This window comes from Flavobacterium gawalongense (genome assembly GCF_007097265.1).
In the GTDB taxonomy this organism is placed as follows: domain Bacteria; phylum Bacteroidota; class Bacteroidia; order Flavobacteriales; family Flavobacteriaceae; genus Flavobacterium; species Flavobacterium gawalongense.
On record NZ_VJZP01000002.1, the window covers coordinates 57,672 to 115,342 of the forward strand.

A 57,671-nucleotide genomic window follows, 5' to 3' on the forward strand; every position below is an offset into this window, starting at 1 on the left:
TTTCATTTTTCCAATTTGGAGTGACGCTGTTTTTATTTAAAAGCACATTTTTAGAATTTGCAATTGCAAAAACATTCAGTTTTATATCTTTTCTTTTCTCAATAGCCGCAGCTGATTCCAGTATTTGGTTAATCAAAGTTCCACCTACCAATCCATGTCCAAAAATGGCAATATTAATTTTCTTAGAAACTCCAAAAATCTCCCCGTGAATCACATTTAGTGCTTTGTGAAGTTGCGATTTTTTAACCACTAAACTCACATTTTTACCCGTAACTGTGTTATTGAAAAGTATAGGGACAATTTTATTTTTTATCAATGCCGTATAAGGCTTATGGAACGTACTCAAATCCTGACCAATGATAGAAATCACCGACACATTATCAGTAACCGTGATTTTATTCACATCCTTCGAGTAGAAATCATTTTCGAATTCTTTCTCTAATTCAATCATTGCTTTCGTCGCTTTATCGGCATCAACAACCAATCCAATTCCTCTTTCTGAAGAACCTTGAGAAATAATACTTACGCTGATATCATTGTCGCCCATTACTCTAAAAATACGAGCATCAACTCCAGTTTTTCCAAGCAATCCCCTTCCTTCCAGATTTACCAGCGACACATTTTCAAGAACTGAAAGCGTTTTGATTCCGGCCGCATTTGAATTTGAAGTGATTAATGTCCCTTTATTTTCGTGATTGAACGTATTTAAAATACGAAGCGGAATGTTTTTTTCCAATAAAGGAATAATCGTTTTGGCATGAAGTATCGTTGCTCCAAAATTAGCCAATTCATTCGCCTCGTTAAAAGTCAAATGATCTATTTTTTTAGCATCAGGAACTAAATCCGGGTTGGCTGTATAAATTCCGTCAACATGCGTGTAATTCTGAAGTTCTTCGGCATCTATATAATTAGCGATCAATGAAGCGGTATAATTACTGCCGTTTCTTCCTAAAGTCGTCGTGTCGTTCTTACTATTTGAACCTATAAAACCGGCAACCACATTTACGGTTGTTCCGTTATTTTGTTTGAAATAATTGATTACGTTTTTCTTCGAAAGTTGTTCCAAGGGTTGTGCGTCTCCAAATTTCGAATCCGTTTTAATTAATTCTCTTGTATCTGCAAAACGCGCATTTACTCCATTTTTAATTAAAATAGCCGTCAGTAATTTTGCAGAAAGCAACTCTCCTTTTGAAAGCACTTGATCTTTAATTTTATTACTGTAATCACCAATTAAACTTACGCCTTCAAAAAGTTTTTCAAGGACATTAAATTCTTCCGATAAATCAACTTCTTGATAATCGTCTTGCTGGTATTTTTTGAAATCTTCAAATAGTGCTTTATAATTACCATTTTTAGAGGCAACTCCTAAAATTTCTTCTAATTCATCTGTAGCATTTCCTCTTGCCGAAACCACTATAGCTATTTTTTCTCCTTGATTTACTTTATCAGTAATAATAGCGACTACTTTGTTTATTCCCTCGCCATTCGATAAAGATTTACCTCCAAATTTTAATATTTTCATTGTGTATGTTTTATATGGTGTCGCCCCTAAAAAATGGAGGCAAGCAAATTGTCTAATTGTTCGTATTCTATCAAAAAAGCATCATGTCCGTGAATGGAAACAATTTCTTGATAGGTGACATTATTTTTATATTTTTTTAATTCCTCATAAGTCGCTCTATTTTCGCTTACCGTAAAAAACAAGTCTGAATCGATTCCAATGATGTGAATAGCAGCTTCAATTTTGGATGCTATTTCTTCAAATGACCCACTATTTCGGGTAATATCTATCGTTTTAAGCAATTGATTCATCAATTTATAAGAGGAAAGTTGGAATCTTTTTTGGAGTTTTTCACCGTGATGACACAACCAGCTTTCAATGTTAAAAATGGCTAATTCCTCATTGGTAGTTCTCTGAAATTTTGACTTAAAAGATTCTGGAGTTCTATAACAAAGCATCGCATGAATCCGAGCATCTTCAATAGGTTTCGAAGAATTATTGAGAATTTGCTCCTGCAAAAAGCAATTGGCAATCAACCAATCTGTCGATTTCCAATCCGTCGCGATAGGAATTAAATGTTGTGTGATTTTAGGTTCCAAAGCCGCTATTTCCCAAGCAATTCCGCCACCTACTGATCCGCCAATGATAGCGTACAGTTGTTTGATTTTAAGGAAATGAATGCCTTGAATAAAAATTTTCGCAATATCTCTGGTGTTAAAATCCAAATAATTTTCAATGATGGTATCATCAAAACCATTTCCAGGAACATTAAAAGCCAGTATCGTGTATTTATTTGTATCTATTGTTTTGTCTTCACCAATTAAATCATTCCACCAACCGCTCTCTCCCACAACTTGGGAATTTCCTGTCAATGCATGATTTACCAAAACTATTGGAGCTGTATGTAAAGCTGGACCAAAAACTTGAAAACTTAAGTTTAAGGTAGCATAAAAAGCCCCACTTTCGGTGGTGAAATTTTGTAATGTAATAGATGTTGGTTTATTTTCCAATTTCAAATCTTTTATGATTTTTGATTTGTGTCTGGAAATATTAGAAAGAAAGCTAGAAGTAAACTAGAAGAATTCTTTGTGTTATCTTTCCTTTAGATTCTGAAACAAATTCAGAACAAAGGTAGAATGTAGCACCTTCTTCGATTTACCGAAGGGTTGCTAAGGCTTCATCGGGTCTAATCCCTCTGCCTTTCTTTATAACATTTCAATACGTTTTTGAACTTAAAGGCACAAATTAACTACTATTTTTTTTAACAACCAAATTTTATGAGAATTGATTCTAATTGTTTCATTGAAAAACAATCTAAAAAACAACTCGCAATTGTTTTTACGACGAAGGAATGCCCCATTATGTGGATTTTATCCTTCGCCGAAATAACAACGTCGACCAACAGTCTCACGGAATCAAAACCGATATTACAATTCGATTTTTTAAATAAAAAGTTCTTCATTTTCCTTTGAATACATTAGAAAAAGCAAAGAATTTGGCACCATCTTTTGCGCTAAAGGATCGTTTTTTGACACTTCAAATCTTGGATGAATCAATTCGTTTTTTGAATCGTTACTGTTTTCTGTTTTGTTCCTGAAACTAAAGTTTTTTAGCAACCGAAAGGTCCTTGGGAAATATTTTGATGCTCTCATAATTTTAAGATATTAGCTATTATTTTTTTCTTTTTGTGAATTAGATTCTGAAACAAATTCAGAATAAATGAAAAAACCCTTTTAGATACATATCCAAAAGGGTTTTAAGTTGTGTTATAAACTTATACTTTTGGAATCAACAGACATGAATACACATAATGGCATTGGCACAAATGCTGTTTTTGACCTTCGAATTATTTGTTTTCTGTTGATTTAAAATATTCATTTTATTCTTGTTTTTTAGTTTAAAAATTACGACCGATGGATTTCAAAAAAAAAGCCTCCCGTTATCCGGGAGGCTTTTGCTATATAAATTTTTAATTTAAATTTAAGCAATAAGCGACCCGCAGGATTCTTCCTGAATGGCTTTTGACATATTGCACACATTAAATTTCATCTTTGTTTTTTTTCTTGTAGCAAATATGCTAATTGTTTTTGAATTTTCCAAATAAAATTTAAAAAAAATCAAATCAAATCTTTTCTTTTTTATGGATCAAAAAAGCAGGAAATATTTTAACAGCAAAAAAAAGTTAAGATTAATTTGCAATTCAAAATGGTTTCATACATTTGCACCCGAATACAAGAGGAAAAATTTGAACTGATTGCAACCTCTTCATAATGAAACGAATTCATTATGGATACTGAGAATTTTCAGTAGAAAAAATGCTAAAGCAGAAACTCTTCTTTAGTCCTTTTCAGCAATTATTTTTTCTCGCTTAATTTTAAACTAATAATTATTATGGCCTATTTATTTACGTCAGAATCTGTAAGCGAAGGACATCCAGACAAAATTGCAGATCAAATTTCGGATGCGTTAATCGATAACTTTTTAGCATTTGATGCTGACTCAAAAGTAGCTTGCGAAACTTTAGTAACTACTGGTCAAGTAATTTTGGCTGGTGAAGTAAAATCAAACACCTATTTAGACGTACAACAAATCGCTCGTGACGTAATCAGAAAAATTGGTTACACTAAAAGCGAATACATGTTTGAAGCCAATTCTTGTGGAATCCTTTCTGCCATTCATGAACAATCTGCCGATATCAATCAAGGGGTTGACAGAGCAAATCCTGAAGAACAAGGGGCTGGAGATCAAGGAATGATGTTTGGTTATGCTACTAATGAAACTGACAATTACATGCCATTGGCTCTTGATTTATCACATAAATTATTGCAGGAATTAGCTATTTTAAGACGTGAAAATAACGAAATTACTTATTTGCGTCCAGATGCAAAATCTCAAGTAACTTTAGAATATAGCGATGACAATAAGCCAACTCGTATTGACGCTATTGTAATCTCAACACAACATGATGATTTTGATGAAGAAGCTACAATGTTAGCAAAAATCAAAAAAGACATCGTTGAAATATTGATTCCAAAGATTATTGCTAAAAATCCTGCACATGCTCATTTATTCAATGATAAAATCCAATACCATATCAATCCAACCGGGAAATTCGTAATTGGAGGACCACACGGAGATACTGGGCTTACAGGAAGAAAAATTATTGTAGATACTTACGGTGGAAAAGGTGCTCACGGTGGTGGTGCATTCTCTGGAAAAGATCCAAGTAAAGTGGACAGAAGTGCTGCGTATGCAACCCGTCATATTGCTAAAAATTTAGTTGCAGCAGGTGTTGCTGACGAGATTTTAGTACAGGTTTCTTATGCAATTGGTGTTGCAAAACCGATGGGTATTTTTATCGATACTTATGGCACATCAAAAGTGAATTTAACCAATGGTGAAATTGCTAAAAAAGTAGAAGCTATTTTTGATATGCGTCCTTACTTTATCGAGCAACGTTTGAAATTAAGAAATCCTATTTACAGCGAAACTGCTGCTTACGGACACATGGGACGTACTCCAGAAACGGTAACTAAAACTTTTTCTGCTCCAGGTGGAAACGAAAAAACAGTTACTGTTGAATTATTTACTTGGGAAAAATTAGACTTTGTTGACCAAGTTAAAACAGCTTTCGGATTATAAGAATTATAATTCTATTTATACTGAAAACCAGCTCAATTGAGCTGGTTTTTAATTTTAGTAATAATAACTATCCAAAAACATAGCAAGCAGAAAAAAAATTTAACTTAACAGTCAAAAATTAATAGTTTTGCGCTTTTTTTGTAATTTGCTAGAATTATGAGAAACCTGATTCTATTCTTCTTCTTCACTACAATCTCGATTGCATTCGGACAAAACCAAAAACTACTTTCTTCAAAGATAAATCACGTAATTATTGACGCCGATCAATTTTTAGGATACGATCAATTTGACTACTATTATACTATTAAGAACAATGTCTTTTCTAAAATAAAAGACAAAGAATCTTTAGAATACAAAAACATTACTTTGGGGAAAATCACGAAAATAGATTTACTAAATCCTTTAAAAATTGTTTTGTTCTACGAAAATTTTAATACCGCTATTTTACTTGACAACCAACTGAACGAGACTCAAAAAATAAACTTCTCAGAAAACCCAATTCCAATAGTTGTGAACGCTATAGGAATAGCTTCTCAAAACCAATTATGGGTTTACAACAGTTTAAATCAGCAAATTGGACTTTATGATTATTTAAAAAATGACTATAAAGTCATTTCTACTTCATTCCCGGAAAGTATAAAATACTATCAATCAAATTTTAATGCTTTTTATTGGATAGATGATAAAAACAATTGGTTCTCCTGTGACATTTTTGGAAAAATAACAAAGAAGGGAAAAACACCCGATTTTGATTCGATAGAAATCATCAACGACAATCAATTTATCTTTTCCAAGAACTCCATTCTAACAATTGAAGACATTGAAAAGAATCAAAAATTCGAAATTGAAATTTTAGAAAAAACGTTTAAAAAATTCGGTTACAAAGACCAAATTTTATCTATTTTTACATCAGGAGGAATTACAAATTATAAAATCACAATACCGTAATGCACATAGCAGTAGCAGGAAACATTGGATCAGGAAAAACAACTTTGACACACTTATTGGCAAAACACTTTAAATGGGAACCCCATTTTGAAGATGTAGTCGATAATCCTTATTTAGATGATTTCTATCATCAAATGGAGCGTTGGTCTTTTAATTTACAAATTTATTTCTTGAACAGTCGTTTTCGTCAAGTAATGCAAATTCGGGAGAGTGGTAAAAAAATTATTCAAGACAGAACGATTTATGAAGATGCCCATATTTTCGCACCCAACCTTTATTCAATGGGTTTAATGACGAATCGTGATTTTCAGAATTATTCTACCCTTTTCGAATTAATGGAATCATTGGTAAAACCACCTGATTTGTTGATTTACCTAAGAAGTTCCATCCCAAATTTAGTAGGACAGATTCACAAACGCGGTCGCGAATATGAAAACTCCATTTCTATTGACTATTTAAGTCGTTTGAATGAGCGTTATGAAGCATGGGTTCATACATACAACAAAGGAAAACTATTAATTATCGATGTAGATAACATTAATTTTGTTGACAATCCTGAAGATTTAGGGACTATTTTAAATAGGATTAATGCAGAACTGAATGGATTATTTTAGAATAAAATAACAAGACATAAAATTAAAAACACCTCACAACTGTGAGATATTTTTAATTTTCATACCTTTACAAATCAATGCATTAACATCAAAATATATCTTGAAATTGATTTATTTTGATTCCCCTTAATTTATCATACATAAAAACACTAATCAATTGGTTTTTCTGATTATTAATTAAAATCTAAAAATCATGAGACTCAAAAATTTAAAAAGCAAAACTGTTTGTTTTTTACTAGTTATTGCGCTTATTCTGCAAAGCTGTAGCGTTTATAAAAAAACGCCTGTAACTTTAGACGAGGCTGTAACTGCGGATAGAAAAGTTTTAGTTGTTAAAGTTGACAATACAAAACTCAAATTTATCAGGATTGAACAAATTGACGGTATATATTACGGCCGCATAAAAACTAGAGGTGGAATTGAAAAAATACCTTTAACCGAAAGTGATTTAAAAACAATACGTGTTCTGGACAAAACAGCAACAACAATGGGAAATGTTGCGATTGTCGTTGGTTCTATAGGGACTGTTCTCTTAGTTGTTGCAGCTATAGAACTTTCTGATTTGGGTGATAATTGGGGTAATTGGGGCTATTGAATATTTTGGAAACACATTCGTAACACACATTAAATGAGGCGTTTACCAAAAACAAATGCATTATGAGTATTAAAAATAAAATGCCCTGCAATTGCAGGGCATTTACTATTTTAGCAACAAAATCTATTATTTCAAAGCATCGATTTTTGCCTGAACTTCTGCATCAGTTCCTTCAAAATTCTGAATATCTACTTTACCATTTACCGTTGTTTTAATCGTAGCTTTTTTTTCCATCAACATTAGTTTTTTCAATGGAGACTTCTTTAGAAACTGCACTAGTTGCTGTCGCAGCAGCATTCATATACTCACAGGTTTTGTTTGCACATCCTTTTGCGATACACTCTTCTTTAGACATTGAGGCACACATTTCAGTATTGGCACAACAAGAGGCGCTATCCGAAATCGTATGATTTCCGCTGCCTAAAATTGGCGCAATTACAAGACCAATTAAACAAGTTAATTTAATCAAAATGTTCATTGATGGCCCAGAAGTATCTTTGAATGGATCTCCGACAGTATCTCCAGTTACGGCAGCTTTGTGAGCATCAGAACCTTTATAGGTCATTTCTCCATTAATCATAACTCCTGCTTCAAAAGATTTCTTAGCATTATCCCAAGCACCCCCCGCATTGTTTTGAAAAACTGCCCAAAGCACACCAGATACAGTAACTCCTGCCATATATCCTCCTAACATTTCAGCGATTAACTGGTTGTTGTCTCCATAAACTAATTTACCAAGTAAAACAATTGCTATTGGAAAACCGATAGTCAAAATTCCTGGCAACATCATTTCGCGTAAAGCTGCTTTTGTAGAAATATCAACACATTTAGCATACTCGGGTTTTCCGGTTCCTTCCATAATTCCTGGAATTTCTCTAAACTGACGACGTACTTCGTACACCATATCCATAGCTGCTTTTCCAACAGAATTCATTGCTAAAGCAGAGAAAACTACGGGTATCATTCCACCTACAAATAACATCGCTAAAACGGGCGCTTTGAAAATATTAATTCCGTCTATTCCTGTAAAAGTTACATATGCCGCAAATAATGCTAATGAAGTTAATGCAGCCGAAGCAATTGCAAAACCTTTTCCGGTTGCAGCAGTGGTATTTCCAACAGAATCTAAAATATCCGTTCTTGTACGAACTTCTTTTGGCAACTCACTCATTTCAGCAATTCCACCTGCGTTATCCGATATTGGTCCAAAAGCATCGATTGCTAATTGCATAGCCGTTGTTGCCATCATGGCTGAAGCCGCTAAAGCCACACCATAAAATCCTGCAAAAGCATAAGAAGTCCAAATAGCAGCAGCAAATAATAAAACCGTTGGAAATGTAGAAATCATTCCAGTCGCTAATCCTGCAATTACATTTGTTCCTGCTCCAGTACTTGATTTTTGCACAATCGCCATTACTGGTTTTGTTCCTAATCCGGTATAATATTCTGTAACAGATGAAATAACGGCACCTACCACTAATCCTACGATGGTGGCATAGAAAACTCTCATAGACGAAACTTCTTTTGTCCCTTCTCCGAAGAAATTCATTTTCATGGTTTCTGGCAACATGTATTGTACCAAAAAGAAACACGCCACGGCTGTCAATAAGATGGAAACCCAATTTCCTATATTTAACGCATTTTGAACCTGTGCCTCTTTGGCATTATCATCTGTAATTTTTACCAACATTGTTCCAATGATAGAAAATAAAATTCCGAAACCGGCTATTGCCATTGGTAATAAGATTGGTCCAATTCCGCCAAAAGCATCTTGAATATTCCCACCCATATCTTTGATAACATAATTACCAAGAACCATAGCCGCCAAAACTGTTGCTACATAAGACCCAAATAAATCGGCACCCATTCCGGCAACGTCACCCACATTATCTCCTACATTATCCGCGATTGTAGCAGGATTACGAGGATCGTCTTCTGGAATTCCAGCTTCTACTTTACCCACTAAATCTGCCCCAACATCAGCAGCTTTTGTATAAATCCCGCCACCAACACGTGCGAACAAAGCGATAGACTCCGCTCCAAGAGAAAAACCGGCTAATGTTTCAAGCACAATGGTCATATCTTCTGTTGAAGTCCAAGTTCCATTCATGAAAAAGTGGAAAAAGAAAATAAAGAATGTTGTTAAACCTAAAACTGCTAAACCCGCAACTCCTAATCCCATTACTGTTCCACCGCCAAAGGAAACTTTTAATGCTTGCGGTAAACTGGTACGCGCGGCTTGCGTTGTTCTAACATTTGTTTTTGTTGCTATTTTCATTCCCATATTTCCAGCCAAAGCGGAGAAAAATGCTCCAAAAATAAAAGCAACTACTATTAATATATGTGTTGTAGGAACCACAAATGAAACTCCGGCTAAAACAATACTTGCTCCCACTACGAAGAAAGCTAATAACCTATATTCTGCTTTAAGAAAAGCTAATGCACCTTCGTAAATATAATCTGAAATGGCTGCCATCTTACCATCTCCGGCATCTTGTTTTAATACCCAAGCTCTTTTAACCCACATGAACAGAAGCCCTACAATTGCCATAACTATTGGCAAGTAAATCATTATTGTATTCATAAATTTCTTTTGGTTTTTGGTTAGTATTATTAATGTAACAAAACGAATTTAAACAAAAAAGCAATACTCCTAACGGAATATTGCTTTTTTTGTAAAAATTATAGGTAAAAATTATTTAATACTAAATAATCCCTCTGGTTTGTTCTCAATTTGATTAAAACGTTCGGTACATTCTTTGATAATGGCAAACGCTTCATTTACATCTCCCCAACCTTCTACATCAACTTGCTTGTTTTCAAGATCTTTGTAAACTTGGAAGAAATGTTCAATCTCTTTTAGTAAGTGTGGATTAATATCAGATAAGTTTTCTAATGAATTCCAAATTGGATCTGAAACTGGTACACAGATAACTTTTTCATCTGGTCCTTTATCGTCTGCCATGTGGAAAACACCGATAGGTTTTACTTCCATTACACATCCAGGAAAAGTTGGTTCGTTTACCAAAACTAAAACATCTAATGGATCTCCATCTAATGCTAATGTTTCAGGAATGAATCCGTAGTCAGCTGGATACATCATAGACGAGAATAACATTCTGTCAAAACGCATTCTTTTTATTTCGAAATCATATTCGTATTTATTTCTACTTCCTCTTGGTATTTCGATTAAGACATCGAAAGTTGTTAATTTGTCTGCAGTCATTTTAGTTTTTCGTTTCTATATTTATGGTTGCAAAAATAAGTAAAGAATCCCTTTCAACAATGAAAAATTTAGGTTATCTGTGGATTAAATTTTAATAAACAGCACTTTAGTAAACCACCGTTCTATTTCTTTTATTCAAATAATGATGCCACAAAAGATAGGTGGCCACGGAACGATACGGACTCCATTTTATAGTATGGACTTCCATTTCTTCTTTATTGTGAATATCCAACAACTCTTTTATGGTATTTACTACGGCAATATCACCCAGCGGTAACAAATCTGGTGCTTGAAGACAAAACATTAAATAGATATCGATGGTCCAGTTCCCTATTCCTTTAATCTTGATGAGTTCTTCTCGTACTTGCTGAGCCGTTTTGGTTGGCAAACTTTCCAAATCAATATCCTTATTTAGTATTGCAGTTGACAACGCTTTGATATAAGACGTTTTTTGACGGCTTACGCCAAGATTCCTAAATTCTTCATCTGATAAATTAAGAAGTGCATTAGGTTCAACGTTTTTTTCTTTGGATTTTAACTTTAAAAAAGTTGCTTTCGCGGAATCTATAGATACTTGTTGCTCTAAAATCAATAAAACTAAAGTCTCAAATCCTTGAGGCCTTATAGGAATGGTTGGCATTCCATATTGTTCAATGATCACTTTGAAAATGGTCTCTTTTTCTAAAAGATATTCAATGGCTTGTTGCATAATCTGATGTTTTTAGCCCATCCCGAAATTTCGAGAGAAAACGGCATCCTTTTTATCTCGTTTTTTTTAAACGAGATAAAAAGATATAGTGAACAGCTGGACACGAGCGAAGCGAACTGACGAAGTAAATAGCTCCTGATTCCTCCTGTCGTCGGAATGACAATTTAGTTGATCGCTTATTAAAAATTAAACCCAAACGACCCTTTTACCGAAAAACGATTCGTATCTGGCGTATTGAGATAACTGCCTCGCCAAGCGAAATCGATGCGGAATACTTTGAAAATATTCCCAATTCCGGCACTGTATTCCCAATACCCTTTTTCGGGTGCGTTGTAGACCAAACCAGAAGCATTTATAGCTCTGTTTTCATCTGAAATACTGCCATAAACGCCTTTTACCGATACGATTTCTCTCCAATTGAGTTTTCGCATGAATGGAATTCTGGAAAAAAGTCGGCCATTGAAATTGTGGTTCCACTGCAAAGTAGCATATTGATCCGACACAAATTCATAAAAATTAAGGTTGCTAAAGGTGTTCTCAAGAGTAAAAAAAGTTTGATTTCCCGGAATAACACTCATCAATCCCAAAGGAACGGTTCCAAAAGTTTTCCCCACTTCCATAATTATATTCGTGCGTCCCAATGGTCCAATAATTACCGGTTGTTTATAATACAATTGTATTTTATCGTATTTGAAATCACTATTCAATAATCCTTTAAAACCATGACTGTAATTGACAAAAAAGCGGCTGTACGGACTGTCAACATTCTCTCTTTCTACTGCAAATCCAATGGTTTTTCTCTTTGGTGTGTATTCAACCTGAAAGTTAACTTCCGATTGTTTAACTTCACTTTTTGTCACAGCATTCGCTATATCCGTGTAATAATCCAGACTAAATGTTGGGGAAGCGGACTCCAGTATACGATACGAAATTCCAGTTTGAAATATTAAATTTTTAACCGGCTCTATTTCTACCGCAATATTACTCAAATTGATGTTGGTCAATTTCCCATTACTTCCTGATGAAAACACAGAAGACGAAGCGAAACTTCTACCCAAAATATCGTAGGTGGTAGTCAAGCTGGCACCAATTTGTTCAATATCACGCCTGTTGCCTCCAGACAAAATGATTCTTTTTTTCTTATCGACCATCCATTTACCTGAAAATCCATATTTGAATTTTTCATCCTTAAAACCATAAGCAGTGTAGCCTTGCAAACGCCAAGTGTCGTTCGTTCCAAAATACGTTCTTCCACCCGCTCGCAATCGAGCACCCTCGACTTCATTGTATCCAAATGTGGAAAAAATGGGACCATAATCAAAATTTCCAAATTGCAAAAACCCGCTAGCCAGAACTTGAACGGTACTATATATTTGCTTGAATTTCCTAACCGTTTGCAGTGTATCCAGCATTTTATAAACACCCAATTCGTCCTTGGTTAAGTTCTCGAATCGATTCTCGTTCCAATACTCATCCGATTTATTGTAGACATCCGTATCCATATAATTGACCTCATCTTTATAAAAAGCGACTGATTTTTCTTTATTGAACTGATGATTTCTATAGAAAGTGGTTCGCTTTCCGTAAACACCTTTTGATTTTTCTTTTTTGTTTAAAGCAAAGTCGGACATTAAATAATCTCGGGTTAATAGGAAAACAGAATCGCTGACCACTTCAAATTCCTGCTCTAAATAAATATCTTTTACCCAGTTGATATTGGCGCTTTTGGTAACTGCCATGTTAATTTTCTTGATGGCAAATGTGGAATCATTCACCCAAAAATCACCTTTGAAAGTCAATTCGTTCTTGCGTCGTGGATAAAACACAATGTTATAACACCATTTTTTATCAATGTAAGCACTATCTTTCAATACATAATTATAAACATCAACACCCGTTTTAGATAACGGGCTCGTAAAACTTTTGTCAAAAAAAGTTAAGTAATTATTGTAGATATCGTAATTGGAATATAAATCTTTTACAAACGTCAAAATCTGTTGGTTTCCATTAAAACCAGAAGTCTTATTGGCTTTTATTTTCTCTTTTACTTTCTTTAATTTATTATCTCCATAAACATCATTAAGTGATTCGTTTACAAAAATGGGTAAATACGTTTTACCCGTAATTTTTGAAGTATCCATTTGATTGAATATAAACTCCATCCCTTTGAAAAGCTTGCTTTTCATGAAAGTGCTATCAATAGAATTCATGTCAAATTCTATTTTCTCATACTTTTCCATCTGGTACTGATCAAATAAGTACAATCCGTTTTTACGTTTTCTTTCCCAAATTTTCCTCAGAATTTCAAGTGCAGGATTATTCTTCTTTGATGTTTTACCAGCAAAAACAACTACTTCGCTTAAGCTTTCGGCTTCGTTCAACTGAATTTTGAAATTATAATTCACCTGTTTATCTAAGGTAATTTCTTTTTCGGAAAACCCTACTGAGGATATTATCAAGGTAGTATAGGTTTTTGCGGATTCAAGGTAAAACCGACCATCTTCATTGGTGACAATACCTTCACTCGAATTCTTGAAAACCACATTAGCAAAGGGAATAGGCTGATTTGATTTGTCTACCACAACACCACTCACTTTTGTTTGTGCAAAAACAGCATTCACAGAAACAAATAAAAAAAACAAGAGATATAAGAGATTCTTTTTCATAGTCATTCAAAAAAAAACTCCATCAAATAAATAATTGATGAAGTTTCAAATATAGGTATTTAGAAATCTAGATTATTCTAAATTAAAAATGTTGACTGTTAAATTTTATCTAAAAATCAAATCCTTAAAAAAAATCTATTTTTTGTACATTACTTTTTTAACTGCTTTTACAACATCACCCGCATTTGGCAACCACTCTTTAAGCAATACCGGAGAGTAAGGCGCAGGAGTATCAGCTGTTGTAATACGTTGGATAGGCGCGTCAAGAAAATCAAAAGCACGTTCTTGAACTAAATAAGTAATCTCTGAAGAAACACTTGCAAATGGCCAAGCCTCTTCAAGAATTACCAATCTGTTTGTTTTTCTTACCGAAGTCAATATCGTTTCAAAATCCAAAGGACGAACCGTTCTTAAATCGATAATCTCACATGAAACTCCTTCTTTAGCTAGTTCATCAGCAGCAACATAGGCTTCTTTGATGATTTTTCCAAAAGATACGATAGTTACATCTGTTCCTTCACGTTTGATATCAGCAACTCCAATCGGAATAGTATACTCACCATCTGGAACTTCACCTTTATCGCCATACATTTGCTCTGACTCCATGAAAATCACAGGATCATTATCACGAATAGCTGATTTCAACAATCCTTTAGCATCGTAAACATTAGATGGAACTACTACTTTAAGACCTGGAGTATTAGCAAACCAGTTTTCAAGTGCTTGTGAGTGAGTCGCCCCTAATTGTCCTGCCGAAGCGGTTGGTCCACGAAAAACGATAGGCACATTGAATTGTCCCCCAGTCATTTGACGCATTTTGGCAGCGTTATTTATAATTTGGTCAATCCCCACTAAACAGAAATTGAAAGTCATGTATTCAACAATTGGTCTACATCCATTCATTGCTGAACCTACTGCAATACCTGTAAAACCAAGTTCCGCAATTGGAGTGTCAATTACTCTTTTTTCGCCAAATTCAGCAAGCATTCCTTTAGATGCTTTGTATGCACCATTGTATTCTGCAACTTCTTCACCCATTAAGTATATGGACTCATCGCGACGCATTTCTTCGCTCATCGCTTCACAAATAGCCTCTCTAAATTGTATAGTTCTCATAGTTGTATGTTGTATGTGTGTAATTTTCGAAAAGCAAAAATAAATATTTTAAACCACTTAAAAGCATAAATCACTTTAAAATAATCAGGAGCTATCTTTGGCTAGAGGCTTTATCTTCCTGTAATTAAAGGAACCACAGCCAGGACACCACTGCTATCGCAGCTACGAAATCGATATAGTGTCAAGAATTTACACATCTCAGCTAGCTTCTCCTCTCATTATCCCTCTTAAACCAGAATTCGAAAGCAACAATTTGGTTTCTTTTTGTTGGATATTTTTCACTGATTCAGCCCAATAAATACACAATTCACCTCTTTTCAAAAATTCATCTTCTTTTATTAAGAAAACACAAAAGCATAAAGCATCGCCATATAATGCGAAAAAATACCTATAAATAGGTAGTATAAAAACTTATAAAAAAATTAGATTTGTTAATTAGAAGTCATTTTGATAGCGGTTAACTTACTTTAAGCAGTACTCTTTTCCATTAGTATGAAGCTCCAATTAATTGAAAACAAAATTATTCTTGAAGAAATTTTGATATTTAAAGAAAAAATTACAAAACTATCAGAGCCCCATTACTATAATGTGAAATATTAATACTTTCGACTATGGAGCAGCCTCTACTGCATATGAAAGTAAAAAAGCCTCTGCGAGGACACCGCAACCTCTTGTGAATGCAAAATTGGAAATGGTAAAAGCAGTATGTTTAGGTATAAATTATTTAGATAAAATTCACGTAAAATAAATCTTTATAAATAAATTTGAATTCAAAAGACCTGTAACGTAATGATTTATTGACAAAACAGCAAAACGATCAACATGAAAAACGCTCTTACCATTCTTGTCCTTGAAGATGAAATGATTGTCGCCGAGAATATTGCCGCCATTATAGAAAACATTGGAGATTTTTCAGTGCAGATAACAAACAACTTAGAGGAGGCCATCCAAATTGTTTCAGAGAAAAACGTCAGCCTTATTGTTAGTGATATAAACCTGACAGACAATCTCAATGGTATTGAAATAGTGAAATGTCTGCAACAAAAATATTGGATTCCTGTCATATATCTAACCGCATATTCCAACGAAGATTATATAGACTCCGCTTTGGAGACAGAGCCGATCTCCTATTTAATTAAACCATTCACCACAAGACAATTAGAAGTTGCTGTCAATATAGCGATGAAAGTTATTGACGTCAGATCTACTTCGCCAAATTATATAAAACCCTCCGACAGAGAAATAGAAATATTGACACTGCTGTCAACAGGATTAAATAGTAAAGCTATTGCTAATTCATTGTATCTTAGCGAACATACAATTAAAACGCACAGAAAGAATTTAATGAGGAAATACAATATGAAATCTTCCTCAGAATTAATTGCACTGGCATCAAAACTAAAATGGGTATAAATTTGCGATTATGAGATTAGAAAATGGTAAAGCCTTCATGAAAAAAATAGGCGGCGATGAAAGTTTAGAACTGGAACAGCGCATATTCAATATATCTTCATTTTCCATTTCGGTATTTGCACTAGTAGGCACCATAGCCAACTATTTTATTGGGCTCAACTTTACAGTTGTAGCCTTAAGTTTTGTAGGATTTATAATCACATTCACGCTTTTTTACCTTTCCCGTTTTAAAAACAGATACTCCACTCAGCTAATTGCTTATTACCTAATTTCAACTGGCCTAATTCTAGGCAGCATGTTTTTCTTTAATGCTGGTGTAAATGGAACCGTAACCTACCTCATCTTAATGTTCCTTAATGTCTTTGTACTTATTGTTTCCGAAAAAAAACAAAATCTTATCTACCTGTTTTTTTACATACTACTAATTTCATTAATCGGATTAAATTATGCTTTTCCCCACTTAATAACTAAATACAACAGTAACGAAGAAGCTTTTGCCGATCACGCCATTACAATGCTGTACGCTATGTTTTTCACAACATATATCATAGCAACATTCAGAAAAAAAATGTCAGAAGATCGTAAAGTAATCATTTCAAAAAGTAATGAATTAGAAACTTTGTATGAAGAAATCTCCATTCAAAAAACAGCATTGCACAATACCGCCGAAGAATTAAAAATTGCACTCGAAAAAACAAACGAACGAAATAAATACATTGAAACCTTAATTAAGGAGTTGAGCCATCGTGTAAAAAACAACCTTCAGTTAGTCATTAGTTTATTGGACATTCAATCCATGAATATTTCGGACTCTAAATCAAAAGAGGCTATAAATGAAGCTAAAAACAGGCTTTTATCAATGTTATTGGCCCATCAAAAATTATACAACATCGAAAATGCAGTGTCTATATATATTCCGGACTACATCAATCAACTAACCGAAATGATACAATCTACCTACAGAGAATCCTATGACGAATGCTTTGAAATTAATTGCATCCCTATTCGACATGAAGTAGAAAAAATAATTCCTTTAGGTTTGATAATCAACGAAATAATCACCAATTCATTTAAACATGCATTTAAAGAAACAGAAAATCCTTTGATAAAAATAACTATAAACCAAATTAATCAAAACAATATTTTAACCATTTCTGATAATGGATCAGGATTCGAAAAGAAAGAAAATTACAACGGAATGGGACTATCTATTGTAAAGGCACTTACAAAACAACTTCACGGTAACTTTGAAATTAAAAAAACAATAGAATCAAAATCCGGAACCACTTCAATTCTGGAATGGCCTATATAAATTACAATCTATCCATTATATAGTCTATAATAAAAAATATTTTAAGTCACTTAAAAGCACAAATAGTTCCAAAATAATCAGGAGCTATTTCCGGCTATACGCTATATCTTCCTATGGTTAAAGGAACCACAGGAAGGATACCGCTGCTATCCGGGCTACGAAATCGATGTAGCATTAAAGATTTGTACATCTTAAGCAACTTCTCACCTCAATCTGCACATTAAATGAGAAGTCGAAAGCAACAATTTGGTTTCTTTTTGTTGGATTTTTTTCATTAATTCATTCAAATTAATAACCAATCAATCTCTTATCAAAAAAATATCCGCTTTTATTACAAAATTGCGAAATCGTAATAGTATTTGAAAATATTATGCGTGCATAGTAAATTATTCAAATTATTATTCTAATTTTGTGAAACAAATTTTGAATAATAAAATCAATACTTATGAAAATATTAGTTTGCATCAGTCACGTTCCTGATACTACTTCAAAGATTAACTTCGTCAATGGTGATTCTGAATTTGACACTAACGGCGTACAATACGTAATCAATCCAAATGATGAATTTGGTTTAACACGTGCCATTTGGTTTCAAGAACAACAAGGTGCAACCGTTACTGTTGTAAATGTCGGAGGACCAGAAACAGAACCTACTTTAAGAAAAGCATTAGCAATAGGCGCAAACGAAGCCATTCGTGTTAACGCCACTCCTACTGACGGATTTTTTGTTGCTAAACAACTTGCAGAAGTAATTAAAAACGGCGCATACGATGTTATCATCGCAGGAAAAGAATCTCTTGATTATAATGGAGGAATGGTTCCTGGAATGATTGCAGGTATTTTAGGTTATAACTTCCTAAATTCTTGCACAAGCCTTACTGTTGATGGAGCTAATGTAAAAGCAGTTCGTGAGATTGATGGTGGAAAAGAAACAGTAAGCACTACTTTGCCTTTAATCATTGGTGGACAAAAGGGACTGGTTGAAGAAAAAGACTTGCGTATTCCTAACATGAGAGGAATTATGACTGCAAGAACTAAAGTATTGACCATACTGGAACCAGTTGAAGCTCCAGTAAACACTAAAGCAGTGAAATTTGAGAAACCAGCTCCAAAATCAGCGGTGAAATTAATTTCTCCTGACAATTTAGATGAATTAATCAATTTATTACACAACGAAGCGAAAGTAATATAATTACGGATTTTTGAAATCTTTAAATTTTTCAATTATTTAATCTTTAAATCTAAAATCATTATGTCAATATTAATATATGCAGAATACGCAGAAGGAAAATTTAAGAAAGTAGCTTTCGAATTAGCTTCTTATGCAAAAAAAGTAGCCGAATCTTTAGGGACAACTGTTACAGCTGTAACCGTAAACGCTGGAGATGTTTCGGAATTATCAAAATACGGAGTAGACAAAGTATTAAAAGTAAACAATGATAAATTATCAGGATTTACTGCAAAAGCATATGCTGATGTAATCAAGCAAGCTGCACAAAAAGAAAGTGTTAAATTAATTTTGCTTTCATCCACTACGGACAGCATTTACCTTTCGTCTCTTGTAGCTGTGGCGTTAGAAGCTGGATTTGCTTCAAATGTTGTGGGATTACCGGTAAGTACATCTCCTTTTCAAGTTAAAAGAAATGCTTTTTCAAATAAAGCTTTCAATATTACTGAAATTAATACCGATGTAAAAGTACTTGGTCTTGCTAAAAACTCCTATGGTGTTTTCGAAAATACTTCCACTTTAACTGAAGAAGATTTCAATCCAACAATTGGAGACAACGATTTTGGAGTACAAGTAGAATCAGTGGAAAAAGGTTCCGGAAAAGTTTCTATTGCCGATGCCGATATTGTGGTTTCTGCAGGACGTGGATTAAAAGGTCCTGAAAACTGGGGAATGGTAGAAGAATTAGCTTCGGTACTTGGTGCTGCAACTGCTTGTTCTAAACCTGTTTCTGATTTAGGCTGGAGACCTCACGGAGAACACGTAGGACAAACCGGAAAACCTGTTGCTACAAACCTCTATATTGCTATAGGAATTTCGGGAGCAATTCAACACATTGCAGGAATCAACTCTTCTAAAGTAAAAGTGGTTATCAATAGCGATCCGGAAGCACCATTCTTCAAAGTAGCTGACTATGGAATTGTGGGTGATGCTTTTGAAATTGTTCCAAAATTAATTGAGAAATTTAAAGCTTTTAAAGCACAACAGTCATAATTCAATAAATCTCTTCAAATTGCTGCCTAAAAAATAAGATATTTGTATCTTTGCTTTTGGGCAGCATTTTTTTTGAATAAAAAATCGCACCTAATTTTTATTAAAAAATAAGTACATCGTACTTTCCCATTTTAACAACTATGAGCTTAGTTAAATTATCCATAAAGGGGATTTCATACAGTCAAACCCAAAACGGAGCGTATGCTTTGATTTTGAATGAAGTTGACGGTGAACGAAAATTACCTATTGTCATAGGTGCTTTTGAAGCCCAATCTATTGCTATTGCTTTAGAAAAAGAAATCAAACCGCCTCGACCTTTGACACATGATTTATTCAAAAATTTTGCTGAGCGTTTTGATATTATTGTAAAACAAGTCATTATTCATAAACTGGTAGATGGTGTTTTTTATTCAAGTATCATTTGCGAAAGAGATAAAATTGAAGAAATAATAGACGCCAGAACATCCGATGCTATTGCTTTAGCATTGCGATTCAATGCCCCGATTTACACTTATAAAAACATCCTGGACAAAGCTGGAATCTATTTGAAAGCAAATCCCTTGGAAGCCAACAAAGATTCACAAGAAATAGATGATGTGCTGTCTAATCCTGATACTTTTGGTCGCGAAGAAGAAACCAATCAATCCGGACATACTTATTCCAAACACAGTTTACAGGAATTGAACGAGTTACTAGATCAAGCTGTAGAACATGAAGATTACGAAAAAGCAGCTAAGATTAGAGACGAAATTTCAAAAAGAGAATCATAAATTGGTTTTAGGCTCTAGGTTTTAGGTGTTGTCCAGAGCGATTACAATCAAAAATAAATTAAGTGCACTTAACCATAGAACAAGAATTTTAACAGTCCCAAAACCTAATACCCCACACCTAATACCTTAAGAATGAAGCAATATTTAGATTTAGTGCAACACGTTATGGAAAACGGTTGTCAAAAAGGAGATCGAACCGGAACGGGAACTAAAAGTGTGTTTGGTTATCAAATGCGTTTTGATTTGAATGAAGGTTTCCCAATGGTTACCACTAAAAAATTACATCTAAAATCTATTATTTATGAATTGCTTTGGTTCCTGAAAGGCGACACAAATATTAAGTACCTTCAAGAAAATGGAGTGAAAATTTGGGATGCTTGGGCAGATGCCAATGGAGATTTAGGCCCTGTTTACGGACATCAATGGCGCAACTGGAATAGCGAAGAAATAGACCAAATTACAGAACTTATCACAGAACTAAAAACCAACCCAAATAGCCGTAGAATGCTTGTTTCGGCTTGGAATCCTTCTGTACTTCCAGACACGAAAAAATCATTCGAAGAAAATGTAGCTAACAATAAAGCGGCTTTACCTCCTTGTCATGCATTTTTTCAGTTTTATGTCACCTCACCCGACCTCTCCAAAGGAGAGGAGAAAGGAAAATTATCTTGTCAATTATACCAACGAAGCGCCGATATTTTCTTGGGCGTTCCCTTTAACATCGCTTCTTATGCATTGCTGACCATGATGATTGCGCAAGTATGCGAATTAGAAGCAGGCGAATTCATTCACACTTTTGGTGATGCACATATTTACAACAATCATTTTAAGCAACTGGAATTACAATTGTCACGTGAGCCAAAACCATTACCAAAGATGATTTTGAATCCTGAAATAAAAAATATTTTCGATTTTGATTTTGAAGATTTCACACTTGAAGGTTATGAACCACACGCCCTTATAAAAGGAAGCGTTGCGGTGTAAAACATCATAAATTTCATGATTTATTGTTTTAGTTAAAAACTAAAATCAACAAAAGCTTAAAACTCAAATTCCCGATAAAAGAAAATAAAAAATCCGCTTCTCAGCGGATTTTTTTACATTTGATTAGATAGATAAAACACTATTTTCAGCACCGGCGAAATCATTCCATACAAATGAATCCGCTTCTGGCTCATTAACGAACTCTCCATCTATTACATATTTAAACTCATAAGACGCATCTTTGTTTAAGTCGTAAGTTGCTTTGAAAGTTCCATTTTTCAATTTACTTAAAGCACCTTCGGCTAAATTCCAATTATTGAAATCACCAACCACTGATGCCGATGTAGCTTGCTTTGCTTCTACTGAAAATGTAACTTTACAAACCGGTTTTGTTTTTACAAATTGTTTCTTAATTGACATAACTATTTCATTTTTAGAATTATGAGACAAAGAAAATAAATTCAAATGAACTTTCAACAAAGCACATGAAGTTTTAGTAGAATGACATAAACAATGTTAATTTTTAAATAAATCCTTAATTATATGAGTTTTAATTTTTATATCCTAAATAAGAAAACGTTTTCTTACTAAATAATCACCAATCAAAATAGTGCCTTTACAAAATAAAATTTATCTTTATAAACAAAATTTAACCTATGGAAAAAGAACAACATGAACAATATGAATATGCTAGAAGAAGAATAAAGCAAAAAAAAAGACTTTATTTCCATTTTGTTTTGTTTCTTTTAGGAAGTCTATTTTTATTTATATCCAATAATTTTTTCGGAATCGGTATAAATTCAGATTGGTATATTTGGGGAATTACAATATGGTTTTTCATATTCATATTACATTTTATAAAAGTTTACATTACAGATCGTTTTATGAATAAAAACTGGGAAAGAGAACAAATAGATCGACTTGTTGCGCTTCAGCAAAAAAAAATCACTCAATTAGAAACAAAGATTAACGAAGAATCCTCTATATAAAATAAAAATTAAGAGAACTATGATAGTAATGATTGCGGCTGTTGCCGAAAATAATGCGCTTGGAAAAAACAATGAATTAGTATGGCATCTTCCAAATGATTTTAAAAGATTTAAAACACTTACTTCCGGACATTATATCATAATGGGACGGAAAACTTTTGAAAGCTTCCCAAAACCATTACCCAATCGAACTCATATTGTGATATCTCGACAGGAAGAATACCAACCTGAAGGTTGTATCATTGTAGACAGCATAGAAAAAGCATTAGATATTTGTCCTAGAAATGAAACCACCTATATTATTGGAGGCGGAGAAATTTACAATCTGGGACTTCCTTTTACTGACAAGATTGAAATCACAAGAGTTCATAATAGTTTTGAAGCAGATGCTTTTTTTCCTGAAATCGATCTTGAAGAATGGGAAATTATAGAATCTGTGTTTAACACGAAAGACGAAAAACACCTTTACGATTATACGTATCAAACTTTTTCCAGAAAATAAAAAAAACATCCCAAAATGGGATGTTTTTTTCAACAATGATAAGGGAAATGACCTATTCTTGAAACAGTATTTGATAACTCAAAATAAAAATCACAAATACTAGTAACACTCCAGATATGAAGATAATAGCATTTGATGATTTTTGGGAGTACATTTCAAAAAAGCCTTTAATACCAAATACCACGAAGGTACTAAAGACAAAGAAAATCAAAATTTCCAAAAACAAATTTAATCCTAAGAACGTGTGTTGCGCTTTAAATACAGTACTATTTTGTAAAATAGCACTTTCAAAACTGCTCACAAGAACAAATGATATTGTTAACGCAAGAAACAACCATTTGATTTGGGTCATTGAATCCCTATTAATCATTGATAAATATTTTAAAATATTATAGTGTAAAATTGAACAATAAAAACATTTGTTGCAATACCCACTTTTAGTGATATTTAAGGTTTGTTGTAATTATTTCATAATTACTCTTCGAAGAACAAAAACTAACTATTTTACTATTTTTTCTGATTAAAAGAAAGTCTGCACCTAATTCCAAAACTGATTTTTAGTTTGTACAGTTTGTATTATATTTGTGGAAATTAAAAAAAATGTCAAAAAACATAACACCCTATAAAAATTCAACTTTAGGCAAAAAAGAACAAGTTGCGAAAATGTTTGACACCATATCTGGAAATTATGACAATCTTAATCGTGTCATTTCTTTTGGCATTGACATCAAATGGCGCAAGAAAGTTCTCAAAATTGTTGCCAAATCCAATCCAAAAATAATTCTGGATATTGCAACCGGAACTGGTGACTTGGCTATTTTGATGGCACAAACTAATGCTGAAAAAATTATTGGATTAGACATTTCTGCAGGTATGCTTGAAGTTGGCAAGAAAAAAATTGCCGCCAAGAACATGACTGATACCATTGAAATGCTTTTAGGCGACTCTGAAAACATGCCCTTTGATGATAATTATTTTGATGCCATAACAGTTGCTTTTGGTGTTAGAAATTTTGAAACTCTCGAAAAAGGCTTAGTAGAAATTTTAAGAGTTTTAAAACCAAACGGTGTGTTTGTAATTTTAGAAACCTCAGTTCCGGATAAAACTCCTTATAAACAAGGATATACTTTTTACAGTAAAAACATACTTCCACTTATAGGAAAATTATTTTCTAAAGACAATGTAGCTTATGGTTATTTATCTGAATCTTCCGCAGCATTTCCATACGGTGAAGCATTGAACAATATTTTGAGAAAAATTGGGTTTATAGATGTTGTAGCAATGCCACAAACATTTGGCGTGGCTACCATTTATTCTGCTTCTAAAAAATAAGATGAAAAAAATAGTTGTTTTAGTTTTATTAACTTTCACTCTGAATGGATTTGCACAGTTTACTAAAAACATGTTTAGTAAGGATCCAATCATTAACCTTGAAAATTTTCAGAATAAAAGACTTTATTTTGGATATTTTTTGGGATTCAATTCTTATGATTTTAAAATTGACTATAAAACCGTCGGACCTGATATCCAAGTAAAAAAAACAACGGGTTTTAATGTGGGAATTGTTGGTGATTTAAAACTTCATGAATATATCAGTTTACGATTTGAACCGGGGTTGTATTATACTAAAAGAGATTTAAACTTTCCTGGTTTTACAACAAAAGCCGATGCTCTGAGAGAAGTAAACAGCACTTACATTCATTTTCCCTTATTATTAAAGTTTTTGTCTCTTCGAACTGGAAATATTCGTCCGTATATTGTAGGAGGGCTTTCGACGACTTTAAATTTATCGAGCAATTCAAAATCAGTAGACGATAATTCAGAACAACGTTTTAGGGTAAAACCCTGGACTACAAATTACGAAATGGGTTTGGGAATCGATTTCTTTTCTCCATATTTTATATTTTCCCCTTCCATAAGAGGTGTCTTTGGTCTTAAAGATGAACTAATTAGAGACAACGATCCAAACAGTCCCTGGACAGGCGACATAGAATCAATAAAATCCAGAGCTGTTTTTATCAATTTTACTTTTCATTAAAACAATTACTATTCTTAATTTTTTTTAAGAATTTCTTCTAAATTCACTAAGAATAATAGCAGTTGCGGTTGCCACATTCAAGCTTTCCGTCTTTTGAATTTCTCCGAAACGAGGGATTGTCAGTCTGTTTTGAACCAGTTTTTCAATTTCTGCAGAAATTCCATTGGCTTCATTCCCCATGATGATGATTCCCTCCTGAGACAAACTGGTTTTATAAATATTCACGCCATCCATAAAAGTGCCAAAAACAGGTAATTTGGTTTTAGAAATAAAAGCATTCAAATCTGTGTAACTCACATTTACCCGCGCAATTGAACCCATTGTAGCCTGGACTACTTTTGGATTATAAATATCAACTGTTTCCTTAGAACACACTAACTGATGAATTCCAAACCAGTCACACAATCGCAAAATCGTTCCTAAATTTCCCGGATCGCGAATGCTATCAAGAGCGAGAATCAATCCAGATTCAATCATTTTTTTCTCAACTGGCACCTTAAAAACTGCCAAGCAGGAATTTGGCGATGAAAGAGCACTTATTTTTTTTAAATCATTATCGTCAATAACCGTTTTTTTTGCACTTAAAACTTCCTCAAAATCGTTTTGAGTCGTGTACAAATGTTCCAATTCAAAATTTGACTGCAATAATTCCTGAATTACTTTTACGCCTTCGGCAAAAAATAATTTATTAGTGAACCTATATTTTTTTTGCTGTAAACTCGTTATAAGTTTTATTTGGTTTTTACTAACCATAAAATAATGTACTTTTGAATTAAATATTTTATAACACTTGAAAAAGATTTCCACAAAAATAACAGCATTTATTCTAATTGCAACATTAATCTGTGCATGTAACGCTGTAAAAAGAGTTCCAGAGGGCAAACACCTACTTACTAAAAATGAAGTTTTAGTAAATAACAAAGCCACAAAAGAAGAAATTATTTTCAATCAATTATATCAAAATCCAAACAGCACCTTATTATTGGGCTTTCGTTTGCGATTGAATTTGTATAATTTGGCTAATCTGAATCCTGACTCCACTTATCAGGCTAAGTTTACAAATAATCCTGAAAAATACAAAAGACAATCAAAATGGCTATCTGCAAAACAAGTTGACCGACTTGGAAAATCTTTTTTGTATCATGGAATTCATGATTTTCTAAAAAAAACTGGTGAAGCACCTGTAATTATTGACAAATCAAAAATTGACAAATCGATATTACGATTGAAATATTATTATTTTAATATTGGTTTTTTTAATGTTAAAGCGAACTACACCATAGACACATTAAAAACCAAAAGAGCCAAAATTAAATATGCAATAACTACGCTTGAACCCTATACTTTAGACACACTAAAAACAACTATTTTGACTCCTGTACTTGATTCGTTGTACGAAGTAACCAAATCTAAAACTTTAATTAAATCCGGAGATCAATATAAAACAGCCAATTTTGAGGATGAAAAAAACCGAATCACCACTCACTTCAGAAACAATGGCGCGTATAATTTCCAACCTAATTACATCACTTTTGATTTAGATACCATTAATAAAGTAAATAAAGCAGATGTAAATTTAATCATCAATAATTATTCTTATCAACAACAAGACTCAAGTAAAACAGAACCTTTCAAGTTATATAAAATAAGCGATGTAAACATTTATACCGATTATTTACCTAATGGTGGCAATCAAAAAATTACGGATAGTATTTCCTACAACAATTTTAATTTGTATGGTCGCAAAAAAATAAAATACAAACCTCGTGCCATAACGAATGCCATTTTTATTACGAAAGGAACTTTGTTTGCGGATTATAAAACGGTGCTGACAACCCGATATTTGAATAATCTGAAGATTTTCAATTATCCAACCATACAATACGAAGTCGACAAAAGAGATACAACCGCTCACTCATTGATTGCAAAAGTATATTTAACCCCAAGAAAAAAATATAGTTTTGGCACTACTCTGGATGTTACACATTCAAACATACAAGATATTGGTATTGGACTGAGTGCTTCAGAAACCATCAGAAACGTATTTAACGGCGCCGAAACATTAGAAATTGCTGCTCGTGGAAATATAGGATCATCAAAAGATTTAGCAAATCCAAATAATAACTTTTTTAATGTTTCAGAATACGGACTGGATTTAAAACTTAGCTTCCCAAGAATTTTTATACCTTTTGCAACTGAAAAAATCATTCCTAAGAGTATGATTCCTTCCACTCTTATTACTATGGGTTTTGCCAAGCAAAGAAATATTGGTCTGGATAAAGAAAATTTTACCGGAGCATTATCTTATAATTGGACGCCAAAAAGAAACAATACCGCTCGTTTTGACCTTTTCAATGCGCAATTTGTGCGCAATCTAAATCCACAAAATTATTTCAATGTTTATCGGTCTTCTTACAACGCTTTGAATGAATTAGCCCAAAAGCCTAGTTATGGAGTCAATCCAACATATTTTAACGACAATAATGATTTAATTATTGAAAACGGAACTAATAGCTTTATCAATGGCGTTTTAGGCTCAAACCCAAGTATCTTTCCAAACGCTAGCGATTTCGCATCAATAAAAAGTATAGAAGAACGAAGAATTAGACTTTCCGAGAATGATTTTATTCTGGCTACAAGTTATAGTTTTACTAAAACTACCAAAATAGATTTGCTAGACAATAATTTTTACCTCTTCCGAACAAAAATTGAATCTGCCGGGACTTTATTATCATTAGTTTCGAAAACAGCAAGTTTACCTAAAAATTCAGATAACAATTACGAAATATTCAATTTAGAATATTCAGAATATATAAAAACGGAGTTCGACTATATCAAACACTGGGATCTGACAAAAGAGAAAGTTTTTGCTGTCAGAACCTTCTTTGGAATAGCCATTCCTTTTGGCAATTCGGACAACGTTCCGTTTTCGAGAAGTTATTTTTCTGGTGGTTCCAATGATAACAGAGCGTGGCAACCTTATAGTTTAGGTCCTGGAAGCAGCGGTGCTTCAAATGATTTTAATGAAGCTAATATGAAAATTGCTCTTAGCGGAGAATTTAGATTTAAAGTATTAGGCAGTCTAAAAGGAGCACTTTTTGTAGATGCCGGAAATATATGGAATGTACTTGATAATGTGGAAGATGAAAAGGCAACATTTAAAAATCTAAACGATTTAAAAGACATTGCAATAGGCTCTGGATTTGGGTTGCGATACGATTTAAGTTTTTTTGTAATCCGGTTTGATTTAGGGTTTAAAACCTACAATCCGGCCAATGAAACAAGCAAACGATGGTTTAATGAATACAATTTTGGACACTCTGTTTTAAATTTTGGAATAAATTATCCGTTCTAATGCTAATTAATTCTTATTTTTGCAAACTAAAAACTAAAAAATAACTAAAAAGAATTACAATGGCACACAACATAAAACCAGGCGTAGCTACGGGAGATCAGGTTCAGGAAATTTTTAATTATGCAAAAGAAAAAGGATTTGCACTTCCTGCAGTAAATGTTACGGGATCAAATACCATCAATGGTGTTCTCGAAACTGCAGCAAAATTAAATGCGCCAGTTATCATCCAATTTTCTAATGGAGGAGCACAATTTAATGCGGGTAAAGGACTTTCAAATGCAGGTGAAAAAGCGGCTATCGCTGGTGGAATTGCAGGAGCATTACACATTCACACTTTGGCGGAAGCTTACGGAGCAACTGTAATTTTACATACTGACCATTGTGCAAAAAAATTATTGCCTTGGATTGATGGACTATTAGATGCTTCAGAAAAACATTTTGCTGAAACAGGAAAACCATTGTTCTCTTCTCACATGATTGATTTATCTGAAGAGCCTATCGAAGAAAACATCGAAATTTGCAAAGGTTATTTAGAAAGAATGAGCAAAATGGGAATGACATTGGAAATTGAACTTGGAATCACAGGTGGTGAAGAAGATGGTGTTGACAACTCTGATGTTGATAGCTCAAAACTATATACTCAACCTGAAGAAGTAGCTTACGCTTACGAAGAACTTTCAAAAGTAAGCCCTAGATTTACAATTGCAGCAGCTTTTGGTAACGTTCACGGTGTATACAAACCAGGAAATGTAAAATTGACTCCAAAAATCTTAAAAAATTCTCAAGATTTTGTACAAAACAAATTCAATACAGGATCTAATCCGGTAGATTTTGTTTTCCATGGTGGTTCAGGTTCTACATTGGAAGAAATCAGAGAAGGTATCAGCTACGGTGTAATAAAAATGAATATTGATACTGATTTGCAATTTGCATTTACTGAAGGTATTCGTGATTACATGGTTAAAAATATTGATTATTTGAAAACTCAAATTGGAAACCCAGAAGGTGCTGATGCTCCTAACAAAAAATATTACGATCCAAGAAAATGGTTACGTGAAAGTGAAGTTACTTTCAATACAAGACTTGAGCAAGCATTTGCTGACTTGAACAACGTGAATACACTATAATAAAATTAAGTTTAAAGTTTTCAAATCCCGATGTAACTATCTGGATTTGAGATCTAAACCAGAAACTACAGGAACGGATTACTGAACACTGAATACTAGAAAAATGGCTTGGTTTAAAAGAAAAGAAAAAGGGATTACTACTGCTACCGAAGACAAAATGGACATCCCAAAAGGGCTTTGGTACAAATCTCCAACTGGAAAAATTATTGATGCCGATGAACTAGCTCGTAACTTATTTGTAAGTCCCGAAGATGGTTTTCATGTTAGAATTGGAAGTGCAGAATATTTTCAAATTTTATTTGATAACAATGAATTTGTTGAATTAGATAAGAATATGACTTCTAAAGATCCTTTGCATTTTGTTGACACAAAAAAATATGCAGACCGATTAAAAGATGTTATGGAAAAAACCAAACTTAAGGACGCAGTGCGTACCGGAGTTGGAAAATCCAAAGGAAAAGATGTAGTGATTTGCTGTATGGATTTCGCCTTTATTGGTGGTTCTATGGGAGCTGTAGTGGGAGAGAAAATCGCAAGAGGAATCGATCACGCTATTCAAAACAAATTACCATTTGTAATGATTTCTAAATCAGGTGGAGCAAGAATGATGGAAGCAGCTTATTCTTTGATGCAATTAGCTAAAACATCTGTAAAACTAGCTCAACTAGCCGAAGCAAAATTGCCTTATATTTCGTTATGCACTGATCCAACAACCGGTGGAACAACTGCTTCCTATGCGATGCTGGGTGATATTAACATTTCTGAACCAGGTGCATTGATTGGATTTGCAGGGCCAAGAGTAGTAAAAGACACGACCGGTAAAGATTTACCAGAAGGTTTTCAAACTGCTGAATTTGTTCTTGAACATGGTTTCTTAGACTTTATAACACCAAGAAAAGAATTGAAGGACAAGATTAACTTGTACATCGATTTGATTCAAAACAACAATATTAGATAAATGAAAATCCCGATTGCTCGGGATTTTTTATGTACTTTAAATTCTTATCTTTTTTTAAGATTTAAACAAATAAAAGGGCTTTCAAATGATTTTGAAAGCCCTTTTTATATAAGATTTAGATTCTTATTTTGAAAATTGTCGGCAAATTAAAATTACATCCCCCTTCTAATTGCCTCCACAGGATCTAGTTTTGAAGCAGCTATAGCCGGCAAAATTCCGGAAATTAACCCAATTAAGGCCGCTAATCCAGTTCCTAAAAGAATATTTCCCATACCCAAAACAAATTCAAAATCTAATACTTTTGTTAAAACGACTGAAATTATCCAAACTAACAAAAGTCCAATTATTCCCCCAATTACAGATAATATAATTGCTTCAAATAAAAACTGAAACAATATAAATTTATTTTTGGCACCCAATGATTTCTGAATTCCTATTAAATTTGTGCGCTCTTTTACTGAAACAAACATAATATTGGCAATACCAAATCCTCCTACAAGTAGAGAAAACCCACTGATAATCCAACCTACAACATTCATTTGTCCTAAAATACCATCAATAAAATCTGTAAAACCTGAAAATACATTTATAAAAAAATTGTCGATTTCTCCTGCTTTCAAACCTCTATAACTTCTCAATTTTTGAGATATTTCGCTTTTATAAGCTTCCATATCAATGCCGCTCTCTGGCTTAAAAACGATTACGTTTGTCAATGAAGTATTATTATCACCATATAGTTGACGAACAAAATTTACCGGAATAAAAGCGGAAGTATCATCACTATCCCCAAACAATCCCGCTCCTTGTTTCTTCAAAACACCAATTACAGTGAACCGCTTACCGTATAAACGAACATTTTTTCCCAATGGTTCAGATGCATCAAATAATGATTTTGCAATTTCATTTCCTAAAACAACAACCGTAGATCCAGAATTGGCTTCAGACTCATTATAAAACCTTCCTTTATCAAATTCCAGGCCTTGAATATCTATAAACTCATGGGAAACCGGAACAATATTAACATCGCTTACCGTTTTTGAATCATATTTAATAGATTCCCTTCGAGTAAATATTTGATATCCCATTTGGGCAGTATTAGTCATTACCCCTTTCATATAGGCGTACTCATCATACTTTACATTTGGGAACTGTTCTCTTTTCCATTGCGGAATATCCGAAGGCCCAAAAGAAAATTTCATTAAATAAATAGTGTTTTTATCAAGACTACTTAAATCTTTGGTAATTTTTCTATCTAAAGAATCTACGGCTGCAAGCACCGCTATTATTGAAAATATACCAATAGTTACACCTAATAAAGAAAGCAAAGTCCTTAATTTATTGTTCCGTAAAGCATTCATTGCGAAACCAAAACTCTCTTTTAATAATCGAAGATAGACTAACATAAAATCTTTTTTGCGTTAAGGTAAAATTCTAAATATATTTTTCATAAACCTAATAAAACCCCACCTATCAATTGGTATATTTTTTTAAGATAATGTTACACAAATTCATTGAATTTTATAATCAAAAAAAAACTATTTTTGCACTTTATAATTATAACTACACAATGAACACAACAAAAACAATTCAATCTGCATTAATTTCGGTATTTTCAAAAGAAGGTCTTGAACCAATTGTAAGAAAATTACATGAGCAAAATGTTACACTTTATTCTACTGGAGGAACCGAGGATTTTATTAAAAACTTAGGAATCCCTGTTGTTCCTGTTGAAGATGTAACTTCTTATCCTTCAATTCTTGGTGGTAGAGTTAAAACATTACATCCAAAAGTTTTTGGAGGAATCTTAAACCGTCAGGACAATGATAGCGATGTGCAACAAATGCAAGAGTTCAATATCCCGCAAATTGATTTAGTGATTGTTGATTTGTACCCGTTCGAAAAAACTGTTGCTTCAGGAGCAAGTGAATCAGATATTATTGAAAAGATAGATATTGGTGGAATTTCTTTGATTCGTGCTGCCGCGAAAAACTTTAAAGACACCGTGATAGTGGCTTCTGTTGATGAATACAGTTTACTTTTAGATTTGATTACTGATCAAAATGGAGCTACTACTCTTTCAGACAGAAAATTATTGGCTACAAAAGCATTTCATGTTTCATCACATTACGATACGGCAATTTTCAATTATTTCAATACCGATGAAACAATTTACAAACAAAGTATCGCTAACGGTCAAGTCTTGAGATACGGTGAAAACCCGCATCAAAAAGGATTTTTCTTTGGTGATTTTGATGCAATGTTCAAAAAAGTTCACGGAAAAGAATTATCGTACAACAATTTATTAGATGTAGATGCTGCTGTAAATTTAATTAATGAATTTAAAAATGACGGCCCTACTTTTGCCATATTAAAACACAATAATGCTTGTGGTCTTGCTACAAGAAAAAACATTAGCGAAGCATATTTAGCTGCATTAGCTTGCGATCCAACTTCGGCTTTTGGAGGTGTTTTGATTTCCAATACAAAAATTGATGTAGCAACTGCCACAGAAATAAACAAATTATTTTGCGAAGTGGTCATTGCACCAGAATATGATACAGAAGCTACCGCCATTTTACAAGAGAAAAAAAATAGAATTATATTAGTTCAAAATGAAGTAGCTTTACCACAAAAGCAAGTACGTACTTGCTTGAACGGAATTTTAGTTCAAGAAAGAAACAACATCACAGACAATAAAGAGGACTTAAGAACCGTTACAATAACAGCTCCTACAGAACAAGAAGTCCAAGATTTATTATTTGCTTCTAAAATTTGCAAAAACACAAAATCAAATACGATTGTTTTTGCAAAAAATGGTACACTTATTGCTTCAGGTACAGGACAAACATCAAGAGTTGATGCCTTATTACAAGCCATAGAAAAAGCAACTAATTTTCATTTTGACTTACATGGAGCCGTGATGGCAAGTGATGCTTTTTTTCCTTTCCCAGATTGTGTGGCTATTGCAAAAGAAGCAGGAATAACAGCTGTAATTCAGCCTGGAGGATCAATAAAAGACGAATTAAGCATCAATTATTGTAATGAAAATAAAGTTGCAATGGTATTTACAGGAACGCGCCATTTTAAACATTAATTTGTTTAACTTTGCGGGTCTCAAATTTATAACTTTTTAACCCCTAAAAAACTTATGGGATTTTTTGATTTCATGACCGAGGATATCGCGATAGATCTTGGTACCGCTAACACTTTAATCATACATAATGATAAAGTAGTAATTGACAGCCCTTCAATAGTTGCCCGTGATAGAGTATCAGGCAAAATCATTGCTGTAGGAAAAGAAGCAAGTATGATGCAGGGTAAAACACATGAAAACATTAAGACAATAAGGCCTTTGAAAGATGGCGTAATTGCTGATTTTGATGCTTCCGAAAAAATGATAAGCTTATTCATAAAAAGCATCCCAGCATTGAAGAAAAGAATGTTTACTCCCGCATTAAGAATGGTTGTTTGTATTCCTTCAGGTATTACTGAAGTTGAAATGAGAGCAGTTAAAGAATCTTGCGAAAGAGTAAACGGCAAGGAAGTCTATTTGATACACGAGCCTATGGCAGCAGCTATTGGTATTGGAATCGACATTATGCAACCTAAAGGAAACATGATAGTAGATATCGGTGGTGGAACAACTGAAATTGCTGTAATCGCATTAGGCGGAATTGTATGTGACAAATCGGTAAAAATTGCCGGGGATGTATTTACAAATGACATCGTATATTACATGCGTACCCAACACAATCTTTTTGTTGGAGAAAGTACGGCTGAGAAAATAAAAATCCAAATTGGAGCAGCCATTGAAGATTTAGAAACTCCTCCAGAAGACATGTCAGTCCAAGGAAGAGATTTACTTACCGGAAAACCAAAACAAGTAGAAGTTTCCTACCGTGAAATAGCAAAAGCATTAGACAAATCAATTCAAAGAATTGAAGATGCTGTAATGGAAACCCTGTCTCAAACACCTCCAGAATTAGCAGCTGATATTTACAATACAGGTATTTATCTTGCAGGTGGTGGATCTATGTTAAGAGGTCTTGATAAAAGAATTTCACAAAAAACAGATTTACCTGTTTATATTGCTGAAGATCCGTTAAGAGCAGTAGTTCGAGGAACTGGTATGGCACTAAAAAACATTACAAAATTTAAAAGTATCTTGATAAAATAAGGTCTTATTGACAATTTAAATAACGCTTTACAAACTATACCCTGTTATAGTTTTGCAAGTAGAAATTTAAGATAAAACCTGAAACAAAATAACCAATAGTACATGCAGCAAATATTCAATTTTATATTTAAAAACAGTAATAGATTACTGTTTTTGCTGCTTTTGGGCATTTCACTCCTGCTCACTATTCAATCTCATTCTTTTCATAGAAGTAAAATAATTAGTTCCGCTAACTTTTTAACTGGCGGAGTTTATGAAAAAATTAATTCTGTAAATGAGTATTTGAATTTAAAGACTCAAAACGATGCACTGGCACTTGAAAATGCAGCATTAAAAAGCCAACTCTTTAATCGTAAAGACACAACTGCGGTACCAAAATTGGATAGTCTGAAAGGTGTAAAAGCTAAAGACATCATCGTTTCAAAAGTGATCCATAATTCGTATAATGTTCACGAAAATTATTTAACATTAAATTCTGGAGAATTGCAGGGCGTAAAAACAGACATGGGTGTCATCAATAGTTTGGGAATTGTAGGGATTATAGACAATACTTCTCCGCACTATTCAACTGTGATTAGTATTTTAAATAAAAAATCTCAAATTAACGCAAAGATTAAAAAATCAAATCACTTTGGATCTTTGATTTGGAATGGAAAAAGCACAGGTTTTGTTCAATTGATAGATGTTCCAAGATTAGCAGCTATTAGAAAAGGGGATACCATTGTAACAGGGGGTCAATCAGTAATATTTCCTGAGAATATCAACATCGGAACTATAAGTAAAATTTATACTGACAATCAAACCAATTACTATACATTGGACATAAAACTTTTCAATGATATGACAAACCTAGGACATGTTTATATTATAAAAAGTAAAGATCGAGAAGAACTTATTAATTTAGAAAAAAAAGAAAAAGATGAATAGCACTTTGTTAGTCAATATTTTTCGTTTCGTTCTGTTATTGGCAGTCCAAATTATTATTTTCAATAATATGAATTTTTTGGGCTATATAAGTCCATTCCCATATTTGCTTTTTATAATACTATATCCCGTAAACGGTAATAAATCCGGGTTATTGATAGCCAGTTTCTTACTTGGTCTTATAATGGATATGTTTTCTAATTCAGGGGGCATACATGCTACAGCTTGTTTAGTACTCGCTTATTTCAGGCCCTATATTTTTAAATTTTCATTTGGCTTGAGCTACGAGTATCAAACTATTAAACTAAATGATGTGTTAACTCCGGAGCGATTCTCTTTTATTTTGCTTTCGGTTGTAATTCATCTTTTTACTTTGTTCCTGTTAGAAGCATTTCAATTGAGCTTTTTCTTTGACATTTTACTGCGAACGTTATTGAGTTCCGTATTTACAATACTAATTTGCATCATAATAATATATCTTATTAAGCCAAACAAAAGATGAGAAAATTATTGCTGCCTTCCTTAATCATTGTTGCAGCATCATTGCTAGTAATACGGATATTCTATTTGCAAGTCATAGATGATTCGTTCAAACTGAAATCAGACAATAATGCGATTAAAATAAAATATGATTATCCTGAAAGAGGTTATATTTATGATCGAAATGGCAAATTATTAGTGGCCAATCAGGCTTCTTATGATATCATGGTTATTCCCAGAGAACTAAAGAACACGGACACTTTAGAATTTTGTCAATTATTGAATATTACAAAAGAGGATTTTATTAAAAAAATAGAAAAGGCTAAAATCTATAGCCCAAGATTACCATCGGTTTTTTTACCTCAATTAAACAAAAGTGAATTTGCCGCATTTCAGGAAAAAATTAGAAAATTTGAAGGATTTTATTTCCAAAAACGTTCTCTTCGTGATTATGAAGTAGATAGTGGTGCCAATATTTTTGGGTTTATCACTCAAGTCAACGAAAAATTAGTTGCTAAAAATCCTTATTACAACAGTGGAGATTTAATTGGAAGACAAGGAGTTGAGGAGAGTTATGAAGATATCTTACGAGGAATAAAAGGCGTAAAATACATTCAAAAAGACAAATACAACAGAGAAATTGGTTCCTTTAAAGAAGGAAGATATGATACTATAGCCGTACAAGGTGAAGACATAAACCTGACTATTGACGCTGAACTTCAGAAATATGGCGAAGAATTAATGATTAATAAAAGAGGTGGAATTGTTGCAATTGAGCCAAAAACCGGAGAAATACTCGCTCTTGTTACTGCACCGTCTTATGACCCATCAATATTGGTAGGGAGACAAAGATCTAAAAACTACACAAAATTATACCACGACTCCATTGCTAAACCACTTTATGACAGAGGTTTATTAGCCGAGTATCCTCCAGGATCTCCATTTAAAATCCTGACTGGACTTGTTGCACTTCAAGAAGGAGTCGTAAATGAGCAGACCACTTTTATGTGTAACCACGGTTTTGCTTATGCTCCTGGTCGATTTCAACGATGTCACTGTGGAGGTGGGCCAAGAGATCTTCATGTTGGGATTTATAAATCTTGTAATGCTTATTTTTCGAATGTTTATTTACGCACCATTGGAAAATATAAAAGTTCACCTTATGCCGTGGATGTATGGAGTAATCATATAAAAAGTTTTGGACTCGGACAATTTATGGGTTATGATTTGCCAACAGGAAAAAAAGGAAAAGCACCTACTTCAAAAACCTATAAAAAAATGTATCCTGATTGGGGTTGGAGTGGGAAAACAATTATATCAAATGCAATAGGACAAGGGGAAGTATTGATGACACCTATTCAGCTGGCTAATATGATGGCGGCTGTAGCCAATGAAGGTTATTACTACACACCTCATATCATCAAGAAGATTGAAGGTAAAAAAATAGACACTAAATTCACAACTAAACACGTTACGACCATAGATAAAAAATATTTTAAACCTATGATAAGTGGTTTGTTTGACGTGTATAATTTAGGAACAGCTGCAGGTTTAAGAGTTGAAGGGATCGATATTTGTGGTAAAACAGGAACGGCAGAAAATTTTGCAAAAATAGATGGTAAAAGAGTCCAGCTAAAAGACCATTCTATCTTTGTAGCATTTGCACCAAAAGATAACCCAAAAATCGCAATAGCCATTTTAGTTGAAAATGGAGGATTTGGAGCGACTATAGCAGGTCCCATTGCCAGTTTAATGATTGAAAAATACCTTAGAAAAAAAATTACAAGAACGGATTTAGAAACCCGAATACTTAATACCAGTTTACAAGCTCAGTATGCCAAATTAGGCGGTCTTTCTGAAGACATAAAATTAGAATTAAGAAAGAATGATTCTATTCTGAAAAGCAAAACAGTGATTCCAAAAATAAAAATAGATTCCACTAAAGAAAATTAATAAGCGATTCATTCCAAATGAAAAACCAAAGCGTAACAAACAATATAGACTGGATATGCATCATTATCTATAGTGCATTAGTACTAATGGGTTGGTTAAACATTTACTCCTCCTCCTTAGCCTCTATGGACGGTACTTCAGAAAAGCAGCTTATATTTATTGCATTAACCATCCCATTAATATTCATTGTACTTTCTGTCGATGGGAAATTTTACGAAAAATATGCGAGTATCATTTTTGGTATTTCATTATTAACACTCGCTGGTTTATTTGTCTTTGGAAAAACAATAGCGGGGCAACGTTGTTGGTATGGTTTTGGAAGTTTTACAATTCAACCTTCCGAATTTGCAAAAGCTGCTACCGCATTGGCATTAGCCAAATATTTAAGCGACACACAAATTAATTTAAAGGAAGTTAATCGTCAAATACAGGCTTTAGCTATTGTCTTTTTACCTGTGCTCCTTATATTGCCTCAACCCGATCCGGGAAGCGCTTTAATTTATAGTGTATTTATTATCGTTCTATATCGCGAAGGCCTTCCTTCATGGTATGTTTGGACAGGCTTCATAACAATTCTATTATTTGTATTAACTTTAATATTAGAGCCCCAATATGTAATATTAATCGCATTAACGACACTAATTATTGTCCATTTCAAATCAAGATTATCGGATAGAAATATTCTATTAAGTGGTATTCTCTTCGCTTTAATGTCAGGATTTGTTTTGTCAGTAAATTATGTTTTTGAAAATATTTTCAAACAGCACCATCGAGACCGTTTTAATATTTTATTAGGGAAAACCGTAGACTTGAAAGGGATTGGCTATAATACAAACCAATCCGAAATAGCGATTGGTTCAGGAGGCTGGCTCGGGAAAGGATTTCTCGAAGGCACACAAACCAAAGGAGGTTTTGTACCAGAACAACATACCGATTATATATTTACTACAGTAGGCGAAGAATGGGGCTTCGTAGGCTCATTGGTTGTTATTACTCTTTTTGTGGGCTTATTTTTAAGAATAATATACCTCGCCGAAAGACAAAAAACAAAATTTAGCCGAGTATATGGTTATTGTGTTGCGGGAATTTTATTCATTCATTTCTTTGTGAATATCGCAATGGTAGCAGGTATATTTCCAACGATTGGAGTACCGTTGCCTTTCTTTTCTTATGGAGGATCTGGTCTTTGGGGTTTTACAATCTTACTTTTTATATTTATAAAAATGGATGCCAATAAAGTTAACGAATGGTAAATGAAGTGAAATTCATTCGAGAATTTGGAGCTTAATCCTGCTATTCATTTCAAGTTTTTCGCCTCGTTAAAGTTTTAATTATTTTGTCAAGAGCTTCCGTTGGTCGCTTTGACAAAATAGAAAAACTAATAAACGAGCCTTCAAAAGCTTTCCATTGCTATCAGGGCTAATTAAAACTCCAGTTTTTATAATCACTACTTTTTTCCAATTGATTTTCTGTTTTGTCATTCAATTTAGGAAAGAAATCGATTCCTGTCATCTTTTCGATACGATCAACTGAAACCACAAAACTGTACAATGGTCTATTACTTTCCGAATTGGGAACCAGAAAAGCTATCATTTTAAAATTTCCTCCGGAGTTATCCAATAAAACTTTATAAAAAAATTCAGGGACTGAAACCTTTTCTTTCCCTATTGTTTTGAGTGAGGATTCTAAAACACCTCCGGTAACTACATAAATCCCATCATACTTAGTTGCCCAATAGCGAATTTTTTGTTCTAATCTATTCCAAACGCCACTATTAAAGTCATGCAATTGAGGAGAAATATTGGAAGTAAAAAAAGTATCATTATAAGCATCGACAACAAACTCCATATCGCCTGCAGGACAAAGATGTCCTTTGTCATATCCTGAATTTTTATAATTCCTCCAATCAGCAGAACCCGTTTTCACTTTTGGATCTTCAATAAAAAAAGGCCTCTTAAAACTATTATTTTTCAAATAATTTTTCTTCAGTTCGTATGCAACCCATTCTGCTTGTTCATATTTTTCATTATACGACAATGTATAATACTCGTGTTTTACGATTTGATTGGTTGTAGAAGACGGTAAAAAATTAAATGTTGTTGTTATGTCTGCGGAATAACTTTTTACATTATCGGAATAGATTTGATTTCCTTCTAAACTATATTGATTAATCCTGTCACCTATAGAATTAATGGCATCCGTATTCTTTTTACAGGAAGAAAAAAGCAATAAACAAAATAGAATAACAACTGAATTCAACAACTGACTGTTTTTCATTTCTAATTAATTTTTAGATTATTATTATTCATTTACATCAAAAACACAATAAACTAAAAACGCTCCAGGAATTCAAAAAAGAATTTCTGGAGCGCAATAGTAGTCAATTTCACATATGTCATTCATTAAGAAAACATTTACGATTTAGCTAATTTTTCTTTTTTCAATTTAGCAGGAATACTCTTTTTCAAAACAGTTTTTGATTGTAAATCATCTAATACATTTAATGCTTCTTCCACATAAATATCTTTTGACAAAGCTTCATGCCATCTGTCTCTTTTTTCTTTTAAAGCTACATCTTTATTAGCCTCATCAACTTCATATGGCAGTGAAATAAATTTAAGTGTATTTTTATAATCTGAAAGCGGCTTATATTTTTTAGCTTTTTCTTCAATTTCATTTTGGGTTGTCTTGAATTTATCAATATTCAAGCTATAGGTATTATCTTCACTTCTGCTATCAATCCATTTTGCATTTTCTTCAATCAATTGAAATTGCGTGCTTTGCAAAATTCTTTTTTTACTGTTTACAATAGCCTGATTAAAATTTGCATTTTTATTCCAAACAGTATATTCAGCCGGATCAATTTTATCCCAAGGCATTGCATTGTCTACATCACGTTCACCCATTTTTAAATAGGCATATCTATCTGGCATAACAATATCACTACTAACCCCTTCAAGTTGTGTAGAACCACCGTTGATTCTGTAGAATTTTTGTGTAGTTGTTTTTATGGCTCCTAAATCTCCTACAGCACTATTACGTACAAACTGATTCAAATCAATCACATTTTGTACCGTTCCTTTACCATACGTTTGTTTGCTGCCAATGATAATTCCTCTTTTATAATCTTGGATTGCAGCTGCCAAAATTTCTGAAGCAGAAGCTGAAAAACTATTAACCATGATTACTAATGGACCGTCCCATTCAATTTTTTTATCTCTGTCAAATAACACTTCTTTCTTTCTGCCGGCTGACTTGATTTGTACAATTGGTCCTTGCTCAATAAACAACCCTGCAATGTCCACAACTGTTGACAATGAACCTCCACCATCATCACGAACATCTAATACAATCCCATTTACTCCTGCATTTTTCAAACGCTCTACTTCCTTAGCAATATCTTTTCCTGCATCTCTACCATCTTTATTTTCAAAATCAATGTAGAATTTTGGCAAGTAAATAACACCATATTTCAATCCATTTTTGTTAACGATACTTGATTTAGCATACGTTTCTTCAATCTCTACAATGTCTCTGATTATAGAAATAATTTTAATTGTTCCATCCATTTTTTTTACTGTAAGACGAACTTCAGTCCCTTTTGGTCCTTTAATTTTCTTAACAACATCATCAAGACGCATCCCTACAACATCTACAGATTCTCCATTTCCTTGAGCAACTTTCATTATCAAATCTCCTGCTTCAAGTTGTTTTCCTCTCCAAGCCGGTCCACCGGAAATAAGTTCAGAAATTTCAGTAAAATCATTTTTCTTTTGAAGACGAGCTCCAATTCCTTCTAGTTTTCCGCTGATACTTACATCAAAACGTTCTTTTTCTTCCGGTGCAAAATAATTAGTATGTGGATCAAAACGTGCTGTAATAGAATTGATGTATACAGAAAACCAATCATTCCTGTCTAAATCTTGCATAAACCCAAAATATTCATCTAATGATTTTAAAGCACTTTCTCTAGTTTCTTTTTCTAATTCTTCGAAAGTTTTAAGCTTACCATTGTCAACCGATTTATCCGTATCAGGTTTTGCCAATGGATCTTCATACAACTTTCCCCCTTCACTCGACTGAGATTGAACATCTTTAGTCTTATCAACTACTTTGTTCTTATTTTCTTGAAGTTTTAAACGATCGGTTAAAGACGAAAGCGTTGACAATTTGATTTGTTTGCGCCATTTATCAGTAAGTTCTTTAACATCTTTTGGATAAGGTGCTTTTTCATAGTCCGTATTAAAATTTTCATCCGCATTATAATCAAAAGGCTGACTCAAAACAGCTTTATAAATATTTTTGCTCTCCTCCATTCTCTTCATCAAACGATCATAGGTAAGATTAAAAAATGTCAAATCTTTGTTCAACAATTGATCGTCTAATTGAGTTTCAAATTTTGAAAATTCATCGATATCTGACTGCAGAAAAAAACGTTTAGAAGGATCTAAAGCTTGAATATAATCTTTATAAATTCCTTTTGAAAATGCATCGTCTATATTTGCAGGATTATAATGTCCTTTCTGAATCACAAACGTTAATAGTTCTAACAGTAACTTATCTTTTTCGGGGTCGGTTTCTTTTGTTGCATTAATCTTAAACGCAAATAGTGTTGCCGAAAGACATACAACAACAAGAAGTATTTTATAATTTCTTTTCATAAAGTCAATAATAGTATTCATCAATTTTTAATCTAAATTACGGTAAAAACTATGCCAACTATAACAAGGGCTGCATAATTTTTTGTTAAAGATATAAAATTGTTTTTTTTGAAATGAGTTAAATATTCCAAGTTGATAAATTTTATTTTCTTTGTTTATAAAATATGGTTTTGTGTAACTACATTTGCTATTTATATTTAATTAGAAATCCTTTCTTGAAAACACAAAATGACAAAACACTCCAAACCTTTAATATTAGTTACAAATGACGATGGAATTTCAGCTCCAGGACTAAGGGCGTTAATAAGTGTTATGGCTGAAATAGGAGAAGTCATTGTTGTAGCTCCCGACGCACCGCAAAGTGCAACGGGACATGGCATTACTATAAACGACACGCTATATCTAAATAAAATTTCAAAAGAAAACGATACTATTACAGAATACAGTTGTTCTGGAACTCCTGTGGATTGTGTAAAATTTGCAGTAAGCGAAATTTTGAAAAGAAAACCCGATTTGTGTGTCTCTGGCGTCAATCATGGTTCAAATTCTTCTATAAATGTAATCTACTCCGGTACCATGAGTGCTGCCGTTGAAGCTGGTATAGAAGGAATTCAAGCGATTGGATTCTCCTTATTGGATTATGATTGGAATGCAAATTTTGAAGACATAAAGTCATTTATTCGAAAAATAACATTGGAAGTACTTGAAAATAAACTGCCCGAAGGAGTCGTTTTGAATGTAAATTTTCCAAAATTGAAAGAAAAAGACATCCAAGGAATCAAAATTTGCCGTCAGGCTAAAGCGATTTGGGTGGAAAAATTTGACAAACGTAAAACCCCGCAAGGCAGAGATTATTATTGGCTTACCGGAGAATTTGTGAACCAAGACAATGGTGAAGACACTGATGAATGGGCATTGAAAAACGGATATATTTCAGTAGTTCCAGTACAATTTGATTTGACTGCCCATCATGCGACACAACAACTTAACACATGGAATTGGAATGAATAAAATAGATTTGTTAACTGGATTCATAATCGGAATTTTGGCTTCAATACTGGGTAGCTACCTTTTTATAACTTTTTTTACTGATTTTGACTTTATCAATGGGATGTATGCCATGAAATCAGAGGGTAAACTTGGTAAAATAATCACACTTGGATGCATTCTTGACTTGGTAGCTTTTGGCATTTTACTCAAACTAAATAAGGAACTCATGGCGCGTGGCGTGATTTTAGCGGTAATTGTCATGACTCTTGTCTCTATATTTATTTAAAAACACAATATTCATACCTTTGTTAAACATAAAAAATTGACAATAAAAGTTCTGGATTTGGCACGAATAATAGAAAATCTCTAAACATAAAAACATGAAATACTACATTATAGCTGGAGAAGCTTCGGGCGATTTACATGGCTCGAATTTGATGAAAGCGCTTTATAAGGAAGATCCTAATGCTGATATTCGGTTTTGGGGTGGTGATTTGATGCAAAATGCTGGCGGGACTTTGGTAAAACATTATCGCGAGCTGGCTTTCATGGGATTTATTGAAGTAATTTTCAATTTGAAAACGATTTTGAACAACATCAAAATATGTAAAAAGGATATTATAAAATTTCGACCAGATGTACTAATATTCATCGATTATCCTGGTTTTAATTTACGAATTGCAAAATGGGCAAAAGAATTGGGTTTCAAAACTCATTACTATATTTCACCCCAAATTTGGGCGTGGAAAGAAAGCCGAATTACAGAAATCAAACGGGATATAGACAAAATGTATGTGATTTTACCTTTCGAGAAAAAATTTTACGAAGATAAACATCATTTTCCTGTTGAATTTGTAGGTCATCCATTGATTGACGCGATTCAAAACCAAACACCAATTGACCCGTCCGTTTTTAAAAAAGAAAATAAATTAGACGAAAAACCCATTATTGCCGTTCTACCTGGTAGTCGTAAACAAGAAATCACAAAAATGCTATCGGTGATGTTGAGTGTTGTTAATGATTTTCCGGAATATCAATTTGTCATTGCAGGTGCTCCAAGTCAGGAATATTCATTTTATGAGAATTTTATATCGAATGAAAATATAAAATTCATATCCAATAAAACGTATGATTTATTGCGAAACGCGACTGCCGCATTAGTTACTTCAGGAACGGCAACGCTGGAAACAGCCCTTTTTAAAGTTCCGGAAGTCGTATGTTATAAAGGCAGCTGGGCTTCTTACCAAATTGCAAAACGAATTATTACGTTAAAATATATTTCGTTAGTGAATTTGATTATGGATGAAGAAGTGGTAACCGAATTAATTCAGGAAGATTGCACAACGAAACGTATTCGGGAAGAATTGAAAAAAATTCTGGAACCCAATCATCGCAAACAACTTTTAGAGAAATATAACGTTCTAGAAGCAAAACTTGGCGGAATTGGTGCCAGCGAAAAAACGGCAAAATTGATTGTAGCTGATTTACAATGATTCCAATTCTTTTAAAATCTGTAAAATCCATAAAAAATAAATCTTTTGAAACACCTGCTTTACCTTTTATTGATTCTTACTTTTTTTACGGCCTGTAAATCAACTTCAGTAATTATTCCTTCAAAAAAAACAGAAGTAGATACTGACAGAACAAAGCATTTGATAGACCAATTAATTCATTCGGCTTCTGATAATATTGGTGTAAAATATAGAACTGGAGGCACTACAAAAGCAGGTTTTGACTGTTCAGGATTAATCTATTCTGTTTTTAATTCTTATAACATTCAACTCCCACGTTCCTCTTTCGAACAATCAAAATTGGGGTTAATCATTGATCGAGAACGAGACAACATCAAAAAAGGAGATTTAATATTTTTCAAAACCAATCGAAAATCACAGATTAATCACGTAGGAATGGTAATAGAAGTTTCTGATGACGATGTGAAATTCATACATTCTTCTACTTCTAAAGGTGTAATAATTTCCTCTACAAAAGAGTCTTATTATCAAAATTCCTTTGTCCAGATAAATAGAATTCTTAGATAATCGTAATGTTTCCTGATTTAAATAAAATTAAAATGCAATAATTCCTTTATAGAAAACATATCACCATTTCTTACTAAAAAAATTGTACTTTAGATATATGAAAGTGTTGCAATTTCCTTTAGCGAGAATAACATTTGGATTTGTTCTAGGAATTCTACTCCCTTATTACCTAAAACCAAATCCTAAATTAGTATTTGCCCTACTTTTTATTTCTATCCTCTTTTTTAGTATTAGTTATTTTTTATCTAAAAAAAAGCTCAATGACAAAGTTTATTTTGGTATTTCTACTTACATCCTTTCTTTTTTTATTGGAGCTACAACTCTAATTGTTCATACTGATTATTTTCAAAAAAGCAATTATATCCATTATGATTCTATTTTCGAGAAGCCTCATTTGGTATCAGTCACGCTGCGGGAAAAACTAAAAAATTCTACTTTTAATGATCGTTACGTTGCTATTGTAAACCGCATTGACCAAACTGAAAGTTCGGGAAGAATAATCCTTAATATCCGAAAAGACAGTTTGAATCGTCAGTTCGAAATTGGAACTCTCCTACGCATCAAAGGGACTTTGTATAAAAATAGTCCACCAAATAACCCCAGCCAATTTGACTACAGCAAATATCTGGCGAACAAACAGATCTATGCACAACTGTATGCAGATGCTAGCGAGATTAGTGTAAGTTCTGAAATGGAAAAGAATATTTGGTATTACACCTCCAAATTAAGGACTAAAATTATTCATAACTTAGAAAAAAGCGACTTTAATAAAACCGAATTAAATGTAGCAGTCGCTTTGATTATGGGGCAACAACAAGATATTTCTCCGGAGATTATTCGGGATTATCAATATGCCGGCGCAGTGCATATTTTATCGGTTTCGGGATTGCATATTGGATTCATATTGCTTTTTGTAACTTTCCTTCTCAAACCTTTACCCAACACCAAACGAGGTTCCTTTATCAAGCTGATAATCATTTTGGCATCATTGTCATTATTTGGATTAATCGCTGGTTTAGCGCCGTCGGTTGTTCGCTCTGTCGCTATGTTTTCGTTTGTTGCTATTGGCAGTCATTTACGAAGAAGTGTAAATGTTTATCACACCTTATTAGTATCCATCTTACTAATTTTACTTTTCCAACCTTCCTTTTTGTTTGATGTTGGATTTCAGTTGAGCTATATGGCGCTGTTTTTTATTATTTGGTTACAACCACTTTTGGCATCTCTCTGGTTGCCAAAAAATAAAGTTTCAAAATACATTTGGGATATTCTCACGGTTTCCTTTGTCGCACAAATAGGCACTTTGCCATTAAGCATTTATTATTTTCATCAATTTCCAGGTTTATTCTTCGTGACTAATTTAATCATTATTCCATTACTGAGTATTGTAATGCTATTAGGCGTTGTGGTTATGCTATTAGCAGCATTTGGTTACGTGCCTTTATTTCTTTCCAAACCATTTGAGTGGAGTATTTTTTATTTAAATAAAATTATCAATTCAATTGCCTCACTGGAACAATTTATAATTCAAAACATACCATTCAATTTATATTTTTTAATTAGTTTCTATTTATTAATCACAACAGCTATAATTTGGTTTAAAAAACCAAGTTATAACAAATTGGCAATGGTTTTAATTTCGATAATCATTTTACAAATTTCATTCATAAAAAACCGCTCAGATGTTGAAACCCAAAAAGAATGGGTTGTTTTCAATTCCAAAAGAAGCACTATGATTACGGAACGAAACGGTGGAAAAGTTACCTTATTTGCCAATGACAGTATTTTAAAAACATCCCAAAAAAACAATATCCTGACGACCTATTTAATTGGTAATTTTAGCACTTTGGAGACTAAAAAAAGAATTGAAAATACCGCTTTTTTCAACGGAAAAAAAATTATTATTTTGGATAGCTCAGGAATTTATTCAAAGAATATGAACCCCGATATTTTGTTACTCACACAATCTCCAAAAATAAATTTAGACCGTTTATTTCAAACCGTACACCCTAAAATGGTTGTCGCTGATGCGTCGAACTATAAAACAATCCAGAAATATTGGAAAGCAACTTGTAAAAAACAAAAAATCCCTTTTCACGCAACAGGTGAAAAGGGATTCTATAAATTAAACTGAGAATTATTTCTTTTTCAGAAATCCATCTGCAACAGCTAGCCACGCAGCTGGACCACCAGCAACATAACCTGTACTTCCTAAACCTTCAAAATTCACTTTTCCGTCTTTAGTAGTGCCATTGGCAAAATAAATTGTAGGGAATCCCTGAATACCAAAAGCTTGTTGCAATTCGTTGTTTTGCTTTTTGATTTCAGGAGTTTGTGGTGTTCTTCTTGGATAATCTAACTCTACCAGAACTACATTCTCTTTTGCCCATTTTGCAAACTCTGGTGTTTTTAGCACTTCTTTTTGCAATCTAATACACCAGCCACACCAATCACTTCCGGTAAAAAACAGCAATAATGGCTTTTTAGTTTTTTTAGAAATCTCCATTGCCTTATTGACATTGGTCTCCCAAACTAATTCTTGCGCTTCAACAGCATATGAAGCAACAAACAGAAATACTGTTAAGATTATCTTCTTCATTTTTTTATATTTTTGTGTTTATCTAATCAAAAAAGTGCCTAAACCTATCGAACACCATGCATTAATTTCTTAATGACAGGAGTCATCAAAACAGAAAATAAAGCAACCGCGATTGAAATTATTGTTAACATCCAAAAGAAATAACTCAATCCGTGTTCGTTTGCGATTTTATCAATATTTTCACCAAACATACCTGCCCCTTTCATCCCAATTGCGACTGCAAGATACCAAACTCCAAACATAAATGCAATCATTCTTGCAGGAACTAATTTGCTTACATAAGACAACCCAACTGGTGAAATACACAATTCTGCCATAGTATGAAAAAGATACACTAAAATAAGCCAAATCATACTAACTGAAGCTGTTTTTGCACCTGCCTCGATACCACTGGCGCCAAAAGCAACACAAGCCATCCCAAGTGCTAATAATCCCATTCCGATACCATACTTTAAATTGGCAGACGGATTGTATTTACTTTCCCACCATTTTGAAAATAAAGGTGCAAGTGAAATAATAAACAATGAGTTTAATGTAGAAAACCAAGTGGCAGGAACCTCTGTCAGTGCAGTTGTCACCTTGTCAATTTTAAGTGACTCCAATGTTGAATCTGACAATGATAAATATCCAGCGGTATAATAATCTTTAACCAACATCCAAATTGCAATTGTCCAAATGATGACAAAACTTACACTCAAAATAACATTTGCCACTGCATAATATTTGAAAGTTTGTTTAAATAACAAATACAATACCCACGTGATAATTGCTAAAGGCAAAATAGTAATCAATGAATTAACCACTAAAAACACTACGCTCCAATTACCTACCAGAACCCGATCCGTATAATCATTTGCAAAAATGGTCAAACTGTTTGGTGATTGTTCAAAAATCGCCCAAAAGAAAATAGTTAAAAAAGCGAAAAATGTTACCGCGATTAATTTTTCTTTAGTGATTTTTGAATATTGTGTAAATCTGTAAATTAACAGAATAATGAATAAAAGCAAAGCTGAAACTATAGCAATAGCGTTTCCATTTTCACCAAGAAAAGAAAAAATGTTTATTTTACCTCCAGAAATTTTTGACGCAGGATCATTTAAAATCCACAGCAATCCTAAAATTGATGATAGCGCAATAATTCCAAGTTGCCAAGGCGTAAATGGATTTCTTTTATCAGTATCCAAAGCCTCTGCTTTAGCTTTACTTTCTTTACTTGGTTTTAAACCAATGTCTCCAAAGATATTTTGGGACAACCAAAACTGTAGCATTCCAAAGAACATAAAAATTCCGGCCAGACCAAATCCATAACTCCATCCTACTTTTTCACCTAAATAGCCACAAAGTAAAATTCCAAAAAAAGCACCGGCGTTTACACCCATATAAAATAAAGTATAAGCACCATCTTTCTTCTCAGGACGGTCTTTGTACATTTCAGATACAATAGAAGTCATGTTGGGTTTGAAAAATCCGTTTCCAAAAACCAACAATATCAGCCCTGAATAAATAGAAAATTCAGTTTCCAATGCCATTGAAGCATGTCCTAATGTCATTAATGACGCTCCTAAAACAACAGCCCATCTAAAGCCAATTACCTTATCGGCAAAATAGCCCCCCAACATCGTTGACAAATAAACAAGCCCTACATAGGATCCAAACAGAGCAGATGCATTTTCACGAGTCCATTCCCATCCTCCATCCGTAAAAGAAGCTGTTAAAAACAATATCAACAAGGAACGCATTCCGTAGAATGAGAAACGCTCCCACATCTCTGTGAAGAATAAAACGAATAATCCCGCTGGATGTCCTAAAACGGCACTTTTAAAAAATTGATCTGTAGTATTTTGACTCATATATTAGTTATTTAATTCTTTGTCTACTCCGTGCATTAATTTTTTGATTACTGGCGAAAGTGCTAAAAGAACAATTCCAAAACCAAGTCCAGTATAAAATAGATATTCAAAAAGTGTTAAGTAACTCTGTTTTGCTAAATTCAAATCAGGTGCTGTACCATTTGAAGTATCAACAGAAGCAATATTAGCTAAAATTGAAGCTATAAATTCAGAACTGGCTGTTGCTAAAAACCAAACTCCCATCATGAACCCAACGATTTTTACCGGAGACAACTTTGTAACGGCAGAAAGCCCAACAGGTGACAGGCATAATTCCCCACAAGTATGTAAAAAGTAGGTAAGAATTAACCAAATCATAGCTACTTTTCCTAATCCTGATAAATTAATCCCTAAAACTAAAGAACCAAAACCTAAACCTACAAGCAACAATGCCATTGAAAATTTTACGGCTGTATTTGGATTAAATTTGCCTAGTTGCACCCATAGCCAAGCAAAAACTGGGGCTAATAAAATAATAAACAATGCATTGAAGCTTAGAAATTGTCCCGCAGATATTGTGTACCCGAAGATAGTTCTATCTAAAATTCTGTCAGCGAATAAATTTAATGATGTATAAGCTTGTTCAAATAATGCCCAAAAAATAACTGTAAAAACAATTAAAATCGTTAAAGCTATTAATTGCTCTCTTGCTTTTTTGTCTAATTGAGTGATACTGTAATAGATGATATAAACAAACGAAACAGCACCAGCAATCATCAAAGAATAGGAAACCACTTCATGACGTTGTACCATTTGCCAAAAAATCAAAGCAGATGAAACACTAATTATGTATATTAACCATTCGTTTTTAAAACCAAAAGATTTTTTTTCCAAGAGTTCCGGCACTTTTGATTCTCCTTTTCCCATCAACAATTTTCTTCCAGAGATAAAAGTCAATAATCCAAAAAACATTCCTACACCAGCTGCTCCAAATCCATAGCTCCAACCGTAAGTTTCTCCAAGCCAAACACAAATTATAGTAGCTAAAAAAGATCCTAAGTTAATCCCCATATAAAATAATGTGAACCCAGAATCTCTTCTTTTATCCCCTACTTGATACAATTCACCAACTAATGAAGAAATATTAGCTTTAAGAAAACCGACTCCTACAATTATTAATGATAAAGAAAAATAAAATATTTGTAATGCTACATCGTCTCTTGTAATTTCTCCTGTAACCGATTGTGTCGCGGCATTTCCTTCATAAGCCATTCCTAAATGACCAAGAACAAGCATTATTCCACCAAAGACTATTGCTTTTCTAAAACCTAAATATCGGTCTGCAATAAAACCACCTATAACTGGCACAGCATATACCAGGGCTGCATAACTTCCTATTAATAAATTCCCACTGGTATCAGAAAAAAGATGGTATCTTGTCAGATAGAAAATCAATAGCGCTTTCATTCCATAAAACGAAAAGCGTTCCCACATTTCCGTAAAAAATAATATAAAAAGTGCCCTTGGATGTCCGAAAAAATCTTTTTTATTCGATGAGTCGTTTGTCATAAAGTGGTGTTATAAATTTTCTTTGATAAAGTTAGTCATTTTAGCATACAATTGAATTCTGGTTTTTATTCTGATAGATTTGAGAATCAAATTGTTTCTTTGCTTGGAGAATTGCTATCCCCTAAATTTTCTTTAATAAAATTCGTCATTTTAGTATACAATTGAATTCTGGTATTTCCACCTCTAATACTGTGATCTTTATCGGGATAAATCTGCGAATCAAATTGTTTATTGGCTTGAATCAAGGCTTCCATCATTTGCATCGAATTCTGCACATGCACATTATCATCTCCGGAACCGTGAATCAAAAGAAATTTTCCTTTCAGTTTATCCACGTGGTTTATTGGTGAATTCTCATCATAACCCCTTGGATTTTCCTGAGGTGTTTGCATGTATCTTTCCGTATAAATGCTATCGTAGAATCTCCAATTCGTTACCGGAGCAACAGCAATGGCCATTTTGAAAACATCGTTTCCTTTCAAAATACAATTTGAAGCCATAAATCCTCCAAAACTCCATCCCCAAATTCCAATTCTTGCTTTATCTACAAATGCATAATTCCCAATGACCTTAGCTGCATCAATTTGATCTTCCATTTCATATTTTCCTAATTCTTTTTGAGTGCATTTTTTAAAATCTGCACCTTTATAACCAGTTCCACGTCCGTCAACACAAGCTACGATGTATCCTTGTTGCGCTAACATCATAAACCAATACTCATTAGAACTACCCCATTGATTTACTGCCTGTTGTGATCCAGGTCCTGAATATTGAACCATAAAAACAGGATATTTTTTTGAAGCATCAAAATCTTTTGGTTTCATGATCCAAGCATTTAGTTCATTCCCTTTTTCCGTTTTTAAAACAAAGAATTCTTTAGCGGGTAAGTTATATGCTTTTAATTTTGAAGCTAACGCTTCGTTATTCTCGATAACCTTTACCTGTTTTCCTGTTTTAGCATCATTCAATGTATAAGTAGTAGGTTGCAATGCGCTTGAAAACGTGTTAATATAGTATTGAAAATTTGGACTAAAAGTAGCTGCACTTGTCCCTACATTTTTAGACAATCGCACTTTGTTTTTTCCGTCAAGACCTATTCTATAAACATCTCTATTAATCGATCCATTCTCTACTGATTGGTAAAAAACAGTATTCGTTTTCTCATCAAAACCATTGTAATTGGTTACTTCCCATTTGCCCTTGGTCACTTGATTTTTCAATTTCCCCATTTTGTTATACACATAAATATGGTTAAAACCGTCTTTCTCGCTAGTCCAAATAAAACTATTGTCTTTCAAAAAAGTCAAATTATCAGTCACATCTACATAGGCTTTGTCTTTTTCATTCAACACCACTTTTGTTGCCCCTGAATTTCCATCGATAAATAATAAATCTAAATTATCTTGATGACGATTCAATACCTGCGCAGATAAAACATTGACATCGTTCGTCCATTTCATTCGGGCAATGTAAAAATCATTGTAGTTCCCCAGATTTATGTTTTTAGTTGCATTGGTATTGGCATCATAAATATGTAGAGAAACTGCAGCATTCTTTTCACCTGCTTTTGGATATTTGAAGGTTTGAATTGTAGGATATAAATCCTTTCCAAACATAGACATGGAAAATTCTGGAACCTGACTTTCGTCAAAACGAATATAGGCCACTTTTTTACTGTCGGCACTCCAGTCGAATGCTCTTACAAAAGCAAATTCTTCTTCATAAACCCAATCTGTAATTCCATTGATGATGTTATTTTTCTTACCGTCAGTAGTAATAGGAGTCGATTTGTTTGAAGCCAAATCATATATATAAAGATTATTCTCTCTGGCGTATACTATCTTTTTCCCATCTGGAGAAAAGGTAGGCTCCTGAACCTGAAAATCGAACAACTTAGTTAATTGTTTCGTTCCAATATTGTACAAATAATAATCTGCAGTAAAAGAATGACGGAAAATCTTATTGGTATTACAAGCTAACAAAATCATTTTTTCAGAAGCGTCAAACGTATAGCTATCAATCACAGGTAATTCCTTATGATCTTTTGTATCGATTAAAACCGCAATTTTTTTCAACGTTGCAAAATCATACAAATCAATTTGTGCACTTCTTGAAGTCTGGTCAGAATTCAATACAGTGTATTGATTGGTATTTTCCATGGACTGTAATTCATCCATTCCTTTAGCAGTAAAAGCACCATTAAAGATTTTATCAATTGTGATTTTTTGTTGACCAAAAACAGTAAAACACAAGAATAAAAGTAAGGCTGTAATTTTGTTCGAATTCATATATAGATACTATTAAATTTTGGAAATATGTTATACGCCATGAGGCGTTATTTTCATTCGATATTGTTATTTTTAATCATGGCTATTTCATGATATTGATTTAAATATAAAAACCGTCAATTTTAGTGAAAAATTTACAATAATTTCACATTTGATGTGTTAAATGTTAAAAACAATATTAAACACACCCATTTATTGAGGATAATATGATAGTAAACAAAACGGCTAAAAGCGTATCTTTGCCAGTATACATACTATAATCTATTGAGAATGAATAACGCCGTAGCCGGATTTTCTAAATTATCCAAAGAAGAAAAAATAAATTGGATTGCCAAAGAATACTTTTCAAATCCCTCTGAAGCAATAGCATTACTTAAAAACTATTGGAATACAGATGAAAAAATACAGAAATTACACGATGAATTCATAGAAAACACGATAACCAACTTCTACATTCCGCTTGGAGTTGCTCCAAATTTTCTAATTAATAACAAATACAGTGCCATTCCAATGGCTATTGAAGAAAGTTCCGTGGTTGCCGCTGCCTCAAAAACAGCTAAATTTTGGTCCACTCGAGGTGGGTTTAAAGCCACTGTTATCAACACGGAAAAAATTGGCCAGGTTCATTTTATTTACAAGGGCGACATTTCAAAACTGGAATTATTCTTTATTCAAACCAAAGCAAAGTTTTTTTCAGAAACAGAATCCATTACAAAAAACATGCAAAAACGGGGCGGTGGAATTCTCGATATTGTCCTGAAAGACAAAACTAATTTATTGCCCAATTACTTTCAGCTCCATGCAACATTTGAAACCAAAGACAGCATGGGCGCAAATTTCATCAATTCGTGTTTAGAGCAATTTGCCAAAACATTAAGAGAAGAAGCATTGGTATACGAATTATTCTCTGTAACAGAGAAAAACATCCAAATAGTAATGAGCATTCTCTCGAATTATGTTCCTAATTGTCTCGTAAGAGCTGAGGTTTCGTGCCCTGTTGAAGAATTAAAAGAAAAACACATTCCAAATCCGCAAGAATTTGCAGAACGGTTCGTTCAAGCAGTTCAGATTGCCGAAGTGGAACCGTATCGCGCCGTAACACACAACAAAGGAATTATGAACGGAATCGATGCCGTTGTACTGGCTACAGGCAATGATTTTCGTGCGGTAGAAGCTGGCATTCACGCCTATGCTTCAAGGAATGGTCACTATTCCAGCTTATCACATGCCAAAATAGAGAACGGTATTTTTACTTTTTGGTTAGAAATTCCTTTGGCATTAGGCACCGTTGGCGGATTGACTTCTTTGCATCCATTAGTAAAATTATCATTAGAAATGCTTGAAAATCCATCCGCAAAAGAATTAATGCAAGTCGTTGCCGTAGCAGGTTTAGCACAAAATTTTGCCGCTTTGCGCTCCTTGACAACTACTGGGATTCAGGAAGGACATATGAAAATGCATTTAAACAATATCATCAATCAGTTTGAAGCCAATGATGATGAACGGATTTTGGTACATAAATATTTCAAGAAAAATACTATTTCACATAGTGCAGTTGTTGACTTTATTGAAAATTTAAGAAAATAATATAGTGCAACCCGGAACGCAGTCGAAGGGAGAAACTATTCCCGCTATACGTTGCAAATGAAATTCACTGAACTCAAATTAAAATAAAAGTATAGTGAAGTAATCATTTTTTCGGTAAAAACCTTAAAAAGGGATTTCCACTTCAAACGAAGTTCACTGAACTCCGATTAAAATAGAAATTAAGTGAAGTAATCGGGGCTAAAAAAAATACATGAAACAAACATTTTACAGTAACGGAAAACTTTTAATTACAGGAGAATATCTTGTTTTAGATGGTGCAAAAGCTTTTGCATTACCAACAAAATTGGGACAAAACCTGATCATAGAAAAAGGAACCAAAAAAGAAATCATTTGGAAAAGCTACGATGCCGACAAAAGCATTTGGTTTGAAGATAGCATTTCATTTTCGGATATTTTAAATGAAAGAAATTCAGAGAGCGAATCAGTTAAATCTACACTTATAGCTATTTTACACGAAGCTTTTATATTAAATCCTGATTTCATTACTCTTTCCGAAGGATACGCAATCACCACTGAACTTGGATTTCCTAAAAGCTGGGGTTTAGGCACCTCGTCGACTTTGATAAACAACATTGCACAGTGGTTACAAATCGACGCCTTTACGCTGCTTAAAAACAGTTTTGGAGGAAGCGGTTATGATATTGCTTGCGCTCAAAATGATACTCCTATTTTATATCATTTAGAACAAGGAAAACCTATTGTTGAAAAAGTAATCTTCAACCCAATGTTTACAGAAAACATCTATTTTGTATATCTCAATAAAAAGCAAAGCAGCAAGAATGCAATCGCTTCGTACAACATCAATAAAAAAAATAATCTGGCCAGAACCATTGTTTTAAATGACAAAACAACTTTTGAAGTTTTAAAAGCAACTACCCTTAAATCATTTGCTTTAGCGATTGAAAAACACGAAGCTGAAATGAGTATTATTCTGGAAATGCAAACCGTTAAAGAATCTTTATTTCCAGATTTTAATGGTGTTGTCAAAAGCCTTGGCGCTTGGGGAGGCGATTTTGTTATGGCAATTGCCTCTGAAAATCCAAATAAATATTTTGCTTCAAAAGGATTTGGAACAATTATTCCTTATGGCGAAATAATTTTATCTTAATTCTACAATTAGATTTTTATCTTAAATTCTGCTAAAGCTTCAAACAAAAACTGTACTAAAAATAAAATCCCGATACATTCTGAATGTATCGGGATTTTTTCTATTTAATTAAGTTCGAATCTAGTAATTGAATTGTTTTCTGTTGTCTTCAATTTTAGCATTCCCTTTCAATGCAGGAATAACCCGATCGCTCGGATATGCAGTAAACTCGCTCTGTTTGGATAGCGCAGAATTGCATTCTGTGCCCACCAACGAGAGCAAACAAAACAATTCAAAAAAAGCTACACCGTAAAAAGTTGTAGCTTTTTTAGTATCTTTAAAACAAAAATGTCAACAAAATACAAAGCCACAACAACAGACGAAGCTTATTTTATAACTATAACAACAGTAGGTTGGATAGATATTTTTACAAGATTGAATCAGAAATACATTATTACAAACGCATTGAAACATTGCCAAGAAAAGAAAGGCTTAGAAATTTATGCCTATTGTTTAATGTCAAGTCATTTGCATTTGTTGTGCAAAGGCACAAATGGTTTTATTTTGTCTGACATAATGCGAGATTTCAAGAAATTCACATCAAAACAAATTGTAAAAACCATACAAGAAGAACCAGAGAGTCGAAGAGAATGGCTGCTGGAGTATTTTCAAAAATCTTGCGAACATCTCAAAAAAGACCAAAAATATAAAGTTTGGCAAGGAGGGTATCACGCCGAAATTGTTGAAAGCAATTGGTTCATAAAACAAAAAATAAATTACA

General features: G+C 33.3%; 47 protein-coding genes and 1 riboswitch (2 of these 48 cut by a window edge). Of the genes, 31 read left to right on the forward strand and 16 right to left on the reverse strand.

Annotated features, from left to right (window positions below; genetic code table 11):
• A protein-coding gene (thrA, locus tag FNW38_RS01930; RefSeq protein ID WP_143386832.1) for a bifunctional aspartate kinase/homoserine dehydrogenase I crosses the window boundary here: on the reverse strand, positions 1-1,522 show its 5' portion. Its footprint begins 893 nt before the window's first position; 1,522 of the gene's 2,415 nt are visible here — the first part of the coding sequence; its start codon is at positions 1,520-1,522; its stop codon lies off the left edge, out of view.
• A 26-nt stretch (positions 1,523-1,548) separates the two neighbouring features.
• A complete protein-coding gene (locus FNW38_RS01935; protein ID WP_235890139.1) occupies positions 1,549-2,511 on the reverse strand; it encodes an alpha/beta fold hydrolase in 963 nt (320 codons plus the stop codon).
• Positions 2,512-2,589: 78 nt separating this feature from the next.
• A riboswitch (SAM riboswitch) is annotated at positions 2,590-2,715 on the reverse strand.
• 1,177 nt (positions 2,716-3,892) lie between these two features.
• Between FNW38_RS01935 and metK the strand changes: the two genes are divergently transcribed.
• From metK to FNW38_RS01960, 4 genes are all read left to right on the forward strand, one after another.
• Entirely contained in the window at positions 3,893-5,143 is a 1,251-nt protein-coding gene (metK, locus tag FNW38_RS01945; protein ID WP_143386835.1) for a methionine adenosyltransferase, read from the forward strand.
• Positions 5,144-5,299: 156 nt separating this feature from the next.
• Complete coding sequence (locus tag FNW38_RS01950; protein WP_144064578.1) at positions 5,300-6,091, forward strand: hypothetical protein; 792 nt, start codon at positions 5,300-5,302, stop codon at positions 6,089-6,091.
• On the forward strand, positions 6,091-6,705 hold the full coding sequence (locus tag FNW38_RS01955; RefSeq protein ID WP_143386837.1) for a deoxynucleoside kinase: 615 nt from the start codon (positions 6,091-6,093) through the stop codon (positions 6,703-6,705). Before FNW38_RS01950 ends, FNW38_RS01955 begins: the two co-directional genes overlap by 1 nt.
• 193 nt (positions 6,706-6,898) lie before the next feature.
• The gene (locus FNW38_RS01960) at positions 6,899-7,300 is read left to right on the forward strand and encodes a hypothetical protein (RefSeq protein WP_143386838.1); all 402 of its coding nucleotides are present in this window, start codon (positions 6,899-6,901) and stop codon (positions 7,298-7,300) included.
• Between the two features lie 211 nt (positions 7,301-7,511).
• Here the strand turns inward: FNW38_RS01960 and FNW38_RS01965 are convergent, their stop codons facing one another.
• From FNW38_RS01965 to FNW38_RS01985, 5 genes are all read right to left on the reverse strand, one after another.
• The gene (locus FNW38_RS01965; protein ID WP_235890138.1) at positions 7,512-9,884 is read right to left on the reverse strand and encodes a sodium-translocating pyrophosphatase; all 2,373 of its coding nucleotides are present in this window, start codon (positions 9,882-9,884) and stop codon (positions 7,512-7,514) included.
• A gap of 111 nt (positions 9,885-9,995) precedes the next feature.
• Positions 9,996-10,526, reverse strand: a complete 531-nt coding sequence (locus FNW38_RS01970; RefSeq protein ID WP_039110802.1) for an inorganic diphosphatase — start codon at positions 10,524-10,526, stop codon at positions 9,996-9,998.
• 106 nt (positions 10,527-10,632) lie between these two features.
• Positions 10,633-11,235 carry a DNA-3-methyladenine glycosylase family protein gene (locus FNW38_RS01975; protein ID WP_143386839.1) on the reverse strand — a complete coding sequence of 201 codons (603 nt, stop codon included), beginning with the start codon at positions 11,233-11,235 and terminating at the stop codon, positions 10,633-10,635.
• A 179-nt stretch (positions 11,236-11,414) separates the two neighbouring features.
• Positions 11,415-13,901, reverse strand: coding sequence for a DUF5686 and carboxypeptidase-like regulatory domain-containing protein (locus FNW38_RS01980; protein ID WP_143386840.1), 2,487 nt, complete (start codon positions 13,899-13,901; stop codon positions 11,415-11,417).
• A gap of 135 nt (positions 13,902-14,036) precedes the next feature.
• Positions 14,037-15,017, reverse strand: coding sequence for a pyruvate dehydrogenase complex E1 component subunit beta (locus tag FNW38_RS01985; RefSeq protein WP_143386841.1), 981 nt, complete (start codon positions 15,015-15,017; stop codon positions 14,037-14,039).
• An 822-nt stretch (positions 15,018-15,839) separates the two neighbouring features.
• Between FNW38_RS01985 and FNW38_RS01990 the strand changes: the two genes are divergently transcribed.
• The 6 genes from FNW38_RS01990 to FNW38_RS02015 all read left to right on the forward strand — a co-directional run bounded on the left by FNW38_RS01990 (position 15,840) and on the right by FNW38_RS02015 (position 21,717).
• A complete protein-coding gene (locus tag FNW38_RS01990) occupies positions 15,840-16,430 on the forward strand; it encodes a DNA-binding response regulator (RefSeq protein ID WP_143386842.1) in 591 nt (196 codons plus the stop codon).
• 10 nt (positions 16,431-16,440) lie between these two features.
• On the forward strand, positions 16,441-17,742 hold the full coding sequence (locus FNW38_RS01995; protein ID WP_143386843.1) for a sensor histidine kinase: 1,302 nt from the start codon (positions 16,441-16,443) through the stop codon (positions 17,740-17,742).
• A gap of 445 nt (positions 17,743-18,187) precedes the next feature.
• Positions 18,188-18,934, forward strand: coding sequence for an electron transfer flavoprotein subunit beta/FixA family protein (locus FNW38_RS02000; RefSeq protein WP_143386844.1), 747 nt, complete (start codon positions 18,188-18,190; stop codon positions 18,932-18,934).
• Positions 18,935-18,994: 60 nt separating this feature from the next.
• Positions 18,995-19,963 (forward strand): electron transfer flavoprotein subunit alpha/FixB family protein, encoded by a 969-nt coding sequence (locus FNW38_RS02005; protein WP_143386845.1) that lies wholly within the window; start codon positions 18,995-18,997, stop codon positions 19,961-19,963.
• A 140-nt stretch (positions 19,964-20,103) separates the two neighbouring features.
• Positions 20,104-20,733, forward strand: a complete 630-nt coding sequence (locus FNW38_RS02010) for a bifunctional nuclease family protein (RefSeq protein ID WP_143386846.1) — start codon at positions 20,104-20,106, stop codon at positions 20,731-20,733.
• Between the two features lie 132 nt (positions 20,734-20,865).
• Positions 20,866-21,717, forward strand: coding sequence for a thymidylate synthase (locus FNW38_RS02015; protein ID WP_143386847.1), 852 nt, complete (start codon positions 20,866-20,868; stop codon positions 21,715-21,717).
• 123 nt (positions 21,718-21,840) lie between these two features.
• Here the strand turns inward: FNW38_RS02015 and FNW38_RS02020 are convergent, their stop codons facing one another.
• Positions 21,841-22,137 (reverse strand): isoamylase early set domain-containing protein, encoded by a 297-nt coding sequence (locus FNW38_RS02020; protein ID WP_143386848.1) that lies wholly within the window; start codon positions 22,135-22,137, stop codon positions 21,841-21,843.
• Between the two features lie 236 nt (positions 22,138-22,373).
• Between FNW38_RS02020 and FNW38_RS02025 the strand changes: the two genes are divergently transcribed.
• The 4 genes from FNW38_RS02025 to porT all read left to right on the forward strand — a co-directional run bounded on the left by FNW38_RS02025 (position 22,374) and on the right by porT (position 25,246).
• A complete protein-coding gene (locus FNW38_RS02025; RefSeq protein WP_143386849.1) occupies positions 22,374-22,706 on the forward strand; it encodes a 2TM domain-containing protein in 333 nt (110 codons plus the stop codon).
• Positions 22,707-22,725: 19 nt separating this feature from the next.
• Positions 22,726-23,208, forward strand: coding sequence for a dihydrofolate reductase (locus FNW38_RS02030; RefSeq protein ID WP_143386850.1), 483 nt, complete (start codon positions 22,726-22,728; stop codon positions 23,206-23,208).
• A gap of 600 nt (positions 23,209-23,808) precedes the next feature.
• Positions 23,809-24,540 carry a bifunctional demethylmenaquinone methyltransferase/2-methoxy-6-polyprenyl-1,4-benzoquinol methylase UbiE gene (ubiE, locus tag FNW38_RS02040; RefSeq protein ID WP_143386852.1) on the forward strand — a complete coding sequence of 244 codons (732 nt, stop codon included), beginning with the start codon at positions 23,809-23,811 and terminating at the stop codon, positions 24,538-24,540.
• A 1-nt stretch (position 24,541) separates the two neighbouring features.
• Positions 24,542-25,246 (forward strand): type IX secretion/gliding motility protein PorT/SprT, encoded by a 705-nt coding sequence (porT, locus tag FNW38_RS02045; RefSeq protein ID WP_143386853.1) that lies wholly within the window; start codon positions 24,542-24,544, stop codon positions 25,244-25,246.
• 24 nt (positions 25,247-25,270) lie between these two features.
• Here the strand turns inward: porT and FNW38_RS02050 are convergent, their stop codons facing one another.
• Positions 25,271-25,999: a TrmH family RNA methyltransferase gene (locus tag FNW38_RS02050; RefSeq protein WP_143386854.1), complete on the reverse strand. Its 729-nt coding sequence runs from the start codon at positions 25,997-25,999 to the stop codon at positions 25,271-25,273.
• Between the two features lie 37 nt (positions 26,000-26,036).
• On the opposite strand from FNW38_RS02050, the gene tamL reads away from it, so the two are divergent.
• The 3 genes from tamL to accD all read left to right on the forward strand — a co-directional run bounded on the left by tamL (position 26,037) and on the right by accD (position 30,686).
• Complete coding sequence (gene tamL / locus FNW38_RS02055) at positions 26,037-28,601, forward strand: translocation and assembly module lipoprotein TamL (RefSeq protein WP_143386855.1); 2,565 nt, start codon at positions 26,037-26,039, stop codon at positions 28,599-28,601.
• A 59-nt stretch (positions 28,602-28,660) separates the two neighbouring features.
• Entirely contained in the window at positions 28,661-29,728 is a 1,068-nt protein-coding gene (gene fbaA, locus FNW38_RS02060; RefSeq protein WP_143386856.1) for a class II fructose-bisphosphate aldolase, read from the forward strand.
• A gap of 103 nt (positions 29,729-29,831) precedes the next feature.
• On the forward strand, positions 29,832-30,686 hold the full coding sequence (gene accD / locus FNW38_RS02065; RefSeq protein WP_143386857.1) for an acetyl-CoA carboxylase, carboxyltransferase subunit beta: 855 nt from the start codon (positions 29,832-29,834) through the stop codon (positions 30,684-30,686).
• A 152-nt stretch (positions 30,687-30,838) separates the two neighbouring features.
• Here accD and FNW38_RS02070 read toward each other — a convergent pair whose 3' ends face one another.
• Positions 30,839-32,089, reverse strand: coding sequence for an ABC transporter permease (locus FNW38_RS02070; RefSeq protein WP_143386858.1), 1,251 nt, complete (start codon positions 32,087-32,089; stop codon positions 30,839-30,841).
• 164 nt (positions 32,090-32,253) lie between these two features.
• Here FNW38_RS02070 and purH point away from each other — a divergent pair, with 164 nt between their 5' ends.
• The 6 genes from purH (at position 32,254) to rodA (ending at position 39,473) form a co-directional block, all read left to right on the forward strand.
• Positions 32,254-33,780: a bifunctional phosphoribosylaminoimidazolecarboxamide formyltransferase/IMP cyclohydrolase gene (gene purH, locus FNW38_RS02075; protein WP_143386859.1), complete on the forward strand. Its 1,527-nt coding sequence runs from the start codon at positions 32,254-32,256 to the stop codon at positions 33,778-33,780.
• Between the two features lie 54 nt (positions 33,781-33,834).
• On the forward strand, positions 33,835-34,863 hold the full coding sequence (locus FNW38_RS02080) for a rod shape-determining protein (protein WP_143386860.1): 1,029 nt from the start codon (positions 33,835-33,837) through the stop codon (positions 34,861-34,863).
• A gap of 102 nt (positions 34,864-34,965) precedes the next feature.
• A complete protein-coding gene (mreC, locus tag FNW38_RS02085; RefSeq protein ID WP_143386861.1) occupies positions 34,966-35,790 on the forward strand; it encodes a rod shape-determining protein MreC in 825 nt (274 codons plus the stop codon).
• Positions 35,783-36,289 carry a rod shape-determining protein MreD gene (gene mreD / locus FNW38_RS02090; protein ID WP_143386862.1) on the forward strand — a complete coding sequence of 169 codons (507 nt, stop codon included), beginning with the start codon at positions 35,783-35,785 and terminating at the stop codon, positions 36,287-36,289. Before mreC ends, mreD begins: the two co-directional genes overlap by 8 nt.
• A complete protein-coding gene (mrdA, locus tag FNW38_RS02095; protein ID WP_143386863.1) occupies positions 36,286-38,220 on the forward strand; it encodes a penicillin-binding protein 2 in 1,935 nt (644 codons plus the stop codon). The genes mreD and mrdA overlap by 4 nt, the downstream gene beginning before the upstream one ends.
• Positions 38,221-38,237: 17 nt before the next feature.
• Positions 38,238-39,473, forward strand: coding sequence for a rod shape-determining protein RodA (rodA, locus tag FNW38_RS02100; RefSeq protein WP_143386864.1), 1,236 nt, complete (start codon positions 38,238-38,240; stop codon positions 39,471-39,473).
• A 166-nt stretch (positions 39,474-39,639) separates the two neighbouring features.
• Here the strand turns inward: rodA and FNW38_RS02105 are convergent, their stop codons facing one another.
• Complete coding sequence (locus FNW38_RS02105; RefSeq protein WP_144064577.1) at positions 39,640-40,497, reverse strand: DNA/RNA non-specific endonuclease; 858 nt, start codon at positions 40,495-40,497, stop codon at positions 39,640-39,642.
• Between the two features lie 137 nt (positions 40,498-40,634).
• Positions 40,635-42,902, reverse strand: a complete 2,268-nt coding sequence (locus tag FNW38_RS02110; RefSeq protein ID WP_144064576.1) for a carboxy terminal-processing peptidase — start codon at positions 42,900-42,902, stop codon at positions 40,635-40,637.
• Between the two features lie 207 nt (positions 42,903-43,109).
• Here FNW38_RS02110 and surE point away from each other — a divergent pair, with 207 nt between their 5' ends.
• The 5 genes from surE to FNW38_RS02135 all read left to right on the forward strand — a co-directional run bounded on the left by surE (position 43,110) and on the right by FNW38_RS02135 (position 48,044).
• The gene (gene surE, locus FNW38_RS02115) at positions 43,110-43,892 is read left to right on the forward strand and encodes a 5'/3'-nucleotidase SurE (protein ID WP_143386867.1); all 783 of its coding nucleotides are present in this window, start codon (positions 43,110-43,112) and stop codon (positions 43,890-43,892) included.
• Positions 43,885-44,157 (forward strand): hypothetical protein, encoded by a 273-nt coding sequence (locus tag FNW38_RS02120; protein ID WP_144064593.1) that lies wholly within the window; start codon positions 43,885-43,887, stop codon positions 44,155-44,157. Before surE ends, FNW38_RS02120 begins: the two co-directional genes overlap by 8 nt.
• 94 nt (positions 44,158-44,251) lie before the next feature.
• Positions 44,252-45,364, forward strand: coding sequence for a lipid-A-disaccharide synthase (lpxB, locus tag FNW38_RS02125; RefSeq protein WP_144064575.1), 1,113 nt, complete (start codon positions 44,252-44,254; stop codon positions 45,362-45,364).
• Between the two features lie 45 nt (positions 45,365-45,409).
• Positions 45,410-45,910: a C40 family peptidase gene (locus FNW38_RS02130; protein WP_143386870.1), complete on the forward strand. Its 501-nt coding sequence runs from the start codon at positions 45,410-45,412 to the stop codon at positions 45,908-45,910.
• 82 nt (positions 45,911-45,992) lie between these two features.
• A complete protein-coding gene (locus FNW38_RS02135; protein ID WP_317130161.1) occupies positions 45,993-48,044 on the forward strand; it encodes a ComEC/Rec2 family competence protein in 2,052 nt (683 codons plus the stop codon).
• Between the two features lie 3 nt (positions 48,045-48,047).
• Here the strand turns inward: FNW38_RS02135 and FNW38_RS02140 are convergent, their stop codons facing one another.
• The 4 genes from FNW38_RS02140 to FNW38_RS02155 form a co-directional block, all read right to left on the reverse strand.
• Positions 48,048-48,509, reverse strand: coding sequence for a thioredoxin family protein (locus FNW38_RS02140; protein WP_144064574.1), 462 nt, complete (start codon positions 48,507-48,509; stop codon positions 48,048-48,050).
• 44 nt (positions 48,510-48,553) lie between these two features.
• Complete coding sequence (locus tag FNW38_RS02145) at positions 48,554-50,359, reverse strand: peptide MFS transporter (protein ID WP_144064573.1); 1,806 nt, start codon at positions 50,357-50,359, stop codon at positions 48,554-48,556.
• 3 nt (positions 50,360-50,362) lie between these two features.
• Entirely contained in the window at positions 50,363-51,907 is a 1,545-nt protein-coding gene (locus FNW38_RS02150; RefSeq protein WP_143386874.1) for a peptide MFS transporter, read from the reverse strand.
• A gap of 86 nt (positions 51,908-51,993) precedes the next feature.
• The gene (locus FNW38_RS02155; protein ID WP_143386875.1) at positions 51,994-54,195 is read right to left on the reverse strand and encodes a S9 family peptidase; all 2,202 of its coding nucleotides are present in this window, start codon (positions 54,193-54,195) and stop codon (positions 51,994-51,996) included.
• Positions 54,196-54,465: 270 nt separating this feature from the next.
• Between FNW38_RS02155 and FNW38_RS02160 the strand changes: the two genes are divergently transcribed.
• The 3 genes from FNW38_RS02160 to FNW38_RS02170 form a co-directional block, all read left to right on the forward strand.
• Positions 54,466-55,782 (forward strand): hydroxymethylglutaryl-CoA reductase, degradative, encoded by a 1,317-nt coding sequence (locus tag FNW38_RS02160; protein ID WP_143386876.1) that lies wholly within the window; start codon positions 54,466-54,468, stop codon positions 55,780-55,782.
• 211 nt (positions 55,783-55,993) lie between these two features.
• The gene (locus FNW38_RS02165; RefSeq protein ID WP_144064572.1) at positions 55,994-56,911 is read left to right on the forward strand and encodes a GYDIA family GHMP kinase; all 918 of its coding nucleotides are present in this window, start codon (positions 55,994-55,996) and stop codon (positions 56,909-56,911) included.
• A 327-nt stretch (positions 56,912-57,238) separates the two neighbouring features.
• A protein-coding gene (locus FNW38_RS02170; protein ID WP_143386878.1) for an REP-associated tyrosine transposase crosses the window boundary here: on the forward strand, positions 57,239-57,671 show its 5' portion. It continues 122 nt past the right edge of the window; the window shows 433 of its 555 coding nt (coding positions 1-433); the start codon lies at positions 57,239-57,241; the stop codon falls past the right edge of the window.

Coding starts and splice junctions, on each gene's coding strand:
- lpxB (WP_144064575.1), top strand. CDS start 44,252: ATGAAATACTACATTATAGCTGGAGAAGCTTCGGGCGATTTACATGGC.
- rodA (WP_143386864.1), top strand. CDS start 38,238: ATGAAAAACCAAAGCGTAACAAACAATATAGACTGGATATGCATCATT.
- FNW38_RS02050 (WP_143386854.1), bottom strand. CDS start 25,999: ATGGTTAGTAAAAACCAAATAAAACTTATAACGAGTTTACAGCAAAAA.
- FNW38_RS02155 (WP_143386875.1), bottom strand. CDS start 54,195: ATGAATTCGAACAAAATTACAGCCTTACTTTTATTCTTGTGTTTTACT.
- FNW38_RS01960 (WP_143386838.1), top strand. CDS start 6,899: ATGAGACTCAAAAATTTAAAAAGCAAAACTGTTTGTTTTTTACTAGTT.
- mreD (WP_143386862.1), top strand. CDS start 35,783: ATGAATAGCACTTTGTTAGTCAATATTTTTCGTTTCGTTCTGTTATTG.
- metK (WP_143386835.1), top strand. CDS start 3,893: ATGGCCTATTTATTTACGTCAGAATCTGTAAGCGAAGGACATCCAGAC.
- FNW38_RS02165 (WP_144064572.1), top strand. CDS start 55,994: ATGAAACAAACATTTTACAGTAACGGAAAACTTTTAATTACAGGAGAA.
- FNW38_RS02070 (WP_143386858.1), bottom strand. CDS start 32,089: ATGTTAGTCTATCTTCGATTATTAAAAGAGAGTTTTGGTTTCGCAATG.
- mreC (WP_143386861.1), top strand. CDS start 34,966: ATGCAGCAAATATTCAATTTTATATTTAAAAACAGTAATAGATTACTG.
- FNW38_RS02150 (WP_143386874.1), bottom strand. CDS start 51,907: ATGACAAACGACTCATCGAATAAAAAAGATTTTTTCGGACATCCAAGG.
- FNW38_RS02000 (WP_143386844.1), top strand. CDS start 18,188: ATGAAAATATTAGTTTGCATCAGTCACGTTCCTGATACTACTTCAAAG.
- FNW38_RS01965 (WP_235890138.1), bottom strand. CDS start 9,884: ATGAATACAATAATGATTTACTTGCCAATAGTTATGGCAATTGTAGGG.
- FNW38_RS02030 (WP_143386850.1), top strand. CDS start 22,726: ATGATAGTAATGATTGCGGCTGTTGCCGAAAATAATGCGCTTGGAAAA.
- FNW38_RS01970 (WP_039110802.1), bottom strand. CDS start 10,526: ATGACTGCAGACAAATTAACAACTTTCGATGTCTTAATCGAAATACCA.
- mrdA (WP_143386863.1), top strand. CDS start 36,286: ATGAGAAAATTATTGCTGCCTTCCTTAATCATTGTTGCAGCATCATTG.
- FNW38_RS02160 (WP_143386876.1), top strand. CDS start 54,466: ATGAATAACGCCGTAGCCGGATTTTCTAAATTATCCAAAGAAGAAAAA.
- accD (WP_143386857.1), top strand. CDS start 29,832: ATGGCTTGGTTTAAAAGAAAAGAAAAAGGGATTACTACTGCTACCGAA.
- FNW38_RS02080 (WP_143386860.1), top strand. CDS start 33,835: ATGGGATTTTTTGATTTCATGACCGAGGATATCGCGATAGATCTTGGT.
- FNW38_RS02110 (WP_144064576.1), bottom strand. CDS start 42,902: ATGAATACTATTATTGACTTTATGAAAAGAAATTATAAAATACTTCTT.
- FNW38_RS02015 (WP_143386847.1), top strand. CDS start 20,866: ATGAAGCAATATTTAGATTTAGTGCAACACGTTATGGAAAACGGTTGT.
- FNW38_RS02140 (WP_144064574.1), bottom strand. CDS start 48,509: ATGAAGAAGATAATCTTAACAGTATTTCTGTTTGTTGCTTCATATGCT.
- porT (WP_143386853.1), top strand. CDS start 24,542: ATGAAAAAAATAGTTGTTTTAGTTTTATTAACTTTCACTCTGAATGGA.
- FNW38_RS01975 (WP_143386839.1), bottom strand. CDS start 11,235: ATGCAACAAGCCATTGAATATCTTTTAGAAAAAGAGACCATTTTCAAA.
- ubiE (WP_143386852.1), top strand. CDS start 23,809: ATGTCAAAAAACATAACACCCTATAAAAATTCAACTTTAGGCAAAAAA.
- FNW38_RS01980 (WP_143386840.1), bottom strand. CDS start 13,901: ATGAAAAAGAATCTCTTATATCTCTTGTTTTTTTTATTTGTTTCTGTG.
- FNW38_RS02020 (WP_143386848.1), bottom strand. CDS start 22,137: ATGTCAATTAAGAAACAATTTGTAAAAACAAAACCGGTTTGTAAAGTT.
- FNW38_RS02120 (WP_144064593.1), top strand. CDS start 43,885: ATGAATAAAATAGATTTGTTAACTGGATTCATAATCGGAATTTTGGCT.
- FNW38_RS01955 (WP_143386837.1), top strand. CDS start 6,091: ATGCACATAGCAGTAGCAGGAAACATTGGATCAGGAAAAACAACTTTG.
- FNW38_RS01950 (WP_144064578.1), top strand. CDS start 5,300: ATGAGAAACCTGATTCTATTCTTCTTCTTCACTACAATCTCGATTGCA.
- FNW38_RS02105 (WP_144064577.1), bottom strand. CDS start 40,497: ATGAAAAACAGTCAGTTGTTGAATTCAGTTGTTATTCTATTTTGTTTA.
- FNW38_RS02145 (WP_144064573.1), bottom strand. CDS start 50,359: ATGAGTCAAAATACTACAGATCAATTTTTTAAAAGTGCCGTTTTAGGA.
- FNW38_RS02010 (WP_143386846.1), top strand. CDS start 20,104: ATGAGCTTAGTTAAATTATCCATAAAGGGGATTTCATACAGTCAAACC.
- FNW38_RS01995 (WP_143386843.1), top strand. CDS start 16,441: ATGAGATTAGAAAATGGTAAAGCCTTCATGAAAAAAATAGGCGGCGAT.
- surE (WP_143386867.1), top strand. CDS start 43,110: ATGACAAAACACTCCAAACCTTTAATATTAGTTACAAATGACGATGGA.
- FNW38_RS01985 (WP_143386841.1), bottom strand. CDS start 15,017: ATGAGAACTATACAATTTAGAGAGGCTATTTGTGAAGCGATGAGCGAA.
- purH (WP_143386859.1), top strand. CDS start 32,254: ATGAACACAACAAAAACAATTCAATCTGCATTAATTTCGGTATTTTCA.
- FNW38_RS01990 (WP_143386842.1), top strand. CDS start 15,840: ATGAAAAACGCTCTTACCATTCTTGTCCTTGAAGATGAAATGATTGTC.
- FNW38_RS02005 (WP_143386845.1), top strand. CDS start 18,995: ATGTCAATATTAATATATGCAGAATACGCAGAAGGAAAATTTAAGAAA.
- fbaA (WP_143386856.1), top strand. CDS start 28,661: ATGGCACACAACATAAAACCAGGCGTAGCTACGGGAGATCAGGTTCAG.
- FNW38_RS02025 (WP_143386849.1), top strand. CDS start 22,374: ATGGAAAAAGAACAACATGAACAATATGAATATGCTAGAAGAAGAATA.